The organism is Methylobacterium sp. JK268, from assembly GCF_054052225.1.
Map to the genome: position 1 here is coordinate 1 of NZ_JBSVZN010000049.1, position 50,046 is coordinate 50,046.

General features: G+C 69.1%; 70 protein-coding genes. 50 read left to right on the top strand and 20 right to left on the bottom strand.

Features of this window, described 5'->3' with window-relative positions:
- Positions 1 to 7: 7 nt before the first annotated feature.
- From ACW9J6_RS32475 to ACW9J6_RS32525, 11 genes are all read right to left on the bottom strand, one after another.
- Positions 8 to 460: a helix-turn-helix domain-containing protein gene (locus ACW9J6_RS32475; RefSeq protein ID WP_457120460.1), complete on the bottom strand. Its 453-nt coding sequence runs from the start codon at positions 458 to 460 to the stop codon at positions 8 to 10.
- 3 nt (positions 461 to 463) lie between these two features.
- Positions 464 to 1,381 carry a recombinase RecT gene (locus ACW9J6_RS32480; RefSeq protein WP_457120461.1) on the bottom strand — a complete coding sequence of 306 codons (918 nt, stop codon included), beginning with the start codon at positions 1,379 to 1,381 and terminating at the stop codon, positions 464 to 466.
- A 14-nt stretch (positions 1,382 to 1,395) separates the two neighbouring features.
- Entirely contained in the window at positions 1,396 to 2,481 is a 1,086-nt protein-coding gene (locus tag ACW9J6_RS32485) for a PD-(D/E)XK nuclease-like domain-containing protein (protein WP_457120462.1), read from the bottom strand.
- 5 nt (positions 2,482 to 2,486) lie between these two features.
- Positions 2,487 to 2,894 carry a hypothetical protein gene (locus ACW9J6_RS32490; RefSeq protein ID WP_457120463.1) on the bottom strand — a complete coding sequence of 136 codons (408 nt, stop codon included), beginning with the start codon at positions 2,892 to 2,894 and terminating at the stop codon, positions 2,487 to 2,489.
- Between the two features lie 3 nt (positions 2,895 to 2,897).
- Complete coding sequence (locus tag ACW9J6_RS32495) at positions 2,898 to 3,203, bottom strand: hypothetical protein (RefSeq protein WP_457120464.1); 306 nt, start codon at positions 3,201 to 3,203, stop codon at positions 2,898 to 2,900.
- Positions 3,200 to 3,496, bottom strand: coding sequence for a hypothetical protein (locus tag ACW9J6_RS32500; protein ID WP_457120465.1), 297 nt, complete (start codon positions 3,494 to 3,496; stop codon positions 3,200 to 3,202). Before ACW9J6_RS32500 ends, ACW9J6_RS32495 begins: the two co-directional genes overlap by 4 nt.
- Positions 3,493 to 3,888 (bottom strand): hypothetical protein, encoded by a 396-nt coding sequence (locus tag ACW9J6_RS32505; protein WP_457120466.1) that lies wholly within the window; start codon positions 3,886 to 3,888, stop codon positions 3,493 to 3,495. The genes ACW9J6_RS32500 and ACW9J6_RS32505 overlap by 4 nt, the downstream gene beginning before the upstream one ends.
- The gene (locus ACW9J6_RS32510; protein ID WP_457120467.1) at positions 3,885 to 4,100 is read right to left on the bottom strand and encodes a hypothetical protein; all 216 of its coding nucleotides are present in this window, start codon (positions 4,098 to 4,100) and stop codon (positions 3,885 to 3,887) included. The genes ACW9J6_RS32505 and ACW9J6_RS32510 overlap by 4 nt, the downstream gene beginning before the upstream one ends.
- A gap of 209 nt (positions 4,101 to 4,309) precedes the next feature.
- A complete protein-coding gene (locus tag ACW9J6_RS32515) occupies positions 4,310 to 5,071 on the bottom strand; it encodes a hypothetical protein (protein ID WP_457120468.1) in 762 nt (253 codons plus the stop codon).
- A complete protein-coding gene (locus ACW9J6_RS32520) occupies positions 5,050 to 5,586 on the bottom strand; it encodes a hypothetical protein (protein ID WP_457120469.1) in 537 nt (178 codons plus the stop codon). Before ACW9J6_RS32520 ends, ACW9J6_RS32515 begins: the two co-directional genes overlap by 22 nt.
- 57 nt (positions 5,587 to 5,643) lie before the next feature.
- The gene (locus ACW9J6_RS32525; RefSeq protein ID WP_457120470.1) at positions 5,644 to 6,408 is read right to left on the bottom strand and encodes an XRE family transcriptional regulator; all 765 of its coding nucleotides are present in this window, start codon (positions 6,406 to 6,408) and stop codon (positions 5,644 to 5,646) included.
- Between the two features lie 97 nt (positions 6,409 to 6,505).
- Here ACW9J6_RS32525 and ACW9J6_RS32530 point away from each other — a divergent pair, with 97 nt between their 5' ends.
- From ACW9J6_RS32530 to ACW9J6_RS32675, 30 genes are all read left to right on the top strand, one after another.
- Positions 6,506 to 6,760, top strand: a complete 255-nt coding sequence (locus tag ACW9J6_RS32530) for a helix-turn-helix domain-containing protein (RefSeq protein WP_457120471.1) — start codon at positions 6,506 to 6,508, stop codon at positions 6,758 to 6,760.
- On the top strand, positions 6,757 to 7,062 hold the full coding sequence (locus ACW9J6_RS32535) for a hypothetical protein (RefSeq protein ID WP_457120472.1): 306 nt from the start codon (positions 6,757 to 6,759) through the stop codon (positions 7,060 to 7,062). Before ACW9J6_RS32530 ends, ACW9J6_RS32535 begins: the two co-directional genes overlap by 4 nt.
- Before the next feature lies 1 nt (position 7,063).
- A complete protein-coding gene (locus tag ACW9J6_RS32540) occupies positions 7,064 to 7,216 on the top strand; it encodes a hypothetical protein (protein WP_457120473.1) in 153 nt (50 codons plus the stop codon).
- Positions 7,217 to 7,218: 2 nt separating this feature from the next.
- A complete protein-coding gene (locus ACW9J6_RS32545; RefSeq protein WP_457120474.1) occupies positions 7,219 to 7,392 on the top strand; it encodes a hypothetical protein in 174 nt (57 codons plus the stop codon).
- Positions 7,393 to 7,938: 546 nt separating this feature from the next.
- The gene (locus ACW9J6_RS32550) at positions 7,939 to 8,376 is read left to right on the top strand and encodes a hypothetical protein (protein WP_457120475.1); all 438 of its coding nucleotides are present in this window, start codon (positions 7,939 to 7,941) and stop codon (positions 8,374 to 8,376) included.
- Positions 8,376 to 8,570, top strand: a complete 195-nt coding sequence (locus ACW9J6_RS32555) for a hypothetical protein (protein ID WP_457120476.1) — start codon at positions 8,376 to 8,378, stop codon at positions 8,568 to 8,570. Before ACW9J6_RS32550 ends, ACW9J6_RS32555 begins: the two co-directional genes overlap by 1 nt.
- Positions 8,567 to 8,806: a hypothetical protein gene (locus tag ACW9J6_RS32560; RefSeq protein WP_457120477.1), complete on the top strand. Its 240-nt coding sequence runs from the start codon at positions 8,567 to 8,569 to the stop codon at positions 8,804 to 8,806. The genes ACW9J6_RS32555 and ACW9J6_RS32560 overlap by 4 nt, the downstream gene beginning before the upstream one ends.
- Positions 8,807 to 8,808: 2 nt before the next feature.
- Positions 8,809 to 9,054, top strand: coding sequence for a hypothetical protein (locus ACW9J6_RS32565; RefSeq protein ID WP_457120478.1), 246 nt, complete (start codon positions 8,809 to 8,811; stop codon positions 9,052 to 9,054).
- A 10-nt stretch (positions 9,055 to 9,064) separates the two neighbouring features.
- The gene (locus ACW9J6_RS32570) at positions 9,065 to 9,550 is read left to right on the top strand and encodes a hypothetical protein (protein WP_457120479.1); all 486 of its coding nucleotides are present in this window, start codon (positions 9,065 to 9,067) and stop codon (positions 9,548 to 9,550) included.
- Between the two features lie 11 nt (positions 9,551 to 9,561).
- A complete protein-coding gene (locus ACW9J6_RS32575) occupies positions 9,562 to 10,119 on the top strand; it encodes a hypothetical protein (RefSeq protein WP_457120480.1) in 558 nt (185 codons plus the stop codon).
- Positions 10,116 to 10,313, top strand: a complete 198-nt coding sequence (locus ACW9J6_RS32580) for a hypothetical protein (protein WP_457120481.1) — start codon at positions 10,116 to 10,118, stop codon at positions 10,311 to 10,313. Before ACW9J6_RS32575 ends, ACW9J6_RS32580 begins: the two co-directional genes overlap by 4 nt.
- Positions 10,310 to 10,876 carry an MT-A70 family methyltransferase gene (locus ACW9J6_RS32585; RefSeq protein WP_457120482.1) on the top strand — a complete coding sequence of 189 codons (567 nt, stop codon included), beginning with the start codon at positions 10,310 to 10,312 and terminating at the stop codon, positions 10,874 to 10,876. Before ACW9J6_RS32580 ends, ACW9J6_RS32585 begins: the two co-directional genes overlap by 4 nt.
- A 5-nt stretch (positions 10,877 to 10,881) precedes the next feature.
- On the top strand, positions 10,882 to 12,864 hold the full coding sequence (locus tag ACW9J6_RS32590) for an AAA family ATPase (protein ID WP_457120483.1): 1,983 nt from the start codon (positions 10,882 to 10,884) through the stop codon (positions 12,862 to 12,864).
- A 539-nt stretch (positions 12,865 to 13,403) separates the two neighbouring features.
- Entirely contained in the window at positions 13,404 to 13,835 is a 432-nt protein-coding gene (locus ACW9J6_RS32595) for a MucR family transcriptional regulator (protein ID WP_457120484.1), read from the top strand.
- A gap of 103 nt (positions 13,836 to 13,938) precedes the next feature.
- Positions 13,939 to 14,475 (top strand): transcription termination/antitermination protein NusG, encoded by a 537-nt coding sequence (gene nusG, locus ACW9J6_RS32600; RefSeq protein ID WP_457120485.1) that lies wholly within the window; start codon positions 13,939 to 13,941, stop codon positions 14,473 to 14,475.
- An 800-nt stretch (positions 14,476 to 15,275) separates the two neighbouring features.
- Positions 15,276 to 15,506, top strand: a complete 231-nt coding sequence (locus ACW9J6_RS32605) for a hypothetical protein (protein WP_457120486.1) — start codon at positions 15,276 to 15,278, stop codon at positions 15,504 to 15,506.
- Positions 15,487 to 15,885 carry a hypothetical protein gene (locus ACW9J6_RS32610; protein ID WP_457120487.1) on the top strand — a complete coding sequence of 133 codons (399 nt, stop codon included), beginning with the start codon at positions 15,487 to 15,489 and terminating at the stop codon, positions 15,883 to 15,885. The genes ACW9J6_RS32605 and ACW9J6_RS32610 overlap by 20 nt, the downstream gene beginning before the upstream one ends.
- 16 nt (positions 15,886 to 15,901) lie before the next feature.
- Complete coding sequence (locus tag ACW9J6_RS32615) at positions 15,902 to 17,653, top strand: terminase large subunit (RefSeq protein ID WP_457120488.1); 1,752 nt, start codon at positions 15,902 to 15,904, stop codon at positions 17,651 to 17,653.
- A 103-nt stretch (positions 17,654 to 17,756) separates the two neighbouring features.
- Entirely contained in the window at positions 17,757 to 19,148 is a 1,392-nt protein-coding gene (locus ACW9J6_RS32620) for a phage portal protein (protein WP_457120489.1), read from the top strand.
- Positions 19,149 to 19,150: 2 nt separating this feature from the next.
- Positions 19,151 to 20,284 carry an HK97 family phage prohead protease gene (locus ACW9J6_RS32625; protein ID WP_457120490.1) on the top strand — a complete coding sequence of 378 codons (1,134 nt, stop codon included), beginning with the start codon at positions 19,151 to 19,153 and terminating at the stop codon, positions 20,282 to 20,284.
- Positions 20,285 to 20,384: 100 nt separating this feature from the next.
- Positions 20,385 to 21,713: a phage major capsid protein gene (locus ACW9J6_RS32630; RefSeq protein ID WP_457120491.1), complete on the top strand. Its 1,329-nt coding sequence runs from the start codon at positions 20,385 to 20,387 to the stop codon at positions 21,711 to 21,713.
- Positions 21,714 to 21,790: 77 nt separating this feature from the next.
- Positions 21,791 to 22,285, top strand: a complete 495-nt coding sequence (locus ACW9J6_RS32635) for a hypothetical protein (protein WP_457120492.1) — start codon at positions 21,791 to 21,793, stop codon at positions 22,283 to 22,285.
- Between the two features lie 168 nt (positions 22,286 to 22,453).
- Positions 22,454 to 23,080, top strand: coding sequence for a head-tail connector protein (locus tag ACW9J6_RS32640; RefSeq protein WP_457120493.1), 627 nt, complete (start codon positions 22,454 to 22,456; stop codon positions 23,078 to 23,080).
- A 7-nt stretch (positions 23,081 to 23,087) separates the two neighbouring features.
- Entirely contained in the window at positions 23,088 to 23,417 is a 330-nt protein-coding gene (locus tag ACW9J6_RS32645; RefSeq protein WP_457120494.1) for a phage head completion protein, read from the top strand.
- A complete protein-coding gene (locus tag ACW9J6_RS32650; protein ID WP_457120495.1) occupies positions 23,417 to 23,986 on the top strand; it encodes an HK97 gp10 family phage protein in 570 nt (189 codons plus the stop codon). The genes ACW9J6_RS32645 and ACW9J6_RS32650 overlap by 1 nt, the downstream gene beginning before the upstream one ends.
- Before the next feature lies 1 nt (position 23,987).
- On the top strand, positions 23,988 to 24,182 hold the full coding sequence (locus ACW9J6_RS32655) for a hypothetical protein (protein ID WP_457120496.1): 195 nt from the start codon (positions 23,988 to 23,990) through the stop codon (positions 24,180 to 24,182).
- Entirely contained in the window at positions 24,172 to 24,600 is a 429-nt protein-coding gene (locus tag ACW9J6_RS32660; RefSeq protein ID WP_457120497.1) for a DUF3168 domain-containing protein, read from the top strand. The genes ACW9J6_RS32655 and ACW9J6_RS32660 overlap by 11 nt, the downstream gene beginning before the upstream one ends.
- A 19-nt stretch (positions 24,601 to 24,619) precedes the next feature.
- Positions 24,620 to 25,066: a phage tail tube protein gene (locus tag ACW9J6_RS32665; protein WP_457120498.1), complete on the top strand. Its 447-nt coding sequence runs from the start codon at positions 24,620 to 24,622 to the stop codon at positions 25,064 to 25,066.
- Complete coding sequence (locus ACW9J6_RS32670) at positions 25,063 to 25,497, top strand: gene transfer agent family protein (protein WP_457120499.1); 435 nt, start codon at positions 25,063 to 25,065, stop codon at positions 25,495 to 25,497. Before ACW9J6_RS32665 ends, ACW9J6_RS32670 begins: the two co-directional genes overlap by 4 nt.
- A complete protein-coding gene (locus tag ACW9J6_RS32675; protein ID WP_457120500.1) occupies positions 25,494 to 25,625 on the top strand; it encodes a hypothetical protein in 132 nt (43 codons plus the stop codon). Before ACW9J6_RS32670 ends, ACW9J6_RS32675 begins: the two co-directional genes overlap by 4 nt.
- Before the next feature lie 4 nt (positions 25,626 to 25,629).
- Here the strand turns inward: ACW9J6_RS32675 and ACW9J6_RS32680 are convergent, their stop codons facing one another.
- Positions 25,630 to 26,175 carry a type VI secretion system-associated protein TagO gene (locus ACW9J6_RS32680; RefSeq protein WP_457120501.1) on the bottom strand — a complete coding sequence of 182 codons (546 nt, stop codon included), beginning with the start codon at positions 26,173 to 26,175 and terminating at the stop codon, positions 25,630 to 25,632.
- Here ACW9J6_RS32680 and ACW9J6_RS32685 point away from each other — a divergent pair.
- From ACW9J6_RS32685 to ACW9J6_RS32780, 20 genes are all read left to right on the top strand, one after another.
- Positions 26,174 to 28,369, top strand: a complete 2,196-nt coding sequence (locus tag ACW9J6_RS32685; RefSeq protein WP_457120502.1) for a hypothetical protein — start codon at positions 26,174 to 26,176, stop codon at positions 28,367 to 28,369. The genes ACW9J6_RS32680 and ACW9J6_RS32685 overlap by 2 nt on opposite strands.
- Positions 28,370 to 28,372: 3 nt before the next feature.
- Positions 28,373 to 28,945 (top strand): hypothetical protein, encoded by a 573-nt coding sequence (locus ACW9J6_RS32690; protein WP_457120503.1) that lies wholly within the window; start codon positions 28,373 to 28,375, stop codon positions 28,943 to 28,945.
- Positions 28,924 to 29,322, top strand: coding sequence for a DUF6950 family protein (locus ACW9J6_RS32695; protein ID WP_457120504.1), 399 nt, complete (start codon positions 28,924 to 28,926; stop codon positions 29,320 to 29,322). Before ACW9J6_RS32690 ends, ACW9J6_RS32695 begins: the two co-directional genes overlap by 22 nt.
- A complete protein-coding gene (locus ACW9J6_RS32700; RefSeq protein WP_457120505.1) occupies positions 29,322 to 31,418 on the top strand; it encodes a hypothetical protein in 2,097 nt (698 codons plus the stop codon). Before ACW9J6_RS32695 ends, ACW9J6_RS32700 begins: the two co-directional genes overlap by 1 nt.
- The gene (locus tag ACW9J6_RS32705) at positions 31,418 to 32,125 is read left to right on the top strand and encodes a hypothetical protein (RefSeq protein WP_457120506.1); all 708 of its coding nucleotides are present in this window, start codon (positions 31,418 to 31,420) and stop codon (positions 32,123 to 32,125) included. The genes ACW9J6_RS32700 and ACW9J6_RS32705 overlap by 1 nt, the downstream gene beginning before the upstream one ends.
- On the top strand, positions 32,125 to 32,544 hold the full coding sequence (locus ACW9J6_RS32710) for a hypothetical protein (protein WP_457120507.1): 420 nt from the start codon (positions 32,125 to 32,127) through the stop codon (positions 32,542 to 32,544). The genes ACW9J6_RS32705 and ACW9J6_RS32710 overlap by 1 nt, the downstream gene beginning before the upstream one ends.
- 24 nt (positions 32,545 to 32,568) lie before the next feature.
- Complete coding sequence (locus ACW9J6_RS32715; protein ID WP_457120508.1) at positions 32,569 to 34,617, top strand: hypothetical protein; 2,049 nt, start codon at positions 32,569 to 32,571, stop codon at positions 34,615 to 34,617.
- Entirely contained in the window at positions 34,617 to 35,369 is a 753-nt protein-coding gene (locus ACW9J6_RS32720) for a hypothetical protein (protein WP_457120509.1), read from the top strand. The genes ACW9J6_RS32715 and ACW9J6_RS32720 overlap by 1 nt, the downstream gene beginning before the upstream one ends.
- A gap of 30 nt (positions 35,370 to 35,399) precedes the next feature.
- Positions 35,400 to 35,723, top strand: a complete 324-nt coding sequence (locus ACW9J6_RS32725) for a hypothetical protein (protein ID WP_457120510.1) — start codon at positions 35,400 to 35,402, stop codon at positions 35,721 to 35,723.
- The gene (locus tag ACW9J6_RS32730) at positions 35,720 to 36,223 is read left to right on the top strand and encodes a hypothetical protein (protein WP_457120511.1); all 504 of its coding nucleotides are present in this window, start codon (positions 35,720 to 35,722) and stop codon (positions 36,221 to 36,223) included. Before ACW9J6_RS32725 ends, ACW9J6_RS32730 begins: the two co-directional genes overlap by 4 nt.
- A gap of 27 nt (positions 36,224 to 36,250) precedes the next feature.
- The gene (locus tag ACW9J6_RS32735) at positions 36,251 to 36,769 is read left to right on the top strand and encodes a hypothetical protein (protein ID WP_457120512.1); all 519 of its coding nucleotides are present in this window, start codon (positions 36,251 to 36,253) and stop codon (positions 36,767 to 36,769) included.
- Between the two features lie 10 nt (positions 36,770 to 36,779).
- Positions 36,780 to 37,415, top strand: coding sequence for a hypothetical protein (locus ACW9J6_RS32740; protein ID WP_457120513.1), 636 nt, complete (start codon positions 36,780 to 36,782; stop codon positions 37,413 to 37,415).
- Complete coding sequence (locus tag ACW9J6_RS32745; RefSeq protein WP_457120514.1) at positions 37,412 to 37,738, top strand: hypothetical protein; 327 nt, start codon at positions 37,412 to 37,414, stop codon at positions 37,736 to 37,738. Before ACW9J6_RS32740 ends, ACW9J6_RS32745 begins: the two co-directional genes overlap by 4 nt.
- Before the next feature lie 32 nt (positions 37,739 to 37,770).
- Positions 37,771 to 38,526, top strand: coding sequence for a hypothetical protein (locus ACW9J6_RS32750; protein WP_457120515.1), 756 nt, complete (start codon positions 37,771 to 37,773; stop codon positions 38,524 to 38,526).
- A gap of 1 nt (position 38,527) precedes the next feature.
- A complete protein-coding gene (locus ACW9J6_RS32755) occupies positions 38,528 to 39,070 on the top strand; it encodes a 3TM-type holin (RefSeq protein WP_457120516.1) in 543 nt (180 codons plus the stop codon).
- 27 nt (positions 39,071 to 39,097) lie between these two features.
- Positions 39,098 to 39,511 (top strand): hypothetical protein, encoded by a 414-nt coding sequence (locus ACW9J6_RS32760; RefSeq protein WP_457120517.1) that lies wholly within the window; start codon positions 39,098 to 39,100, stop codon positions 39,509 to 39,511.
- A gap of 20 nt (positions 39,512 to 39,531) precedes the next feature.
- Entirely contained in the window at positions 39,532 to 39,744 is a 213-nt protein-coding gene (locus tag ACW9J6_RS32765) for a hypothetical protein (protein WP_457120518.1), read from the top strand.
- A gap of 26 nt (positions 39,745 to 39,770) precedes the next feature.
- Complete coding sequence (locus tag ACW9J6_RS32770) at positions 39,771 to 40,313, top strand: hypothetical protein (protein WP_457120519.1); 543 nt, start codon at positions 39,771 to 39,773, stop codon at positions 40,311 to 40,313.
- Positions 40,314 to 41,352: 1,039 nt separating this feature from the next.
- Positions 41,353 to 41,535, top strand: coding sequence for a hypothetical protein (locus ACW9J6_RS32775; RefSeq protein WP_457120520.1), 183 nt, complete (start codon positions 41,353 to 41,355; stop codon positions 41,533 to 41,535).
- Between the two features lie 29 nt (positions 41,536 to 41,564).
- Positions 41,565 to 41,795 carry a helix-turn-helix domain-containing protein gene (locus tag ACW9J6_RS32780; RefSeq protein ID WP_457120521.1) on the top strand — a complete coding sequence of 77 codons (231 nt, stop codon included), beginning with the start codon at positions 41,565 to 41,567 and terminating at the stop codon, positions 41,793 to 41,795.
- Here the strand turns inward: ACW9J6_RS32780 and ACW9J6_RS32785 are convergent.
- The 8 genes from ACW9J6_RS32785 to ACW9J6_RS32820 all read right to left on the bottom strand — a co-directional run bounded on the left by ACW9J6_RS32785 (position 41,792) and on the right by ACW9J6_RS32820 (position 49,691).
- Positions 41,792 to 43,318: a PAS domain S-box protein gene (locus ACW9J6_RS32785; protein ID WP_457120522.1), complete on the bottom strand. Its 1,527-nt coding sequence runs from the start codon at positions 43,316 to 43,318 to the stop codon at positions 41,792 to 41,794. The two genes, ACW9J6_RS32780 and ACW9J6_RS32785, sit on opposite strands and share 4 nt — an antisense overlap.
- Positions 43,319 to 43,964: 646 nt before the next feature.
- Positions 43,965 to 44,261, bottom strand: coding sequence for a hypothetical protein (locus ACW9J6_RS32790; protein WP_457120523.1), 297 nt, complete (start codon positions 44,259 to 44,261; stop codon positions 43,965 to 43,967).
- 12 nt (positions 44,262 to 44,273) lie between these two features.
- Positions 44,274 to 45,968 carry a methyl-accepting chemotaxis protein gene (locus tag ACW9J6_RS32795; RefSeq protein ID WP_457120524.1) on the bottom strand — a complete coding sequence of 565 codons (1,695 nt, stop codon included), beginning with the start codon at positions 45,966 to 45,968 and terminating at the stop codon, positions 44,274 to 44,276.
- A gap of 729 nt (positions 45,969 to 46,697) precedes the next feature.
- Positions 46,698 to 46,913, bottom strand: a complete 216-nt coding sequence (locus ACW9J6_RS32800; RefSeq protein WP_457120525.1) for a helix-turn-helix domain-containing protein — start codon at positions 46,911 to 46,913, stop codon at positions 46,698 to 46,700.
- Positions 46,910 to 47,290 carry a hypothetical protein gene (locus ACW9J6_RS32805; RefSeq protein WP_457120526.1) on the bottom strand — a complete coding sequence of 127 codons (381 nt, stop codon included), beginning with the start codon at positions 47,288 to 47,290 and terminating at the stop codon, positions 46,910 to 46,912. The genes ACW9J6_RS32800 and ACW9J6_RS32805 overlap by 4 nt, the downstream gene beginning before the upstream one ends.
- Positions 47,287 to 47,544 (bottom strand): hypothetical protein, encoded by a 258-nt coding sequence (locus tag ACW9J6_RS32810; protein ID WP_457120527.1) that lies wholly within the window; start codon positions 47,542 to 47,544, stop codon positions 47,287 to 47,289. The genes ACW9J6_RS32805 and ACW9J6_RS32810 overlap by 4 nt, the downstream gene beginning before the upstream one ends.
- An 11-nt stretch (positions 47,545 to 47,555) precedes the next feature.
- The gene (locus ACW9J6_RS32815) at positions 47,556 to 47,810 is read right to left on the bottom strand and encodes a hypothetical protein (RefSeq protein WP_457120528.1); all 255 of its coding nucleotides are present in this window, start codon (positions 47,808 to 47,810) and stop codon (positions 47,556 to 47,558) included.
- Positions 47,811 to 47,993: 183 nt separating this feature from the next.
- On the bottom strand, positions 47,994 to 49,691 hold the full coding sequence (locus ACW9J6_RS32820; RefSeq protein WP_457120529.1) for a methyl-accepting chemotaxis protein: 1,698 nt from the start codon (positions 49,689 to 49,691) through the stop codon (positions 47,994 to 47,996).
- Positions 49,692 to 50,046 lie beyond the last annotated feature (355 nt).

Genomic DNA, 50,046 nt, shown 5'->3' on the forward strand with positions numbered 1-50,046 from the left:
CGACATGTCACCGCACCTCTGCCGGCCGCCCGGCGCCCTCGCCCGCCACCCGCAGCCCGATCGCCCGCAGGTGATGCAGCACCGTGGTGTGATCCCGCCCGATGGCGGCCCCGAGCTGATGCAGGCTGATGTCGGGGCGGGCCTCGAGGAGCGCGGCGAGGACGGCGCGCCGCGCCTCGACGAGATCCGTCCCGCGCCCGCGGCCCCTGATGTCCTCGACGCTGACGCCGTGCTCGATCGCGACCCGCGACACGATCCGGCGCGGTGTCCGGGCGACCTGGTCGGGATCGAGCACCTGGTAGACGACGGCGTCGTCCTGCAGGCGGATGCCGGCCGGGCTCGCGTCGAACGCGGCTCTCGCCGTGCGGCGCTGGTGGGCGTGGGCCGCCTCGGCTTGGCGGCGGCAGGCCGCGCGGTAGCGTTCGGCCATCTCCTGGCGGGTGCGGGGTTCGGGCTGCATCGCTCAGCCCTCCCGCTTCGCCGGACGCCGACCGCCGCGGGCCTCGTCGATCGCGTCGTTGCCCGGGAAGTCGTCGGCGGCGCTCGTGTCAGGCTCGTCCACCGGGTCGCCAGCGTCGGCGCCGGCATCCGCCTCGCGGGCTTCCTGCCCGACTCCGTTCCCATTCGCAGGCTGGTGTTCGATCTGGTCGGCCAGCGGGTTCACCACGGGCTGGAACGGTCGATCGCCCTGCCCGCGGCGTCCGAAGTCGTAGAGGTCGTCGTCGCGCCGAATCAGGTCGTCCATGTCGGTCGACATCGGCAGGCGCTTCGAGAGGCGGCGCAGCACCGTCTTGCGCGCCATCTCCTCCCACCACGTGACCCAGGGCCCATCATTCGCGGCCCGGCTGACCTTCCGGACCTTCTCGACCTCCTCGAGGCTCATCACCTCGCGGTAGATCCCGCCGTCCTTCGTTCGGGCGATGGCGTACACCGCCCGTGCGGCGCCGCGCGGCCCGTCCAGTTTCGGCTCGTGCTCGATACGCTCCTCGTCGCCGAGCACGTAGGCGAACCGATCGTTCTCATAGACGACGTGCGCCGCGACGCTGATGAGCTCGCCGCTGTTGCGCACCTTCTTCAGGATGCCGGCGATCATCGGCATCCACTGGACGCGGTTCTTGAAGATGACGAGCGCGCCCTCACGCTTGTCCGGCAGAAGACCGTCCTGCGCTGCCTTCATGGCGGCCTCGAACAGCGATTTCCGGTCGGCCTCCAGGAGTGCCGCGTCGCCCTGGACGGCGGTCAGCACGACGCGAACGAAGCGCTCGGCCGGAATGTGCGGCGGCAGGGCGGCGGCGATCTCGCCGCTCATCCGCTGAAAGTCGCCGCGGAACGCGATCGCGGCCTGCTGACGTTGCTGTGCAACGGTGAGCTGCTGTCCCATGGGATCTCCGATTGTCAGCGGGTGGCGCCCCACCACCGGGGCAGGTCGTCGATCGCGATCTCGGCGAGCGGCGCGTGGTCGATCCACGGCCGCTCCAGGCCGTGCGCGCGGCGGCCGCAGACGAAGTTCCAGAGCGCCGCCTCGACGGTCTTCTCGGCGATCGCCAGCACCTCGTTGCCGGGCGACAGCGTGACGCCCCAGGTCAGCGGGGCATCGCCCGTCGACCAGAAGACGAAGACGAAGGCGTAGGCCGGCGCGGCGGCGACCCGGGCGAGCCAAGCCGGATCGTGGTCGCCGTGCACGCGGCCATCGGCGACGAGGCGCGCCAGCAGCGCGCGGCCCTGCAGGTAGGCCGCGGCCTGGACCGGGTAGCCGAACTCGGCCATCGCCCGCAGGCAGTTCGCCTCGAAGGAGGTCGGGCGGCTCGGCCGCGTGCTCTTGAGGTCGACCACGGCCCGCGGCTTCAGGTAGTCGAATCGCGCCTTCCGGCGGACCGGCTCGCCGTCGACGGCGTCGGTCCAAAACACCGACACCTCGGAGGCGCCCCCGGTGAAGGATGCGGCGAGGTGCGGGTTGGCCAGGACGGCGCCGGCGGCGCGCTGGATCCGGTCGAAGTCCTCGGCCTTCAGGATCAGCCGGCCCGCGTCCGCGGCGGCGGCCTGGATCAAGTCCAGCACCGGCGGCATCGGCAGCGGATCGCGGCAGAGCTCCTGCAGCAGCGCGATCCGGTCCGCCTTGCCGCGCGGCGGCTTCGTCACGCCGAGTTCGGCGGTCAGGTAGTCGGCAATCTCCTCGCTCGTGCGCAGGACGTCGCCGGTCGTCTCGCGCTCGAACGCCGCCGCGAACGACTGCTGCCCCTCTAGCACCAGCTTGTGAACGGCCCGGCCGATCACCTGCGACGGCGTCGACTCCTCGGCCGGCCGGTTGGGGTTGTGGACCGAGCCGAACCAGTAGTCGGCGGGCTCGGCTGCCAAGCGCTTCAGGTCGGATGAGCCCAGCGCGGGGTCGGCGTGGTAGCGCGCCTCGTCGAGGCCGAAGTAGATGCCATCCTCGATCAGGACGGCCGGTGGCGCAGCGGCGACGCTGTCGGGCAGCAGCATCGCCGTCACTCCGCCGCCAGCGCGCCGGCCTCGGCCGGCTCCGCCGTCTCGCCGGGCCGCGGCGCGTTGGCCTCGGCCTGGGCCGCGGTGCGGGTGCGGATCAGGTCGGCAACGGGCTGGACAGGATCCAGATCGTCTCCCGCCGGCCCCCACCGCACCCACGCATCATCGCCGTCGATGGCCCGCACGAAGCCGCAGCCATGGCGTGGCAGTTGCCGAACAATCACCTCGTCGCCCACGGCCAGCGCCGTTTCCGCGAGTTCTGCACTCTCTCGTGTCACGAAGAGGTCGGTAAACGCGTCCGTCGTAGCGAAGATCTGGGCGGAGCGACCATCCATGCCGGCATGCCGGACCACCGCCCGCACCAAGATCACGTCGCCCTTCACCAGGGCCATGTCGTCGGGAATCGGCATCGCTTACTCCGCAGCGGTTCGGCGGAACCGCGCGCCCTCGGCGCTCACGGCTTCCAGGTGGTCGGGGTTGAGGGGCGCCTCAGCGGGCGGATCGGGCTCGCCAGCGGCCTCGTTGATGAGCCGGCAGACGGCGAGCGCCAGGGCATGGTCCTCGCCCGGATTGGCGGCCGCTGTCGGCAGGACGAGCAGCCTGGGGCGCCCCAGGGCGTCGACGATCTGCCGACCACTCGCGGTGAGCGGCCACCAAGGCGTCGGGGCGTCGAGACGGGCGAGGGTGGCCGCGGCTGCGGCTTGGGCGGCGGTCGTCACGCGACACCTCCTGCCGCCCGCGCCGCAGCATCGATCTCCGGCAGCACGAGGCTCGCCGCGCGCAGCAGCGGCCCGCGGACGGCCCGGGCGAGGTCGGGATCGGCGGCGGCGATGATCCGGTAGGTCTCGCCGATCGCCTGGGCGACGGCGGCCATGGTGGCGCGGTGGGCCGCGGCCTCGTCGGCGCGCCGGGCATGAGCCGCCTGGCGCTGGCTCTCGAACCGCGCGTAGGCGGTGATGACGACGGGGTCGACCGGGCGGCGCGTGGCGAGAGAGACGATGGAGGCGGTCACAGCCGGCCCTCCACCTGCAGCCGGTACTCCTCCCGGCCCCAGGCTAGGAAATCGGGCCCGTCGCTGCGCCGCTCTTTCGGCGCGCACGGCGGCACACCATGGCGCCGGGCCGCGTCCCGCAGGCTCGCCGGCAGGTCGTCGCGCTCGTCGTCGAGGTCGATCAGGTCGACGGCCTTGCCGAGCACCGGGCCGGTCATGGTGCGGGCGACGGGCGCATCCGGGTCGGTGAGGTCCATCTCGTAGACCTCGACCAGCGTCGCGTAGGGCCGCTCGTCGGCGATGAGCCATGCGGCGATCGCCGGCAGGCCGTTGCCGATCGCGGTCTCCTCGATCCAGCGGTGGCCGTGGGCGTCGCGGAAATGCGCGAGGTAGGTGAGGGGAGCGGCGCTCACAGCGGCCACCGCACGAACCGGATGGCCAGGGAGATGGCCGCGACGGCGTATCCGAGGCCGGCGACGATGCCGGCGGCCACGGTGGTGATCAGGAGCCAGTCGGGGCGGTGATCATCGTTGGCCGCGGCGGGGGCGGCGGCCGAGTGGATCAGAAGGGTGCGCGGCGCGCGGCCGTAGACGGCGACGAGGTCGGGGCGGGGGCGGGTGAGCATGTCGGGCCATCCGTGGTGGATGTGCCCAACGTGCCCATAAAGGGCACGAGCGTCAAGCCCATACTGGGCACATTCTGCGGCGCCTGTTCAGCGCAACTCCGGCAACCGGATGTGCCCACGAAAAAGCCCCGCGCGAGGGCGGGGCTGTGACGCTCGGCGTGGTTTACGCGACTCAGTGTTGCCTGTGCGACAATGGGGCGAGACCGACGTCAGTGAGAGAGACGGTAGCTCTCGATGCCGTCGCTCGCACCAATGACGATACTTCCAGTGTCTGAAAGGATGCGTCGCAGCGCAGGCTCTGTCTTACCGTAGTCGGCGAGGACGGCGGTCACGGCTGGCGGCGACACGAGAGCGAGGGTGTCAGCAATCTTGATGTTCGCCGTCGCGATGGCCGCAAATGCCGGGGCCACGAAGGTAAACAGACGCAGATTACCATTGTCTTGTGCCGATGCGTCATAGTCCCAAGGTCGCCCCGTTCCGCCTCTAATCGTGACGTCAAAAACGATGGAGCTGCCAAAAGCTGCGCGAAGACGTTCATCGAACAGCTCGCGAGATTTCTTACTCTTGAATTGGTCAAGAGCTTGGGCCATCCGGTCCGCTGCACGCGCCGTCGCGTTGGCCACAGCAGTCACAACCGAGGTCAGGCGGTCGCGATCGGCGACATCGGCGAAGAAGGTGCGCTCCTCGAACGCGATGCCGGCGCGCTCCGCCACGGAGGCCGCGATCCTGCTGTAGGTGGCTAATCCGCCCATCATGTCGGCTAGGTGCGCTCCAGCTCCGTTGTCTGAGACGTGGAATCCGGCCGGATGTTCGTCAATCCGAACAAGCACGCCGCTCCCGTTTGGATACAGCAGCGGTGTGGCGACATACGCCGAATGCCCTCGCACCCGCGAGTAGCTGAGGGAGCGAGCGATTTCCTGGCCTATCTCTTTGAGATCGCTTGTCTGAGTCATATCATCGCCCTCGACCAAGGCGGAGGCTCCAACCCAATCATGTCTGGGCATCGCCACAGGTCGGAGCAGAGGTCACAGTACGATAAAAAGTCGGTCGGCGCACGTGGCAGATCGACCATCACGGCCGGTCGGTTCTGGGCGAAGACGCCCAACCCGCGATCCATGTTGAGGTCGAAAGGCATGAACCTGTCGAACAAGCGCAGGCCGGCGTGAGGGGCAGGTGCATCAGGTGGATTGTCGTGGTGATGCAGCGGCCGCCACTCAATCGGCAGGAGCCGCAGGTGCTTCGCGAGTCCGAGGCCTCGCACTTCTAAATGCCCGTAGACGTCCTCCTCCCAAACGTCGGCCGGCGTGACCAGGCGCAAAGTGACGGCGCGTAGAACGCCAGCAACGCGCAGCGCCACCGTCAACTGCAGCCGCTCGCCATCCCTGTATGGCACGCGCTCCCATTTTGGTGCGGAGTCGAATGTCTTCTTCGCCTCCACGACGAAGGCCAGGCGGTCCAGGATCCGCTGCTGATGTTCGCTGTTCATCTCAGCGACAGCGCCTACTCCGCCGCCTCACCCGCGATTCGCTTCGGCCCAATCCAGTCACTCCGTTGTCAGGCGGCCGAGATAGCGGCCCGTGATGGTGATCTCGTCGAGCGTGCGATCTTCAGGCGTGTGCTTCGGGTTGTCGGAGATGAGCCGCACCTTCACGGGGTCCTGGCCCCGCGCCGTCGAGATCTCCAGCCGCTTCAAGATCACACCGCCGAGCGCGTCGGCGAGCGCATAGATCCCGGGCGGGGACGGCACGCGGTGACCGACGTCGACGAACACGATGTCGCCGTCGAGGATCTTGGGTGACATCGAATCGCCGATCGCCTCGAAGCACCGCACCCGGTGCGCCGGCACGCGGAAGCGCCCTCGCACGACCTCGGCTGGCAGGCGCCACCAGTCCTTGATGCCTTCTGCGCCGTAGGTGTTGCCGTCCGCCGCGAGCAGATCGGTGACGTGGGTGATGCCGCCCGGCCCCATGCCGATCGCCACATCCGCCTGCAGGATCGCGTCCTTGGGCAACTCGCCGACATCGCGCCCAAGCGCGCCCTCGACCATCCGGGGGTTGTGGACTTCGGAGGCGACGTCGTCGGGGTCGAAGCTGGCAATGATCGACCTTCGCTCATGGGGCTTAGCCGTCACGATCTCTCCAGCGTCGACACCGAATGCCGCTGCTGCACGATCAATCCACACGTTCGACAGCCGGCGGGCGCCGGACTCCAGCTTGGCGAGCTGGTTCCGTGTCGTCCCCATCATGTCGGCCGCAGCTTCCTGAGAAAGCCCGCGCGCCTCTCGAAGAGCTTTGAGGTTGTTCGCCACGACCCGCAACATGATGAAACGTGCCCGTTTTGGGCAGAGCACAAGATGGGCACGAGCGGTCTGGACATCGTGCCCATGATGGGCATATGATGTGCCCATGAAGCTCGCCGCCTACATGGAAGCCGAGGGCCTGGACGACGCCGCTATGGCGGCGCGCATCGGCCCCGACGTGTCGTCCTGGGCCGTCCGGAAGTGGCGGTACGGGCAGCGCATGCCCCGTCTTGCGATGCAGCGGCGCATCTCCGCTGTCACGGGCGGTCAGGTCACCGCGCAGGACCACTTCGACGCAGCGGCATCTGGCTGCGCAGTGACCGAAGCGGATACGCGCGCGACGACGGGGGCCGCGGCGTGACGCGCCCCGCCCAGACCATTGGCCCGGTGCGCCTCGCCTGGGCGGGCCACACCGCCGTGCTGTCGATCTCGGAGGCGGGGCCTTTTGCCGTCGCCTCGCTCGACCCGCAGACGCGCGCCGCTCTGCAGGCGGCGCTCGGCCAGGAGCCGGGCCCGCCCGCGGTCCCCGTTCCGGCCCATCCTCGGCCACCCCGCGGGATGTCGGTGATCCTGGCGCCGGGTGAGCGCCGGAACGTCGTCGAGACCGTGAAGCGCCGTCTCTCCGGGCACGGCGACGTGCTCACGTCCCGCGAGGAGGCCTGAGATGCGGATGTCGGACCTGCCCGTCATCGTCGCCACTCACCTTGCTGTGCTCGCGGCCGTGGGCTGGGTGGTGATCCTGGCCGGCCCGGGCGTCGTGCGAGCGCCCAACGCGGTGACCGGGCCGGGCGTGGCGCTCGTGCGGGTGGGGCCATGAGCATGGCGCCCGCCCTGACGCTTCTCGCGTTCTGGCTGGCCATCGACGCCGCCTTCCTGGCGGTCGTCGCTGACCGGCCGTGGATCGGGCGCGCCAGCGCGCGCATCGCCGGAACCGCCTCGGGCGGATTCCTGGCGGTCGCCGTCATCCTCTTCGCGGCCGGGAGGCTCGCATGAGCCCCGCCGCCACCTCTCGCGCCGGCACGTCCGGTGCTCCGAGGCACGCCCAGCAGCGTGCAGGTTCCTCCCTGACTGACCCTCCCCCTCCTATGGGGGAGGGTGCTTTCTGGCGCCGAGGTTCCCGACGTGCCGCGATCAGCGGCGCGTGCGCCCGCGCGGCCGGATTTCGGCCGGTTGGCGGAACGAGTAGCCGACCCGAACGGGCGTGGGCCCGCAATGCGCCGGGTATCGGTGAGGGCGGCGTCGCCGCTCAAGGGTACAGTGCTGCCGCCGAGGCCCCGCAGGATTCCGGCAGCCGGATTGGCAGACGAAACGGGCGAGTAGGGCGGGACGAAGCCGGCGCATCGGCCGAGCCTACCCGAAACCCCGGCCGCAAATTCCAACATGCCGCGACCAGCGGTGTGTGCGCCCGCGCCGTGTCCCAGCGCAACCCTCGCTTCGGCGCGGGCGCTTCCTTTCTGCGTGACCGCCGAGAGCCGGCAAGCATTCGCGGTCGCGCCTGTGTCTCTGCGTACTCCGTCCTTGAACCGGCGAGGCGCTGAGATGTCGTTCGCCCCCACCATGACGCTGCGCTCCTTTCCCGAAGATCACGACCTGATGCCCTCAGCATCGGAGATCGTGATGGGAAAGTCAGGGCACGCCCTGCGAAGGGTTGAACATGTCGATGCCCGAACATTAGCGGAACGGATCTCGTCTTTCCTGCGGCTGCGTCACCCGGCGAAGACCGCGGCGCACGTCGAGGCGGAGACCGGTATCCCCTCCGCGACGGTTCGGAAATGGCTGGAACAGGGCAACGCGCCGAGCGGCGCCCATTACGACGCCCTGGTGGTGGTGTACGGCGCACCGATGCTCTGCGCGGTGAGGCCGCACGACCGCGACGCGTGGTGGCATCGGGCCGCTCGCGCCGAGCACCAAGCGGCGCTTGAGGCGCGGGCCGAGGCCATCAAGGCGCAACTCGCCCATCTGCGGGGGCGGCGCTGATGAACCGGATCCTCCTCGCGGTCGCGTCCGCGCTGCGCTTCCTGGCCGAGCGCCTTCTCGTGGTCGGGTCGTGGGCCTCGCCGGTGCTGGCCGCTGCGGCGTGGTGCGAACGTCGCGTCTGGCGGGGCCGCTTCATTGCGCCGGAGACCGGCAAGCCGGCGCCGACAGACGGGCGGACCGGAGGTTCGCGATGAGCGATGTCCAGGCGATCGGCGGCGGCATCGAATGCAACGGCGACGGGCTGCGGCTGGTGGTCGAGCCCCAGCCGGATGGCTTCGTGATGCTCACCGTGTCGCTGCCCCACGTCGCGGCCTCGTGGCGCCTGCCGGCCTGGGCGGTCGAGCACCTGGAGCAGCAATGCGCGCGGGCGCGGGCCGAGGCGGCGGCGCTGATCGAGGCAGGGACGCCCCTGCGCGGCAGGGAGGGTTGAGCATGGCCGGCGCCGGCGCCCTCTACGACGCGACCAAGGCGGCGGTGCTGCGCGACCTGCAGGACATGCAGCGTCGTCACGGCGCGGCCTATGCCGGCGTCGCCTGCGAGGCAGCGCTCGCCGCGCTGGTCGAGTTCCTGCGCGAGACGCAGGGGCCGGAAGCCTCCTTCAACGTCCTTTCGCGCCACGCCGACGAGGCCAGCAAGCCCGTCCTGGCCGCGCGCCTCGACCCCAACCCGCAGCACTAGGAGGCAGACGATGGCGGCGGCACAGCACGGCAACGGACCGAATCCGGAGCGCACCCGCGAATGCGTCGAACGCATCGAGGCGATCGCCGACCGGAAGGAGGCGGCGCACATGGAGTACATGCGCCAATGCTCCGTGTTCGCCGAGGAGACCAAGGCGGTCTACGACGAGGCCAAGAAGGCCTGGGGCCTGAACCGCCGCTCGCTGAAGGCCGTGATCAAGACCCGCGCCATGGAGCGCAAGCTCGAGGCGCTGCGCGACGATCTCGAGGGCGAGGAGCAGGAGACCTTCGACCAGATCCGTCACGCGCTCGGCGACCTCGCCGACACGCCGCTTGGTCAGACCGTGCTGCCGGCCGACGACGGCGCCGAGGAGGACGTCCGCTCACCCGCGCAGAAGCGGCGCGAGAAGGCGCGCCAGGACCGCGACGCCGCGCTCGACGCCGTCTCGGCCGACAACGCGGCCCGCATTACGGCCGGCATCAGCAAGCTGAACTGACCGGCGCACGCGTGAGCTATTCCGGCATCATCATGGCGCTTGATCTCGCCAGCACGACCGGCGTCGGCGAGGGCCGGCCGGGCGAGACGCCCCGCCTCTACGACGTCGCGCTCCGGAAGGAGGGCGACGACTACGAGGACACGTGGGGCCGCGCCGTGGGCTGGATTGCGGACCGGCTCTACGTCGAGCGAGAGGCTGTGGAGGCCGGCGAGTTCCGCATCGTGGTCGAGGCGCCGATCATGACCGGCGTCGGCGGCCGGACCAACGCCGACGCGCTTCTGGTCACGAAGGGCCTCTGGTCCTGCATCACCGGGTTCGCCCGGGCCCGCCGCGTGATGGTGCGCCGCGTCGCGGTCTCGACCGTGCGGGCGGCCTTCCTCGGCAACGGACAGCTTCCGGGCGACGCCGCCAAGCGCCAGGCGCGCGCGACCTGCCGCGCGCTCGGCTGGGAGCCCTCGAACCTCGACGCAGCCGACGCCGGCGCGCTGTGGTGGTGGGGCTGCAATCTCTGGGCGCCTGGCAAGGCGCCTTCGGTGGATCCGCTGTGGCTGAAGCGGGGTGCCGCATGACCTGGGCGCTCATTCACCAGGGCGCCATCGTCGCCCGCGGCACCTACCAGCAGATGCTCGACCTCGCCGAGGAGTGGCAGGTTCTCGCGCGGTCCTGGCACCTCGACGGCACCGAGTTCGCGCCGCGGTGGCTCGACCGCGATTACCGGATGGCGCCTCTCGCTGCCGCGGCCGCGCGCGGGAGGGCGGCATGACGTGGCCGTTCGACCCGCTCCCGCCCCTGTCGTTCGGACTGCTGATGGTCGATCCGCCCTGGGCGTATGACCTTTGGTCTGTGAAGGGCATGAAGAAGTCAGCCATGGCGCAGTACGCGTGCATGTCCGACGAGGCCATCTGCGCCCTCCCGGTTGGCCACCTCGCACGCGGAGACGCGGTCCTATGGCTCTGGGCGACCGGGCCGAAGCTCGACGTGGCGTTCCGCGTCATGGCGGCCTGGGGCTTCAATTACCGGACATTCGGGACCTGGGACAAGCAGCGCTGGGGAACCGGCTACATCATGCGGTCGGTCGCCGAGCCCTTCTTGATCGGAACGATGGGCCGGCCGACGTTCGACGGCCGCAGCATCCCCAACATCATCCGCGGCGGCGCGCGCGAGCACAGCCGCAAGCCCGAACAGGCCTTCGCGATCGCCGAAAGGCTCGTTCCGGACGCCTACCGTTGCGAGCTGTTCAGCCGCCAGTCCCGCGCGGGCTGGGCGACCTGGGGCGCCGAGTCCGGGCTGTTCGACAGCACTCCCGCTCTCATGGCCGCGGAATGATCGCCATGGCCGATCGCGACGACTTCGCCGTGCACATGGAGGCGGTGGCCCGCCTGATCCTTGGCGAGCCCAACGCGCGCCTGTCCTCCGGGACCGAGCTTCGCTTCGGTTCGCACGGATCGGTCTCCGTCGACCTGCAGAAGGGCACCTTCTTCGATCACGAGGCGACCGAGGGCGGCGGCGTCCTGAAGCTGATCGAGACGCGGCTCGGCCTGAAGAACGGCGGCGCCGTGGAGTGGATGCGCGACCACGGCATCGACATGCCCGACCGGGCGTCCCTGTCATCGCCGGCAGCGGTGCCCCAGCGCTCGCGGATCGTCGCCACCTACGACTACCAGGACGAGACCGGCGCGCTGGGCTTCCAGGTCGTCCGGATGGAGCCCAAGACCTTCCGGCAGCGGCGGCGGCCGGGGCCGGGCGACGATCCCTCGACGATCCGCGACGGCTGGGTCTGGTCGGTCAAGGGCGTCCGGCTGCTGCCCTACCGGCTGCCCGAGCTCGCCGAGGCGATCGCGCTGGAGCGCGTCGTGTTCATCGTGGAGGGCGAGAAGGACGTCGACGCGCTGGCATTGCGCGGCATCCCGGCGACCTGCAACCCGATGGGTGCGGGCAAGTGGGCCGACGATCTCAACGAGCACTTCGTCGGCGCGGACGTGGTGATCGTGCCGGACAACGACGACGCCGGCGCCAAGCATCGCGACCTCGTCGCGGGCAAGCTCGCCGGCGTCGCGGCTCGCGTCCGGTCTCTGGATTTGCCCGGACTCGGTCCGAAGGGCGATATCTCGGACTGGCTCGACGCCGGCGGCTCGGCGGAAGAACTCTATCACCTGGTCGAGACGGCCGCGCTTCGCCCGGGCGAAGCGCCGTTCAGGTCCCGCTACGGCGCCCTGTGGCTGGACGAGATTCCGGGCCGGGTCAGTACGGCGCCATGGATCGTCAAGGGACTGATCCCGGCGCGCGGCTTCGGCGCTTTCGTCGGGCAGCCCGGTTGCGGCAAGAGCTTCCTGGCGCTCGACCTCGCCTTCAGCGTCGCCGTCCTGGCGCGGACCGAGGGCGAGGACGCCCGGTGGTTCGGGCGGCGCGTCCACCCGATTGGCGTGGCCTACATCGCTGCCGAGGGCCAGACGGGCTTCGTAAAGCGGGTCGAGGCGCTGCTGAAACGCTATCGCGTCGACAACCTCGCCGAGCACCCCTTCGTCCTGATCCCGAGCAGCGTCGATCTCCGGTCCGACGACGGCGACACAGCCCCCCTCTGCGCCGAGCTCCAGGCGCTCGACCGCAGGATGCAGGAGCGCAGCGGTCTTCGCCTTGGCCTCGTGTTCGTCGACACCCTGAATCGGGTGCTGGCCGGGGGCGACGAGAACGCCCCCGAGGACATGGGAGCGCTGATCCGGAACTGCTCGCGCCTTCAGGCGGCGGTCGGCGGCGCCACCATCGTGCCCGTCCACCACATGAACGCGAGCGGCACGCGCGAGCGCGGCCACTCCTCGCTCCGCGGCGCTCTGGATTTCATGATCGAGGTCGAGCGGTTCGAGGACGGCGGCAACCGCTGGAAGGTCGCCAAGCAGAAGGACGAGGAGGACGGTCAGACCTTCGGCTTCTCGCTCCGCAGCCAAGTCATCGGCTTAGATGGCGATGGCGACGCGATCACCAGCTGCCTCGTCGAGCCGGTCGAGCAGAAGTTCTCGAGCGCGGCTAGGCCCTCTCGCAAGCTGCCGCCCCAGGCGCTGAACGCCTACAACATCCTGTTTCACCACTGCGACGAGCGCGGCGAGCGCCGTTTCGTTGCGGGCCACACCCGGGCCTGCACGACGCTGGAGGCCTGGCAGCGGGAATGCGCGCGCCAGAACCTCGTCGCGCCCGGCAGCACCGACGACGCCCTCCGCAAGGCCTTCCAGCGGGCCATGGACACGTTGCGGGCCGAGCGCCGCATCGGCGTCGAGGGTGATGTCGTGTGGCCGATCCTGAGGAGGGCCGACAGCAGCTGACGACCCCGTCGCACGCCGGACAAGGCCCGGACAAAACCCGGACAGGATCGGACAAGAGGACGTGCACCGCACCGACCCTCCCCGTGCCCTCAAACCGGGTTCTGTCCAAACTCTGTCCGGAAATGTCCGAAGCGAAATCAAGGACTTAGCCGTGAAACGGGACCCGCCGGACAGAGCGTTTGTCCGAAACTTGTCCGGTCTTGTCCGGCCTCGCGCGCACGCGGGGAGTAATACTCCTCGGGTAGTAAACAGGGCCTTCGGCCCTGTGTTTACTACCCTCGTAAGGTTCAGGGTGTAGTTAGGAGGTTCAGGGTGGTAGAACTGGTCAAGCACATCCGAGACGAGGCGTTCGGCGATACGACGGGACAACGCCTGGGAGGCGCCGTCCCTTCGGCGAGCGGACAGCCGCTTGTCCGGACCGCTGTCCGCCCGAACCGCCATCGCGTCCCCGAGCCGGGCAGCGGATCGTCCGCCGCCTGACCCCGAACCCCGCCCCGCGGGCCAACCCCGGCCACAGCGCCGCCATCAGGAGCACCCCGATGCCCGACACCGAGACCCGAGACCTCGTCGCCCTGACCGCGCAGACGGTCGCCGCCTACGTCGCGCACAACGCGATCCGGCCTGCCGACTTGGCCGGGCTGATCGCCGAGACGCACGCCGCGCTGGTAGCCCTCACGGCGCCGCCCGCACCGGCCGCCGAGCCGCTCGTCCCGCCGGTCCCGATCCGCAAGACCGTCACCCCGGACGCGATCGTCAGCCTTGAGGATGGCCGCCCCTACAAGTCGCTGAAACGGCACCTGGCCTCGCGTGGCCTGACGCCGGAGGCCTACCGGCGGAAGTGGGGCCTGCCGCCGGACTATCCGATGGTCGCGGAGACCTACGCCGCCCAGCGCAGCGAGCTCGCCAAGGCCTCGGGGCTCGGGGCGAGCCGGAAGCGGCCGCAGCTGGTCGGTGGCACCGAGGCGGCCTGACGAACCCGGCCGGCGCTTCGGCGCCGGCTCCTGCCACCCATCGGGGCGCGAGATGAGCCGCAAGCGTGGAAACCGGAAGCGCCGCCTGACCGAGGAGCATCGCATGATCGACCAAGCCAAGACCTGGTTCGTGGTGCAGGTGGGCCCGGCCCGGGAGCGGCGAGTGTGCGAATTGCTCGCCCGCGACGGTGTCGACACGTGGATGCCGATGGAGCGCGTCACGGTGGTCCGCCGCGGCCGCAAGTGCGACCATCAGGAGAAGATCTTCGCGGGCTACATCTTCGCGGGCCTGGACGTCGCGCAGATGGCGACGCGCGGGCCATGGGCACTGCGCGACACAGACCACGTGCTCGGCGTGCTCGGCGTCGACCGGCCGCTGCCCTTCCCGGCTGAGGCACTGCAGACGCTGTCCGACCTGCTCTCGGGCCATACCCGCGATGAGACCGAGGAGGGCCGCCGCAAGGCCGCGGCGGCGAAGATCATGGTCGGCGAGATGCGCCGGATCATCAACGGCCCGTTCATGAGCTTCTTCGCCGAGGTCGAGGAGGTGCTGGCCAACGGCATCGTCAGGGCTGGTGTGCGGATTTTCGGCCGGATCACGCCGGTTGAATTCACACCCGATCAGTTGGATGCGGCTTGACTCGACGGAAGGAGCCTGAATCTATGCGCGACGGACGACCGGAATGTGTGCTGCGCTCCATCGAGGGTGCGCCTGCCGGCCCGGGCGGTGGTGATCCCCGCCTCTTGCTAGGTTTGTGTCCGGAGGGGACCCTCCGACCACCCCTCGACATTTTGCTCGGACATTTTGGCCGCACGCCTCGCAGGTAGGTAAGGGTCTCCACGCGATGCCTGCAGGCCGACTGATCCCCGTGGTCTCCGCGTGGCAGCTGATGGGTGAGGCAAGGCTGCGACGGTCCTTGTTCGGTCGCCTCGTCGTCGAGGTGCGCGAGGGCCGTCGCCGCGGCTACGTGGGGTTCTGGAGCGGCGCTGCCCGGTACGACGAGGCCATCGAAACCCGGTGGCGCGCGGCCACCGTCTACGACATGGCCGGCCTCGACGGCATCGACCCCCTGAGTACGCGGCACAGGCTTCCCGCTGCGACACCCCGGCCCTGGCCCCAAGATCGCCCGGTGAGTCAAACGTAAGTCTCGTCTGAGATCAATGCGGTACATGCCAGATGAAGGGGTAGGGGGGTCTGGTTAAAAACTTCGGCTGCGCGTTCGGGAGCGAGCCGCCACTCAATTCTCGCTGCTGAATCTGAGAAAAAGGCGCATGGTCGCGATCTTCCGCAGACGTGAGCGGCCTGCGACCAGGGTGGTGACGGCGCGCCGGGCCGACCCTCCGCGCGTCCAAGGCTACGATGCACGTTGGGATCGGCGGTCGCGGGCGTTTCGCCGACGCAACCCGTTCTGTGCGCGACACCTCGAGGCCGGGCAGTTCGTGCTTGCGGATGTCGTCGACCACAAGCACCCGGTCTCGGATGGCGGCGCGGTGCACTGCCCCGACGCGGGGCTCTGGTCGCTGTGCACGCCCTGCCACGCCTGGAAGCGCTGGCTGGAGAACTACGCCCGGCAGACCGGGCAGATGGATCGGATCGTGGCGTGGTGCGATGACCCCGCGGTGCGGCCGCGGGAACGGGGCGAGGTGAGGCATGGCGGCGGCGCGCCGTAAGGCGAGCGCGGGGGTGGCGCAGGTCGGCGCAGGCGACGAGCGCGTTCTGGCTCACCCCGCGTTCCGGCAGATCCCCGCCTGCCTGTTCCCGCTGTCGACCGACGAGGCCGGCCGGGAATACGACCGCCTCGCCCGGGTGCTGTTCGACGCCGGCCGGCTGACGCTGGCCCGGCATTCGGCGCTCAGCGCCTACGCGATGCAGTTCGACGCGGTGATCACCGCCACGCACCAAGGCAAGCCGCTGCGGGCGTCGTGGTTCGCCCAGATGGATCGGGCGCGCAGGGAACTCGACCTTGATGGCATCGACAAGCCGATCGCGGCCCCCGCGAGCGCGCCGCTCAACAAGTTCGCGCGCACAGGTTTCGCGAACCGCCGCTGACTGCATCTTCCGCAGCGTGGAGATCCAAGGTCACGCGTTCCCGGACTACGCGGGCATGGCGGTCTGGTACTGCGAGGAGGTCAAGGCCGGACGAGTGCCGGCCTGCGAGGAGGAGGTCCAGGCCGCGCGCCGCTTCCTCGACATGCGGGCGGCGGCGCTCGCGGGCCGGGCCGAGTTCACGTGGTCGGATGCGCACCTCGCGGACGTCTGCGACTTCATCGAGAAGCTGCCGCACGTCAAGGCGTTCGACGGAACCATCGTGCTGGAGCCCGTGCAGTGCTGGTGGCTCGCCGGCATCTTCGCCTTCCGCGAGAAGCGGACGGGCCTGCGCTGGACGCGCACCGTGCGCATCTGGATCCCGCGCAAGAACACCAAGACCACGCTCTCGACCGGCATCGTGCTCTACTGCTGCAACTTCGAGGGCGAGCGCGGCGCCGAGTGCGTGATCTCGGCCGGGTCTGAGGATCAGGCCCGCATCCCCTACAACGCTATCCGGCAGACGCTGGCGGCCGACGAGGATCTGCGGCAGGCGACCGGCGCCGAGGACACCAAGGACGCCTGCGAGTTCACGCAGACCGGCGGCACGATCAAGCTGGCCCATGCCCGCGCGAAGAACCTCGACGGCCTCAACCCGCATGTCCTGCTGCAGGAGGAGTTGCACGCGCAGGACCAGGCCGTCATCGGCGTGCTCAAGACCGCGCAGGGCTCGCGGCGCGCACCGCTCGACCTCGGCATCTCGACGGCGGGCCGCGACACCAACTCGGCGGCCTACGACGACTGGAAGACCTGCCGGCAGGTGCTGGAGGGCCGCCTGAAGGCGCCGCGGCTGTTCACGGCGATGTACGCGGGCTCGGAGGCCGACCGCGACCGCCGCTTCGATCAGGGCGTCCTGGAAAAGCTCAACCCGATGTGGGGCATCTCGCTCAACCCGACGTCGATCGAGGAGGAGATCTTCGAGGGGCGCAAGAGCGAGGCGAAGCTGCAGGAGTACCTGCGCACGCGCCTCAACATGTGGAGCCGGGCGGCCGGCAACCTGATCAGCGTCGAGGCCTGGGAGCGATGCGGCGACCGGAACCTCAGCCTCGACGCGCTGCGCGGATTTCCGCTCTACGTCGGGATCGACCTTGCGAGTCGCTCCGATCTGAACGCGGCGCAATTCGTGGTGAAGGCAGGTGAGCGGGTCTACGCGGTCGGCCGCTACTGGCTCGGCGAGGGGTGCGAGCGCCTGCGCGACGATCGCTTTGCGGACGCCTTCCTCGGATGGCACCGCGAGGGGTGGCTCACGCTCACGCCGGGGTCGTTCATCGACTACCGCGTGATCCTGCGGGCGATCCTCGCCACGCTGGAGGGCCACACCGTCATCGGGGTGGGCCTCGACGACTACCAAGCCAACCTCATGGCCTCCGAGATCGAGGCGGCCGGCCATCGCGTGTTCCTCGTGCAGAAGAACGCCCGCAACCTCACTGCCGCGACCGAGGACCTCGTCGCCCGCGTCGCGGATCCCGGCCTGCTGCAGCACGATGCCAACCCGATCACGGCGTGGTGCGCCGGCAACGTCGTCGGGCATTGGGACGCCAACGACAACGTGCTGCCGAAGAAGGAGAAGCGGGGGTCGAAGGCCAACATCGACGGCATCGACGCCCTGATCGTCGCCAATGCGATCCGCCTGGATCACGAAGCCGGCACGCTGACCGGTGGCGGCGCCAAGGGGCGCGGCTACGACCCGGCCCGATACCTTGAACGCGGCCTCGCGGGCTTCCCGGCGTGAGGCGCGGCAGCGAGCCCGCGCTGGTCCTGACCGCAGTGCTCTCCGCCTTCCCGATGGGCGTGGCGGCCGGCGGCGCCCTGATCCGATGGAAGTACGGCCTGCCATGACCGAGCGAGACGTCCTGGACGTGACCGGCAAGGTGCAGAATCCGCCGGACTTGCGCGCCGATTCGATGGAAGGCTGGAGCGAGATCGGCGAGGGATGGGCCGACGCTGCGTTCTCGCTCGGCCTCGACACCTCGCCGTTCTTCACGGGCATGCGCGGCAGCGACGCGGTCGGGCTGGCGATCGCCATCCAGTGCGCCGACGTCAAGGCGCGCGACATCGCGAAGGCCGACCTGAACCTCTGGCGCCATGCCGGCCAGACGAAGCGCCTCGTGACGCCAGGTCAGCACTGGCTCGCCCGTCTGCTGGCGCGGCGCCCGAACACCGTCCACACCTGGGGCGAGTTCTGGCGCATGGTGGTGCTCCACCTGGACCTCGCGCAGAACGCGTTCATCCTCAAGCGCATCGCCCGTGACGGGACCGTGCTCGAACTGCTGCCGCTGATGCCGGCGCGGGTGCGGCCCTGGGTGACCCAGGAGGGCGAGCTGTTCTATCAGGTCCACGCCGGCACGCTGTTCGAGCAGGCGCAGCTGGGCGCACCCTTCCTGATGGTGCCGGCGAGCCGCATGATCCACTTGCGGGGCCGGATGTGGGACGGCCTGAACGGCCTGTCGAACCGCGTGCTCGGCCACCCCACCTTCGTGCTGCTGAAGGCGATCAGCGACTATCAGACCCATCTGTTCGCGTCCGACGGCAAGTTGCCGATGGCCTTCGTCACGAAGGAGAGCTTCCCGGGCGACCAGTCCGATGCCGCGTTCCGGCGGCTGAAGGAGCAGATCACGATCCGTTACCGCCGCATGATGGCGGGTGGAGATCCGCTCCTCCTCGAGAACGGCATCGAGCCCAAGCCGCTCGGCACCAATGCGAACGATGCGCTGGCGACACAGACGTACAACCAGCAGATCCTGCGGGTTTGCGGGTTCATGATGACCCCGCCACACAAGATATTCGCGCTGGAAAGCGTGAAGTACGACAACATGAGCCACGCAGATGACCAGTATGCGAACGACTGTCTCGTTCCGCTGGCCGGGATGATCGAAGAGCGGCTGCGGAACGACCTCCTGACCGAGGAGGAATGGGATACGCTGTGGCCGGAGTTCGACCGGGAGTCGATCCTCGCCGGCGATCGCGTGTCGATGAACGCGCGCATCGAGATGGGCGTGAAGAACGGGCTCATGACCGTCAACGAGGGTCGGGCGCGGCTCTCGCTCAACCCCATCGCCGGCGGGAACGTGCGCCTCGTGCCGGTGACTATGGCCCTCTACGACCAGGCCGGCACCCTCGTGTCGCACGCGGCCGAGGGGCAGGCCGATCCCGGCACCGGCACCGACGCGCAGGCCGGCGGGAATCAGGCGGCCGCACGAGGCCTGCGCCTCGTCTCCGGAGAATGAGCATGGCTGGCGACAATCTGGTCTCGGTCGACGAATTCCTGTCGGCCCGCAAGGCGTTCGTGAAGGGCGCCGGCACGCTGATGAAGGCGACCCGGGCGCCGTCGTCCTGGAATTCGGCCGCGCGCACCGCCCGCTTCGTGATGTCGGCCGAGGTGGAGGACCGCGACCGCGACATCGTCGTGCAGGCGGGCCTCGACGTCGACTCGTTCATGCAGAACCCGGTCGCTCCGTTCTCCCATGCCTCCTACGACTTCCCGGTCGGCACGTGGTCGGACGTCGAGAAGCTCCTGACCGGCCGGCCGAAGCGCACCGAGGGGACGCTGACCCTCGTCGAAGGCGACGAGGTGGCCGATCGGCTCGCCACGCACATCGCGGCCGGGTCGATCCGCGCCTGTTCCATCGGCTTCATGCCGAAGACGATCCAGCGCCGGAAACTGCCGGAGGATGCCGACAGCTACGCGTGGCTCGGCTACCTCATCCTGGAAGCCGAGCTCCTCGAATGCTCGCCGTGCAGCATCCCCGCCAACCCGTCGGCGCTCGCGAAATCGGCCGCCAAGGGCGACGTGCTGGCGCGCGAGATCATCGAGCAGGTGCTCGACGAGTGGACCGTTGAGAACGGTCTCGTCGTGCCGCGCACGGTGTTCGAGCGCGCGCACGCCGCGGCCACGCGCGATCGCCGGTCGCTGCTCGTGACGCGCATCGCCGAGAAGGTGGCGGCGGCGCTGCCCGGCGCCATGGGCGAGCCGGACGGCGACGAGGGCGAGACCGAGGCCGTCACCGGCATCGATGTCGAGATCCCGCTCAACATCACCGTCAACATCACGCAGAGCGGCACGACCGGAGACGCGGTGGCGACCACCGGTGCCGAAGATGAGGACGACGAGACGGATGACGCCGCGGCCGCGACCGTGGGACAGACCCGCTCCATGATCCGCCGCGCACTCGACCGGCTCATGGGGAAGGCGCAGGCGCCCGTGCCGCCCGCAGCGCCGGCCGACCCGCCCGGCCCGCAGGGGCGTGCCGAGCGCCTGGACGAGGCCCAGAAGGTCTATGACGGCCTGAAGCTGGCACAGCGCCGGCACGAGGCGATGCAGCGGTTCGCGGCGGCCAAGAGCCGGATCGGCAAGGCGGCCTGACCAGTCTCCGGCGCAGAGCCGAGATCGCGCGCCCCGGCGACTGCGGGGCATCCCGGCGCGTCACGCGCCTCCATCACAGCACCGAACGAAGGAGACGGGCATGACGCTCGACCAGCTCCGGGCATCCCTGCGCGAGAAGCACGGGGCGCTCGACGCGTTGCACGCGAAGGCTTTCGCCGAGGGCTCCGCGCCCGAGGATCTCACGGCCCTCGAGGCCGGCCTGAAGGACGTCGAGGACGTCGAGCGGAAGATCGACCTCGCCGAGCGCGCCGAGGCCGCCCGCGCCAAGGCGGCCAAGCCCGCCGACGCCCCGGTCGTGAATCCGACCGCGCTGGCGCCCGCGGAGGTCGCCCGCAAGCTCACGCCGAAGGAGAAGGTCTCGATCCTGATCAAGGCCGCGGCCCGTTCCAAGATGAGCGGCGGCATGGTCAACACGATGCAGGCGATCGACGAGGCCGGCTTTCCGGACCTCGCCAAAGACGTCGACGCGGCGACCCGCAAGGCCCTGAACCAGGGCGTCTCGACGGACGGCGGCGTGCTCATCCCGACCGTGCTGTCCGCCGAGTTCATCCCGCTGCTGCGGCAGCAGTCGGTGATCCTCTCGTCGGGCCCGCGCATAATCCCGCTGCCGCGCGGCAACCTGACGATCCCCGGCATGGCCTCGGGCGCGACCGCGGCCTACGTCGGCGAGACGCAGCCGATTCCGACCAGCCAGCCCACCTTCAAGTCGGTGACGCTGAACCTCAAGAAGCTGGCCGGCATCGTCCCGGTGTCGAACGAGCTCATCGTGGACTCGACGTTCGCGATCGACACGATGGTGGCGGACGATCTCGTCTACGAGATCAACAACACCGGTGACTCGCAGATGCTGCGCGGCGTCGGCTCGTCCACGGCCCCGACCGGGCTGCTCAACCTGATCCCGTCCGGCCAGAAGACCGCCGCCTACGCGCTCACCGGCACGCTGGCGGCCGACATCCAGGGCATCATCGCGTCGCTCACGAGCGCGAAGACGCGGATGCGGACGAATCTCGTGCCGCCCATCAAGCCGACCTGGGTGATGTCGCCGCGCACGGCGGGGTACCTGTCCGCGCTCGTCGGCCCGAACTCCAACTTCATCTTCCCGAGCATCCAGGGCGACGAGCCGACGCTCATGAACCTGCCGGTGAAGGTGTCGACGCACGTGCCCGACAATCTCGGCACCGGCACCAACGAGTCGGAGATCTACCTCATCGACTTCGGCCACGTGTACGTGGGCGAGGGCACCCAGATCGTCATCACGACGTCCATGGAGGCCACCGTCGTCGTCGCCTCGACGCCGGTGTCCGCCTTCCAGAACGACCTCACGCTCGTGCGCGGCATCGTCCGCCACGACATCGACCTGCGCTACCTGCAGGCCGTCGAGGTCATCACCGGCGTGAAGTGGCAGTAGCCGGCCGCCCCTGACGGCCGGCGCGGCACTGCACCGGCCGTCACCGACCCGATTCCTCCGATCGAAAGACGATAGCCATGAAGGTGGTCAAGGAGACCGGCCTCGTGCCGGTGACGTTCGATGTTCCGTGGGGCCCCTATCACCCCGGCGACACCGGCGGCGTGAAGCCGGGCGACGTCGCGCCGATCCTCGCGGGCCGCTTCGGCGTCCTCGCGGCGATCCCGGAGGGCGTCGAGACGGTCGACATGGAGGACGCCGACGTCCTCGCGACGCTCGCCGCCCCGCCGCGCGCGAGCAAGCAGGAGGCGGCCATGGAGCGGCAGGCGTCGGTCGAGATCCCCGACGACTGGCGCGCCCAGCACCACCTGCAGCGCCTGCGCATCGCCTCGCAGATCAAGGGCGCCAACGTGCCGTCGGTCGAACTGGCCGACCGGACGATCGAGGACGAGCTCGCGCGGCGCGGCCGCGGCGCGACCGTGTTCCAGCGTGGCGTCGCCAACCGCGGCAACCCCGAGAACCAGGGCGACGGCGGGCCGAGCATCCCGCCGAGCGGCGGGCCCATCCCGGCCTGACCCGTGGCCGACGACGAGCAGGGCGGCACGGCCGCCCCGGGCACGGCCGAGACGAGCGTCCCGGCCATGCCTGCGAGGCCTGCGCAGCGCACGCCGAAAGTGGCCCGGCGCCATCCCGACAAGATGGTTCGCCCGGCGGCCAAGCCGCCCTATCCGACGAAGTGAGCCATGGATCTGCGCCGCATCTCCGCGCCGTTGACGCGACAGCAGAAGCTGACCGTCGTGACGCTGGACCAAGTCAAGCAGCAGGAGCGCGTCCTGCACGATGAAGAGGACGCGTTCATCGTCGACAAGATCGAAGCGGCTTACGACTACCTGTCGGGACCCGAGGGCTGGACGAACGGATACTGCCTTCTCGCCGAGCAGTTCGAGATGTACGTGCCCGAGGTCGCATGCCGGCTCATCCTGCCGGTGCGGCCACTCATCGAGGAAGGCTTGACCCTTGATGCGTGGGATGCCGGCAGTGGAATCTACCGGCCGGTGCCATCGAACGCGTTCGCGCTGACGTCGAGCGACGGCTGCGGCTGCATCGTCGGCTTGGATCGCTCCGTCTTCCGGCGAGCGTTCGGACAGCCCTACCCGCGCGCCTACCGGATCCGGTTCACGGCCGGCGTCACCGATCCCGCGGCCGTGCCCTCGCCCCTCAAGGAGGCGATCAAGCTCCTGGCCGCGCACTGGTATCAGAACCGCGAGGCGTCGCTGGTCGAGCGGACGGCGACACAGACGTCGCGGAAGATCGACTACGGCGTGGAGAAGCTGGCGGGTCGCTACCGCTTCAGCTTCGACCACTCCTGAGGCGCCCATGGCCGGCGCAGGATCCCTCGACCGCCTCGTGACGATCCGGCGGCGCCCGCAGGTCGGCACGACCTCCCGGGGGCCCTACGAGGACGCGTTCAAGACCTGGGGTTCGTTCCGCGCGCTGTCGGTGCGCGAGGCGATCGAGGCGGGCCGCGTCCAGAACATTGAGAACGGCACGCTCATGGTGCGCAACGGCCCCGAGACCCGCACCATCACGGTCGCCGATCGCGTGATGATCCAGGGCCGCGATTTCGCGATCGAGGGCGTCGGCGTGCCGGATATCCGCACCGGCCTGATCATGCTGGCGGTCGCCTCGGGGCTCGGCGGACAGTGATGGACATCACCGCGACCTTCGGCGCCATCGGCCAGGGCTACTCGGCCCTCAGCCTCGCCCCCGCCGCGCAGGCCTTTCGGAGCGCGCCGGGCGTGCTCGGCGCGCTGAACCTCGTCGACACCATCGCCGGCGTCGTCGGGGTCGAGCGCCTCACCGGGCAACTCGCGAAGTACGCGGTGAAGCTGGCGCTGCGCTCGGATCGCGCCGCCGAGCAGGCCGCCGCCGAGATGGTCGAGGCGATGCGCGCCCGGGTTCCGCAGGACACCGGCCTGCTGCTCAATGGCATCACCTGGCGCAAGGAGGGGCGCACCATCACGGTCGAGGCCTCCGCGCTCCGCGGCGCCTACAACTATGCGCTCGCGGTCGAGGCCGGGCACCACGCGGGCGGCCACGCCGACACGGATTACTTCGCGCGCGAGGACCACGGCGCGCTGCGACGGCGGCCGCACCACGAGACCGACGTCCCGGGCCAGCCGTATTTCTGGATCTCCGCCCGCGAGGGGCTCGCGCAGCTCAGGGGCACCATGGATCGCGCCGCGGGCGACGCGGCGCAAGAGGAAGGGCTGTGACATGGCACGGGTGAAAGTGAGCCGCGACGTGACGGTGCGGGCGACCGACACCGGAAACGTCCACTACGCGGCTGGCTTCGAGGGCCGGGTTCCGAAGGCTCACGCCGAGCGCATCGAGGCGGTCAAGGCCGGCGAATGGCTCGACAAGGCTGAGGCCCGGGACGGCGAGGACGAGGACCGGGGCGGTGACGCCTGAGATCGCCTTGCTGGACGCCCTCACGGCCATCCTCGTCGCCGATCCGACGCTCGCCGGGATCATCAGCGGCCGGGTCTACGACGAGGTGCCGGCCGAGGGCGCTCCGCAGGATCTGCCGCCGTACGTCTACATGGGCCCGATGAACCGCCGGCGCGTGATCCTGGACTGCTGCCCGGTCTGGACGGTGCGGGCGCGGATCTACGCCATCTCGATCGACTTCGGGCGCCGGCAGGCCTGGGAGATCATCGAGGCCGTCGCCCAGGCGCTCGACCTGAAGGACGCGCCCGCCATCACGCTGGCATCTCCCTACGTGATCCAGCAGCCGTTGCAGGTCGAGCAGGGCGGCGACGTGTTCGACCCGACGCTGCCGCGCTCTGTGTTCCTCGACGTCTCCACCACCATCGCCCGCGCGGCGTGAGCAGAAGGACCGCCCACCGATGACCTCGCCGACCCTTCTCCCGGGCAACCGCTTCCGGGCCTACCGCTCCGCGGGCGGCACGCCGGAGGTGTTCAACTTCGTCTGCATCGCGCAGACGATCGGCGTGACGCGCACCAACGAGTTCGAGGACGCGACGGTGCCGGACTGCGACACCCCGCTGTCCATCCCCAACCGCAAGAGCGTGCTGCGCTCGCGGGCGTGGAGCGCGCGCATCTCGGGAATCGTAGACGCGAAGCGGTTCGCGGCCATCCGCCAGGATGCCGAGAGCGAGACGCCGGTGCGCTACCAGTTCATGGTCGACCAAACCGCCGCCAACGGCGGCGGGACCTGGACCGGGGCCATCTTCATCGAGAGCCTGGAGGTCACCAAGAACAACAACGGCATGGTGAACTTCACGGCGCAAATGCGCGGCGACGACGTGCTGGTCTGGGCCGACGCGGCATGAGCCAGGTCGACACCAGCCGCTGCTACGTCGACGCCGACTTCGCCGGGCAGCGTCGGCGGTTCGTTCTGCGCATCGGCGAGATCGCGGAACTGGAGCGCCTCACCGGCTCCGGCATCGGCGCGGTCTTCATGCGGATCGGGGCGCACCAGTTCACCAGCCGCGATGTCTGGGACACGATCCGGCTCGGTCTTGAGGGCGGCGGCATGGATCCCATGGAGGCCACGGCCCTGTGCCTCCGGTACCACCCGCCGGCTTACCCGCTGATGACCTTCATCCCGCTCGCCGGCCAGATCGTGGCGGCCGCGGTCAACGGATTGCCCGACCTGGGAAAAGCCGAGGCGGAGGGGAGCGAGGCCGGCCCGGCGACCTCTCCGTCTTCTACGGAGCCGGGGCGGTCCTCGGGTGGACGCCGCAGGAGATCGACAAGATGACCCTCCCGGCGTTCCACGCTGGGATCGACGGCTTCCTGGCCGCGCACGCCGCGCCACGCGCGGTGGACGTCACCGAGGATGAGTACGCACGGATCCTGGCCGAGGAGATGGCGGCGGGACGGGCGTAGGGCGCTACCAGTGGCAGGCCTCTCGGATCGGCCTCAGCGCCTCCTTGAGCCCTGAGAGATTGAAAGTCGCTTCCGTCGTTCCAAACACGGTCTCCTCCACTCTGATAAAAAATTCCTGCCCTTCAGAAATTTTTTTCAAGAAAGGAACTGATTCCACGGATTTCCACAGTCCAACTCCCGTATTGTCTTCTGCGGAAATCCAGCGCCTGTTTTTAACAGCATCCTGTTTATCAATTCGGTAACTGACCGTTGGCGCGTGTCCCGCGACGAGTTCGCCCGGTACACGGAACGTGAACGTGGTGACTCCGGCCGTACACCCGACGGTCAGGTATCCTATCTTGGTAACGATTTCCGGGCGGCGCGGTTTTGCGAGCGCCGTATTGATCGCCGGCTCGATAACCCCGATCGTCACCGTTCCGTCGAGCTTGTCGACCTCGCGCTGAAGCATCCAGCGCGTTTCGCCGTTCGGCGCAGCCCCTGCCGCGCCCGCCAGTATCAGTCCGGCAAACGCACCGGCGAGCGCGCGCCGCCGCACCTGAGTGGGATTCATGGCCGAACCGCTTACCCTCCAGTTCCAGGCCGACACCTCGCGCGCGCAGAGCGCGATGGCAAGCCTTGCCGCGTCCGTCGTCGGCAACATGGCGTCGGTCGGGGCGGCCATGGCCGGCGGCGCCGCGAACACCAACTCGCTCGGCCAGACGCTGAGCGGCCTCGCTCAGAACGCCAGCCGGGCCGCGGCAGCGGTCGCCAGCGACGTGAAGAACATCTCGAGCGCGACCGTGAGCGCCGCTTCACGCGAAGGCGCCACGCTTGAAGGCATCGTGCGCGGGTTCACGACTGCGGCCGCATCCTCGAACACGGCTCAGCAGGCGGTGCGCTCGGGTGTCGCCGGCACCACGACGGCGATCGCGACGCTCGCCCAGCAGATCCCTTCGCTGACCACGCTGCTCGGCGCGTTCCTCGCGTTCGAGGCGGCGAAGCTGGTCTTCGCCTCGGTCGCGGCCTCGATCGATGAGGCCCGCCAGCACATCGAGTCCTACGTCAAGATCTTCCGCGACGCTGAGAATGCCGGCGTCGGCACGGACTTCTTCCAGCGCGCAACGCTCAATGCGGAAAAGCTGGGCTTGAAGGTCGATCAGGTCGCCCAAGCGCTCGCTAACGCGCGCGCCGCCTCGGAGGTGAAGATCGGCGAGGGCAAGGACGGCTCGAACACGTCCGCCATCGACAACCGGCTCGAACAGAACGTCCGGGCGGGAAACCTCAGCGCGGCCGACAAAGCCACCTTCGACGCTGCGACCTCGCAGGAAGAGCGCGTTCGCGCCGTCCTTAACCTGATCGAGAAGCTTCAGACGGAGAGCCGCAACCTCGCGGCCTACGACCTCGCCGGCAAGTTCTTCGGCGCGGATTTCGAGCGCCAGCTCCGCAACGGTGTCGATCTCGTCGGAGAACTGCGGCGCGCGCTCGACTCGACGTCCGAAACGGCGGGCGGCCAGCGCATCATCACCCCCGACATGATCGAGCGCGGCAACCAGCTCGATGCGAAACTGAAGGACATCGCCAACACCTTCGCCTCAGCCCTGGCGCCGATCGAGCGGGACATCGCCAACGCGGCGCTCGACACCTACGACGCTTTTCTGAAGGTCGAGGAGGTGGTCGCCCGGGTAGTCAAGATCGCCTCCGATCTCTACGTCGCGGTGCGCGACACGGTCGGCGCCGCGAAGGACTTGGTCAACCAGATCCCCTACATCGGGAAGATCCTGACCGCCGGGAACGTCGTGACGGCCGCCAAGGCGATCGGTCAGGCCACGGGCATCATCGGCCCCGATGAGCAGGGCCCGCCGGCCCCCGTCAATGTGCGGGTCCGTCCTCGGGGCTCGGATCGCTCGAACGTCCTGCCCTCGCTGCGGCCGAGCCGAGGCGGAGGCAGTGGCGCCGAAAGCCTCGACGCGGTCGAGACGCTCATCAACCAGCTCGAGAAGGCCCGCGACACCGCGAAGGCGGAACTCGACAACGTCGGGAAGACGAACGTCGAGCGCGAGAAGGCGGTGGCGCTCGCCAAGGCCGAGGCCGCCGCCCGCGAGGACGTGAAGAAGGGCAACCGCACCGATCCGGCGCTCGACGTGGATGAGAAGAACCGCGTCCTGGCCGCGGCCGAGGCGATGCAGAAGTACAAGGACGCGACGGCCGATGCGCAGCAGCAGCTGCGGCAGGCCGCGGAGGCGACGCGCTTCTTTGGGGACATGGCGGCCAACAGCCTCGCGGATGCCATCCTCGAGGGGAAGTCCTTTGGCGACATCCTGTCGAACCTGGAGAAGCAGATCGCCCGATCGGCGCTGAACGCGGTGTTCACGGGGACCGGGCCGCTCGCCGGGCTGTTCGGAACGGCCCCCGCCGCGAGCGCCGGCACGAACGCGGTGGGCGGACTGTTCGGCGCCTTCACGAACCTCTTCCGCGCGAACGGCGGCGACGTTCAGGCGGGCCAAGCCTACACCGTGGGCGAGGTGGGCCGGGAGCTCTTCATCCCGAACCAGAGCGGCCGGATGGTTCCGATCGATCGCGGATCCGGCGGCTACGGGGCCAGCACCGTGGACAACCGCCGCAGCTTCGTGATCGATGCCCGAGGCGCGCAGCAGGGCGTGGCGCAGCAGATCACCACAGCGCTCGCGGCCTACGACGCCAACCTGCGCCAGAACGCCCACACCTATGTGCAGGAGTCGAACGCCAACTTCCGGCGGCGGGGCTGACCGGTGGCGATCTTCGACGCCGCTGCGATAGCCGCGCAGTCGGGCGCGACCGTGCGCGGGGCCGTCCTCGTCGAACTCGCCTTCGCGTCGGGCTCGAAGCGGCTGCACGGCGGCCTCGGCGACCTCGCGGCCGGCGGGCAGGTCTGGCAGGGCATCGGCGCGCTCGCCGCGATCGGCGTCATCCAGCAGTCGACCGGCGGGACCGCCCCGTCGGTCACGTTCACGCTCTCGGGCACCGATCCCGCCATCATCCAGGACGTGATGTCGGCGGCGACCGAGGTGAAGGGCCAGCCGTGCCGGGTCTACCTCCAATACTTCGACGAGCAGCTGGCGCCGCTCGGCAATTCGTATCGCCTCTACACCGGCACGATGGACCGGCTGACGCACCGCATGGTGTCGGTCGATGCCTGGACGGCCGAGTTGACGGCGGTCAGCCGCTTCGCGCGGCGCGGCCTGCCGCCCTTCGGGACCTATTCGGAGAGCGACCAGCAGCAGCGGTACCCGGGCGACCACGGGCTCTACCTGATGCCGGCCATGCAGGCGAGGATCCGCGCGTGGAACCCGGTCAAGACCTGACCGCCTTCGTGCGCCGCATGGCTGCCGAGCCCTTCGCCTGGGGCGCGACCGATTGCGGCTGCATGATGGGGCTGTGGTGCGTGGCGCGCGCCGGCATTGATCCCGCTGCGCCGCTCCGCGGTCGCTACAGCACGGCGCGAGGCGCTCGGCGCGCGATCGCGCGGCTCGGCGGCTTCGTGGCGGCCGGGCGAACGCTGATGGGCGCCGCCGGCTTCGCGGAGACCGGCGCGCCGCGCGCCGGCGATGCCGGCCTCGTCGAGCACCCGATCGTCGGCCCGGCCTTCGCCGTGCACGTCGGCATCGGCTGGGCAGTCAAGAGTGAGCGCGGGTTGGCGCTCGGCGACTGGCCCGTTCTCGTGGCCTGGGCCGTCGCCTGATGCCGGTCGCCATCGGGATCGCGATCCTCGGCGCCGTCGGCGTCAGCGAGGGCGTTGCGGTCGGCGTCGGCATCGCCGGCGTCTCGCTCGCCACCATCGTCGGATCGACCGCGATCATCGGGGCCGGGGCGGCGCTGAACGTGCTCGGGCAGGCGCTGCAATCGCAGAAGCGCAACCCGGAGAACATCACCGTCAAGCAGCCGATCGGGCCGCGCCGGCGCGGGCACGGCCAATGCAAGCTCGGGGGCTACATCTTCTTCTTCGACGTCGTGAACGGCGTCATGGTCCGCGGCACGCTCCACTGCGATGGCCCGATCGCGGAGGTGCTGGAAGTCTGGTTCGACGACGTGATGACGGGCGTCGGACCGACGACGACCGCCGACGCCCTGGTCATTCCCGATGCCCGCTTCCGCGGCACCGCCCTGATCGAGCGGCACCTCGGCACCGTTCCGCAGGCCGCCTCGGGCTTCCTGCTGACCTCGGGCTCGCCGGATCCCTGGACCGCGGCCATGCGGCTGGACGGCATCGCCTACACGGTCGGGAAGTTCGGCGCGGTCAAGCACGGGGACCTGATCTATCCCGGCGGCGCGCCGACCATCCGCATCGTCGCCCGCATGGTGCCGGTCTACGACCCGCGCGACGCCACCCAGGATCCGAACAACCCGGCCACCTGGAAGCAGACCGGCAACGCGGCGCTGAACTTGCTCGACTACATCACCCACCCGACCGGCCTCGGCATCCCGATCGCGGACGTCCTGCTGTCGACCTTCGCCGACCTCGCGGACGTCAGCGACGAGCCGGTGGCGCTGCGCCAGGGCGGCGTCGAGCCGCGATACCGGTGCTGGGGCACCTACGACTACGACGAGGAGCGGGCCGACGTGCTCGCCCGCTACACCGCGGCCTGCGACGCCCGTCTCTACGAGGATGCGGACGGCAAGGTGGCGGTGCGCGGCGGCCGCTGGATTCCGCCGACGGTCACCATCACGCCCGACATGATCCTCGGGTGGGACGCCATCGAGGTCGGGGACAAGGCGCTCGCGACCGTCAACCGGATCAAGTGGACGTACACCAGCCCGCTCAACGACTACCAGCAGATCGAGGGCCAGCCCTGGGACGACGAGGACGCGCAGGCGCTGTCCGGCGTCCTGCCGACCGACAAGGTGTTTCGCAACTGCCCCTCGCACGCGCAGGGCCGGCGCCTTGCCAAGATCGCCCTGCATCGGCTCGCCCCGCGCTTCAAGATCACGGGCCTGCGCCTCAACTCCCGGGGCCTGCGGGTCTTCGGCGAGGACGTGGTGAACCTGAAGATTCCGGTGTTCGGCATCGACACGACGGTCGCCGTCGAGAACGGGCGCCTCGCCGGCAGCTTCGCGGACCAGCTCACGGTTGACGTCTACGAGTTTACCGCCGCCGCCTATGCCTGGTCGCCGGCGATCGAGGAGGGCACGACGCCGCTCGCGCTCGGCGCCTACGCGCCGGCGCCGATCCCGACGCCGAGCAACCCCGCCTACACCGTCCAGCGCGTCGAGGCGGGCGGTGTGGTGACCGGGCTCTATGCCCTGTGGAGCGCCGACCCCGTCGCCGGCCGCACCGACCTGACCCTCGTGGGTGAGTACCGCGTCGTGGGCGACGCGGAGTGGCGCGCGCTGGGTTACCAGGGCAGCCAGCCGATCACCGATGCGCTCAACGAGGCCACCGCCTACGAGGCGCGGTTCGCCTGGACCGACCAGACCTCGATCAGCGCATTCAGCGCCGCGGTTCCGTTCACGGTCGCGGCCGACACGACCCCGCCCGGCCCACCGACGGCCGCCACAGCGACCGGGGCCAGCGGCCGGATCGACTTCGGCTTCACGGCCCCGAACAGCGCCAATGTGGGCGCCGTCGTCGTCTACGTCGGTACCACCACGACCTTCGCCGCCGCCTCCGCGGTGGCGAGCTACGCGATCGGCGCCAACCAAGCGATCACCGGCAGCTACAGCGGCCCGACCCCGCCGCTGTCGCCCGGTGACGATCAGGTGTGGTTCCGCGCCCTCAACCGCAGCGGCCTCGGCGACGCCTCGTCGACGGTGGGGCCGCTGCCCGTCACGGTGACCTGATGCCGCTCGCGTGGCCCTCCGCGCTCATCCCGTCGTCCGAGAACTGGCGGCCGCACGGCGGCACGCGCACCGGCGGGCAGGCGCTGGACGGGTCCGAGCAGCTGGTCGCGTCGCCCTCGATGCGGTGGATGGCGACGCTCACCATCCCCTGCCACACCAAGGCGCGAATCCTGGCGGCGCGCCGGGTGATCGCCTATGGTCGGGCGCAGACGTGGCTCGTCGGCCCCTGGGAGTACAGCCGCGTGCCGTGGGCAACGGACGCCTACGGGCGCCTGATCACCCCGGACCTGCTGCGCCGGCCGAGCCTCGACGGCACGCCGTTCGCGGACGCCGGCGCGACCGCCATCGCCGATACGCTGGTGCCCGCGACGGTCGCGAGCGCCGCCGCCCTCAACGCCACCACGCTGACGCTGGCCCGCACTCTCGGCACGGTGTTCCGCGACCCCGACGTCGTGTCGACGACCCTCGGCGACCTCGAACCCGGCATGCTGTTCGGAATCGCCGGTCGCCTGCATGCCATCGTCGAGGTCGGCGGTGCGACGGTGTCGTTCCGGCCGTGGCTGCGCGCCGCCGCGCCGGCCGGGACGCCAGTCGACCTCGTCTCGCCCCAGTGCACGATGCGGCTCGCCAGCGACGACACCGGCCCGCTCGAACTGCAGCTGTCGCGGTTCGGGACGATCACCCTGGACCTGATCGAGGCTTCCTGATGTCCGACAGTCCTTACGGCCTCGCCTTCCCTGGCATCGCTCCGCTGTTCTATCTCGACTTCGTCATCACGCGCGATGATGACTGGCATGACTTGCTGCCGCAATTCCTGATCGGTGGGCAGCCCTTCGACATCTCCAGCATGTCGATCGACATGTGGGTGCGCCCGGCGTTCGACTTCCCCGGCGCGCCGATGCTCCATTTGCAAAACGTCGCCGCGCCCGCCGAGGGCATCCGGTACGATTCGGCGCCGGATGCCCTGATGACGATCCACGTGTCGCGGGCGACGGTGATTGCCAACCTCCCGATCGGCACGTGGACGCAATTCGCCGTCCTGAGCGATCCGGCCAGCACCTACGGCTGGACCACCCGCGAGGTCTGGCGCGGAAGCCTCGTCGTCCAGCCTGGCCGCATCGGCTGACACCGCAACTCAGGGACAGTTCGGATGACCATTGCCTCTGCTCGCCCCTCTCAGGGCGTCGAGATCGCATGGCCGCGCCCGGTCGACATGCGCCTGTTCGCCGGCATCGTGCAGTACCGCGTCCGCGGGACTGCGACCTGGATCAACATCTTCAACCTGGCCGATCTGCAGGGCGTCAATGAGGCGATCGTCCTCGGCGCGCTGCAGGCGCACGGCTTCACGGTCGATGCCAACGGGAATCTGCACCTGACCGATGCGGAAGGGCGGATCACGACGCTGAGCGCGGCGCTGACTGCTGAAGCCAACGCCCGCGGTGCCGCCGACGATGGGCTCTCGGGCCGGATCACGACGCTGAGCGCGGCGCTGACTGCTGAAGCCAACGCCCGCGGTGCCGCCGACAACGAGCTTGCGGGCCGGATCACCGACGAGGCCACCGCGCGGGGCGACGCGATCACCCGAGAGGCCGGCGATCGCAACACCGCCGATGGTAGGCTGTCCGACCGCATCGACGCCGAAGTGCAGGCCCGCGCGATCGCGGACACCGCGCTCAGCACCCGGATCGACGCTCAGACCAACGTGCGCGGGATCCCCGGCACCGTCTACCGAGTCGCGATCACGGACCTCAAGGGCTACGCGGTCAGCGTCGAGTATCTGCGCGGCTCCCCGGTGCTGCCGGGCGCCGTCTATGCGAGCGTCATCACGGATGCCCGGGGCTACGCGCGCGACATCACCCGCCGCGTCGAGCAGGTGCCCGGCCCGGTCTACGCCGAGGTCGTCACCGATGAGCGCGGCTATGCCAGGAGCGTCGACCGGGTCGACGGCGCCGACCCTCGCCCGCTGCCGCGGTTCGACACCGGGCTATTGCACATCATCGGCGACGGGCAATCGCTGTCCCGCGGTGTCAACGGTGGCATCCCCGTCACCACCACGGCGCCGGCCCGGACATACCGCTTCAATGGCGGAGACCGGGCGGACGACGGCGGCGGCACCAGCGCGCAGAACCACGCCTCGCTGGTGCCCTTCGTCGCGACCGTCAACAGCAAGGGCGAGGGCGAGACGCCCAACGGCGGCACGGCGATCAGCCTGGCGCAGCTGATGGCCGCTGCTGGGATGGACCTCGCGGCGCGCGGGCAATCCATTCTCATGTCCGCGCCTGGCCAGTCCGGGCAGGCCATCGCGGCGCTGTCCTCGGGCGGTCCGTACTGGCAGCGCATGCTTGACGACATCACCTACGGCTACGCCGCCGCGGCGGCGCTCGGGCTCACCTACAGCCTGCCGTTCATGACTTGGACGCAGGGTGAGACCGACATCCTGCAGGGCACGACCCGCGACCAGTACAAGGCGCTCCTCAGGCAGCTGCGGACGGACGTTCACAGGCACCTTGAGACCACCGTGCCGCGCTCGGAGCGGCTGGTGTGCATCACCTATCAGGTCGGCACCCACGATTATTACGGGCGCCCGCCGGACATCGCCCTCGCGCAGCTGGACCTCGGCACCGAGGACGACAGCGACTTCGTCTGCGCCTGCCCGATGTACCTCGCCGCGTACACCGGCGACGTCCACCCGGACGCTGCTTCGCTCAAGAGGATCGGCGGCTATTACGGTAAGGCTGCGGACTATCTGCGGCGTGGCGACTTGTTCCGGCCAGTATATCCGCTCTTCGCGGAACGGCAGCGCAACGTCGTCGCCCTGAAATTCCACGTGCCGGTGGCGCCGCTCGTCCTAGACACGTCCGAGGTGACCGACCCGAACGGGGCCTTTGGTTTCGAGATCTACGATCCGGCCGCCAACGCCAACATCCCGATCACGGCGGTGCGCGTCGTCGCCGGCCGCACGGTCGAACTCGTCGGCAACCGGACGATCCCACCCAATGCCCGCGCCCGCTACGCCTACACGCCGCCCGCCGGGTTCGTCCCCTACGGTAGCAGTGGCACGCCCGGCTATACACCGCTCTATAAGAACATCGGCGCGCGCGGCTGTCTGAGGGACAGTGATCCGTATGTCTTCGAGCCGTCCGGCTTGAACGTCCGGCTCTACAATTATTGCGTCATCTTCGACAGGGAGATCATCTGATGGGCGTGCGGATCATCGATCGCGGCGCTGATTACAGCACGCTGGGTCGCGGCTTTTTCGGAATGGGCGATTATCTCGACCCGAACCAGATGGCGATGCTCTACCTGTTCGGCACGGCCATGCCGGACAACTACCTCGGCGATCGCTGGGACTACTCTCTGAACGATCGCGCGCTGTCGATCCGGAGCGGCGGCGCGCTTGCCCGAGATTTCGTGCAGAACGGGTATTACACGACGCCACTCAAGGCCGGCACGCTCGGGTCGGCCTTCACACTCTTCGCGCTGATCTACCGTGTGCAAGGTCCGCGTGGCGCCAACAACACCAATAGTCTTTACGTCACAAACTACCCGAACGCCAACGCGATGTCGATCGGTGCCGACAAGGGCACTGTCAACAACAATGGGTACTACTATTCGTTGTTTAATAATAACTTGGTGACGGTACCGATGACGGCGAACACCGGCGCGGGCTGGGAACTGCTGATCGGGACCTGCAACGGCGGCGGCGTCATCGACACCTACATCCGGCGGCCAAGCGGCGACAACGCACACACGGCGGGAAGCGGCACGATCGGCGCGGCGTCATCCGCCCCGCTCCTGATCGGCTCAAGCGGCGATCTCACGGGATTCCCGCCCGGGGACGCGATCGGCGCCGCGGGCGCCTACAGCCGGTATTTCGGCAGCCAGGACGTCGAGAACCTCTATCAGGGTTTGCGGCGGTTTGGGTCGGACTGGAGCGTGTGGGCCCTCTGACGCCCGCGGGCCATCCCGGAGCCTGACGCCATGCCGCGCATCGCCCGCAGCGACAAGCCGCTCTATCAGACGATCGGAGACCCGATCGCGTGGCCGATCCGGATCACCGGCCCGAGCGGCGCCCCGCTCGACCTCACCGGCGCCTCGGCGGTCTGCGTGCTGCACGGCGGTGGCCGCGACCGAGTGCTTATGGTCGGGACGCTTGGCCCGGACGGCTACGTGCGCCCGAGCGGGAGCGCCGCGCTCTCGGCGGACGTGCCCCTCGGCGCGCTGTCCCAGCTTCGCCTCACCCTCACCGACAGCCAGGGCGTCGTCACCCGCTACGTCTGGCCGGTGATCGGGGAAATTCCGTGAGCAGCACCGCCGCCGTCGCGACGCAGACGGTCGCGGTCGCCACAATCGAGACGCCCCGCGGGGTATCGGCGGCGGTCGCGGTGGAGCAGCTGCCGGTGGCCATCGCCGCGGCCGAGCAGGGGGTCGCGGGTCCGCCCGGCCCCGCTGGCGCGGTCAGCGATCTCACCTTCACGGCGCCGAGTCCCTTGAGCGGCCACCGGGCGGTCTGCTGCCGTCCGGACGGATCGCTCGCCTACGCGTCGGCCGACGATGCCGCGAGCGTCGAGACCTACGCAGGCGTCACCACCGGCGCCGCGGCCGCCGGAGCGCCGATCGCGGTCCGGTCCGCGGGCGAGCTCGTCGAGCCGTCCTGGTCCTGGAGCGTCGGCGCCGTCTACCTCGGCCTCGCCGGTGCCCTGGTGCAGCCGGAGCCGGTCACCGGTGCGCTCCTCGTGATCGGGATCGCGCTGTCCCCCACTCGGCTGCTCCTCGACCCCGAGCCGCCGATCTACCGCGGCTGACCGCCGCCCACTCCCCCGGAGACGATGATGGCTGCCCCGTATTTCCTGCAGCGGCTCGGCCGCGGCTTCACGATGGTCTATGCGACCGTGACCGGCGGCGTCCCGAACGCCAACAAGATCGTGGCGACGGGCTCCGCGGGCACGCTCGACCCGACCCTGTTCCCCGCCGGCATCGGCCAGGACATCGCCAACTATCCGACGAGCGAGGCCCTGGCCGCCGGGGCTCAGGTCAACCTCTACAACAACAGCGGCACGCTCACGGCCCGCAACGCCGACGCCAGCGCCGCGAACGGCGGCAAGCAGTCGGACGGATTCGTGCTCTCCGCCGTGACGTCCGGCGGGACGGCCGCGGTCTACCGCAACGGCGGGCTCAACACCGGCGTCACCGGACTCACACCGGGCTCCGACTACTGGCTCGGCACGGGTGGCGCGGTCACCGCGACGCAGAACACCACGGCCGGCCAGACCGACCAGTACATCGGCAAGGCGTCGGCAGCCGGCGTGCTCGACCAGCTGCCGCCGCAGATCGCGGTTGCGGTCAACTGAGGCGGCGGCCATGGCGATCCCCCTCAAGCGCCAGGGTCGCGGGTTCGCGACCTTCGGGAGCGGCGACACCCTGCCGGTTGCGAACGGCGGCACGGGCGCGACCACGGCCGCGACGGCAGCCACGGCCCTCGGGCTCGGCACCAGCAGCGCGGTCACTCATGCCAGCCTGTCGCTCACGGGGGCGTTCAGCGGCACGACGGTCGATGCATCCGGGTACATCCACGCCAACGGCGCGGAGATCGCCGTGGCTCGCAGCGCCTCGCAAGGCGGCGTGTATCTCAAGCCCGGCGGCAATGGCGGCTATATCGAGGGCTGGCGCCCGACCGCCCAATCGGCCCGCGACTGGTACATCGGAAATTCTGACGGCACATACGCGTATTTCTCAGCGGAGAACGGATGCGCCTGGAATTTCGTAGGCAGTTTGCGCCCGCGGGTTAACGGCAATCTGGTCGTCTCGCAGACCGATGCGATGACGCTCGCCGCCTATACGGTGGCAACTCTTCCGGCCGGCAGTGTCGGAACCCTCGTCTACGCGAGCAACGGCCGCAAGGGCACCGAGACGGCCGGAAACGGCACGGGCGTGATCGCCTATTTCTCCGGCGGCGCATGGCGCCGTCTTTCCGATGACACGGCGGTGGCAGCATGAGCGCTTTCTACCTCTACGAGTTCCTGTATCGCAGCTGGGCGCTGGGCGCGGGAAAGTCAGACGCCTACCACGTCATCCTGGCGCAGGACGTCGCGATGCCGGGCCAGGACCACCCGCACACCGTCGTCGGCCCGCCGATGACGCCCGAGCAGGCCGAGGCGGCCGGCTACCCGCTGCCCGACCTCCTCTCCGCGATCAACGCGGCCGCGATGGCCGAGCGCGATGCCCTGCGCCAGCAGCTCGCCGCCGTCACGGCTGAGCGCGACGCACTGCGGGCCGCAGCGTCGTCCGGCGAGGCCTCGGAGGCCAACCCAAACCCCTGATTTGCATCAGGACCTCAAGCCGGAGAAAGATCATGGACCCCACCGTGCCGCCCGGCGCGGCCTTTCTGCTCGCCTTCATTGCCGCGAGGGAGGCCCCGAAGGGCTATGACACCGTCTTCGCGAACCGCATGGCGAAGATGCCGAAGCCGCTCACCAGCATGACGGTGGCAGAGGTCATCGCGCAGGGGCCTTGGCGGACTAGCAACTTCGGGTCCTCGGCCTGCGGGCGGTTCCAATTCATGACCGCCACGCTGCAGGGCCTCGTCAAGGAGGTCGGCCTAACGGGCGGCGAGCGGTTCGAGCCCGACCTTCAGGACCGGCTTGCCTTCCACCTCCTGAAGCGCCGCGGCTACGTGGACTTCGCGGCCGGGCGGTGCACGCTCGCGGGGTTCGGCCTCGGGCTCGCGAAGGAGTGGGCGAGCTTCCCGGTGCTGGCGGACTGCCAGGGCGCTCACAGGCCCGTGAAGCGCGGACAGAGCTTCTACGCGGGTGATGGCCTCAACAAGGCGCTCGTCTCCGCGGACGACGTCGAGAAGGCGTTGCTGCAGGTCGAACGTATCAATGCCGGCGCAGCGTCGACGTTGGCATCGCCTGTGCCCGCGAGCCCGATCCCTCCCGTGGCGGTGAACACCGGCAAGCCAGACCTGAAGCCCGTCCTCGAGGCGCAGGTGCGGGTGACCGAGGCCGCGGTCCCGCCGCCCTCTGCAACCTCATCGCCGCAGTCCACCGGGCTGCTGGCCGGCATCCTGGCGCGCCTGCGGGCGCAGTGGCCCATCAAGGGAGCGTGACATGGCCGGCGGCATCATTGGCAGCATCCTGACCGGTGGCATCTCCGCGGTCCTGCCCGACATCACCTCGACTCTAAAGATCGTGCTCGAGCGGGTGATCCCTGACCCAGCGGCCCGGGATCAGGCGGCGCAGCAGCTTGCGCAGCTGATGGCCGATCGCGAGAAGGCCATCCTCGACTACGCCGCCAAGGAAGCCGAGCAGCAGGCGGCGATTAACCTTCAGGAGGCGCAGAGCCCCAGCTGGTTCGTGGCCGGTTGGCGCCCGGCCTGCGCCTGGATCTGCGTGTTCGGCTTCGCCTACTCGTTCATCCTGGCGCCGATCATGACGTGGGTCTCCGCCATCGTCGGCACCGCGATCGGCGTGGCCTTCCCCGTTCCGCCGACCCTCGACAATGGTTCGCTCACGACGCTGCTGCTCGGGATGCTCGGCTTGGGCGGCCTCAGGGCGGCCGAGAAGATCAACGGCGTGGGGGCGGCGAACATGTCGGCGCCGCTGCCAGGGGCCGGCACCCTGCCCAGGCCCCGGCTGGTCGCCTCGCGCTGATCCGTGCCGCCCGCAGGAAACCCCTCTGTGCTCGACACCGCGCTCGCGAAGCTCGTCGATCAGGGCGTTATCGGGATCATGGTGGTCCTGCTGCTGCTCGGGGTCATCTACCTGCAGAAGCGCCGGGACAGCGAGGCCGAAGCGAGGCTGAAGGAGACGCGCGAGACGCTCGTGACGGCGGCGGAGACCAACCGAATCCTCCAGGGGATCAAAGAGACGCTCGCCGCCGTCGCCCAATCGCAGACCTTCCTGACGGCCACCGTCCAGACGATCGACGCCAACGCGAGGAGTGCGCTCAGCAGCCAGACCGAGCGCGATCAGCGCGTCGAGCGCATGATCGAGGCCAACGGCGAGATCATCCGGGACATCAACACCGCCGCGCGAGAGAACCAAGCCCTGCTCAAGCGGGCGCTCGATGTGGTTGACGGCAGGGGGCGCTGATTGTGGGAGCGCTTCAGGCCATGTGGAACATCATCACCGGGCGATCGTCCGAGCGTGCCGCGCAGCAGGCGCTCGTGAGCCAAGCCCTTCGTGCCGAGCGTGCGAAGACTCTGGCGCAGATCAACGACATCGAGATGCAGGCCGAACAACTCGCTGGGGTCGATGCTCTGATGATGAAGCATCTCGCGAGGACGATGGAGCTTGCCGGCCGGAGAAAGAGGGGCAGGGCCTGATGGGCTTGTTTCGACGACGTGCGGTGATGGCGGCGTTCGTCATTGTCCTTCTCTACATTGGACTCGTGCGTGTCACCCCAATCAAGCCGCGTGGCGACGGGCTGCGCGCCGTGTTCCTCATCCTCTCGGGCTGGGGGATGTTCGCCTACTGGAGGCCGTTCCGGCGAGCCATGGCGATAGAGGGGTGGCCGACAGGGCCGTACCTCTACGCCGTGATGATCTTCCTGTTCTGCCTCGCCAGCAACCTGAACGCTAGCATCGGGCTTTTCTGGCGCCTCGCCGGGCAGCCGCCCTACCTTGTCAACAACGCGATCTTCGACTTCTGGGTGGTCCTTGCTTCCCTAGCGCTCGTCATCGCCGTGACCGTTCCGGACCTATTCGGCAAGGACGTTCCACCGCGTGACAAGCTGCAGCTCGGCTCGGTGTGGCTCGTGATGCTGGTAGTGGTACTCTATCTGAGCCTGATCCGCCCAGACCTCTCGGGCCTCGCGGAGTGGATGCGCCCCTGGCTCGACAGCGGCTACGACTACACCTTCGACGACACCAAGATCTACGACGTGCAGCCTTAGAGAAAAGACTCAATCAGCTTGATCGTGCGAAGGGCCGCTGAGGGTGGGTGAGAGGCCCTCGCTACTGCGGCCGGAACCGGACGGTCAAGCCAGCCGCGGTTGGTCTGGTTTGGGTGCGCCTTTAGCAGACTGCCTCTTCTGACTGCTTTCTACCCGAAACAGACAGGCGGGGACGCAGCGGGCGGGAGACGAACGATCGGCCGTGGCCTGCCCTGTGGTGGTGTTCGTGCAGGCCACGGCCGATGCGTGACATGGGTCAGTGCCAACTAAGCGGCAGAGGGCCACAGAATGGAAGTGGCCGGATCGAGGACACCATCTGGGCCTGGGTCGATTCGCGAAAGCCGCTGTCTCGACCGCAAACACCCGGCAGTGGGCCACACAAATACCGAAGGCGGTCACCTTAAGCGTGCAAGGTCTGTTTCCTACCTGGTGCGAACGCCTCACCCGCGCACGAACGGTCGGTTCACAGAACCCCATAGCATGGAACGCGTTATAGCCCATGCCGTAAGTCCTCGGAAGCATCCAAGCGCGGCACCGTGGCGGTGCTCAGTCTATGGCCAGTAGAAAGGCCCTCGCCCGGTCGCGCGGATCTACTGCATTGATCTATCCGTCAGAGCCGGTCGGAGGCATGGCAAAAAGAGGCCGGCTCGGGTTGGGTGAACCCGGCCGGCGCTCAGTCCGAGGGAGGAAACATGCAACAATCTGCACCATCTACCCAGCCAATCGCCGCTCGCCCCAGGGCGTTCCGCCCGTACGATCACTAGGGGACTCTACGGTGGAACACGGCCCTGCCCCAAACGCGAACGAGCCCGCTTTCACACTTTGAACCGCTCGCGCCCTGCCAGGGCGTTCAGGTCCTCGCAGCTAGCCCGGGCTAGGCCGTACTCGACGAAGCGCCAGAAGCATCACGCGGTGCGGGCGGCGATCCTGCTGGCGAGGCCCGGGTAGCCGGCGGCCGCAAGCGATCTGCCTATGTGAATGCGGAAAGATGCACGCATCGTCATGCCCACCTACCGTGAAGCACCTCGACCCCACCACCTTGCTCTCCGAAGCGAACCGCCGTGCCGCCTCCACGCGGCAGCGCCTCGCCTACCACTCGCTGAGCATGGGCGTGTCGCGGGAGTGCATGTCCCGCTCCAAGGAGGCGCTGGCGGTCTCCCGCGAGCTGCTGCAGCAGCCGCTCTATGACGTCTTCACCGGGCGGCTGATCAACAAGCGGTAGGTGGGGCAGGGGCGAGTTCGCCCTCGATAATGCCGGATCTGGCCGACACGCTTGGCCTGTCGAACTTGCACGTCGACCGCGTGCTGCAAGCCCTACGACGCGACGGGCTGATCTCGTTGCGGGGACGCCGCTTGCAGATCCTCGCGCCGCGGTGGCTGCGTCAGCTCGCGGAGTTCGAAGCCGGGTACCTCTCGGGTTCGCTGGCTGTCTCGAGGCCCAGAGCGGCCCGCTTCCTACGCGGGCGCCGGGCTGCGACCTAGTCGCCGTCGTAATCGGTGGGACGCACGCCGGCGGCCGTTGCGATCAGGACCGCCTCGGGCAGCGTCTGGGCGTCGAGCGTCGCCATGACGCGGGCCCGGTGGATCTCCACTGTGCGCGGGCTCAGGCCCAGCGCTAGAGCGATCGTCTTGTTGGTCCCGCCCGCGAGCAAACTCTCCAGCACCTCGCGCTCGCGCGCCGTAAGCGCCGCGATCCGGGCGCGGGCTTCTTCAACCCGGCGCGTCCGATCAGCCTTGGAGTGGATCTCGGCGAGCGCCGTTCTCACGGCGAACAGCAGCACCTCGGGTGTCCAGGGGGCTTGGAGGAAATCAACCGCTCCCGCTTTCATGACGCGGACCGCGACGCCGACGTCGTCCCCCCTCGCACCGAGCGCCACCACGGGCAGGTGCGCGCGTAGCGGCTTCAGCTTGCTCGCGACAACTGGGTCGCCTGTCTCCTCCAAGTCGAGCACGACGCAGCCCGGTACCAGTGAACCCGCCAGTTTGAGGAGGGCCTGACCGCTCCCGAAAGCCTGCACCTCGTAACCGGCTGCCTGCAGGATACTGACGAGGCTGCGCCGGGCGTCGTCCCCGACTGCGACCACATAGGCGCGTAGGCCAGTGTCGACGGTGATGTCTTGCGCGATCCCACCCGCCGACCGGATCAGCCCGTCAATGCCCGGGATCGGGAAGAAGGTGTCCCGGATGCAGCGAACCGCGCGGTCAGAGGCACGCAGGATGCGGTATTCCAGGATCAGCGCCTCGCCATCCCTCACCCGCTCCATCGCCTGAGCGGCGGCACCGCGGTCCTCCGGGTGGACGCTGGCGAGCCAACCCGCGACGTCCGGCATGTCCTCGGCGGGCATCCCCCAGACGCGCGCGAAGGCCGGGCTGAGATAATCGAGCCGCCCACTTTCCAAATCGGCGAGCCAGAGCACGTTGGCCGAATGCTCGGCGAAGCGCCGGAAGCGCTCCTCACTCGCGCGCAACGCCTCCTCGGCCTGATGGCGTTCAGTGATGTCGAGGGAGACCGCAAGGACGCCAACGATGGCGCCCGTGCCGTCGCGAAGGGCGCTGACGACGTTGCGCACCCACACCGGTGTACCATCCGGACGCAGGTAGCACTTCTCGATGGTGAAGGGTGCACCCTCCGCCATGGCCCGCTGGTAGAGGGGTTCGTTGGACACCCAGTCGTCCGGGTGGGTCAGGTCCTGCACGGTGCGGCCGAGCAGATCATCCCGCGTGCGCCTGAGGATCTCGCAGTAGCGGTCGTTGACGAAGCTCATCCGATGGCCGGTGTCGACGATGACGATGCCGGCTTCAGCTTGCTCGGCCACGGCCCGGAAGCGCTCCTCACTCTCGCGCAGCGCCTCATCCGCGGTCAGCGCGAGGGAGCGCTCGACGACCGGGTGTGTCGTTCGAGCGAATTCCGAGTCGTTTCCGGCAAGCTTGGGCCGCTGAGGGGTCTGGATGAGAGACTTTGCTTGCTCAGTCAGAGCGCGCCGCTCAGGATCGGGATCGGGCATGGTGTGCTCGCGAAAAGCAGGCGGGAGCACACATCTCTCTCAGCCACCAGTGCCCGCGGGTCCGGAAACCGGCTGGTGATCCCGACATCCTAGGCTCATTCCGCAAAAAAATCTATCTAAAACGAGGCTATTTCATGGGTAATTTTGCCGAATTCCACACATATGTTACACAAAACTCTGCTACATCCAATAATTAGCGGGATCATGCCAGAGCCTCAATATGTTAGGAGCGGGCCAGATAGTTGCGGCTGCGCAAGATCTGCATCTGGCCGGCAAGCTGTAGTCGCTGCTCGGCATACGGGAGATCATTACAGTTAGCAGTGGCCACAGCCCAGGTCGTTCAGGGCCGATCAGGCCGTCGGTAAGCTGACATTCGGAACGCCAGAGAAGGGTCGGAAGCTGACTCCCGCCAGGTCAAGCTGAGTAGGTGTTGACTCTAGCGGCTCGCGCCGTCCATCAGTCTCTGCGCCCGCCCGGCCCCGCTGCGGCGGACTTTTCGTTTCAGGGCTCCTCCGGCACGTTGACCAGCACCCCGTACTCCTCGTCCCGCTGGTTCATCACCACCCGGCTCCCGTTGGCCTTCGCCCGAGCGTGCGCGCGCCCCAACGCATCCCGAACTATGTCGACCGGCTTGGCCGCGCCGAATTCAGCTGGCCTGATCGCTAACGGTCTCGAGCACCTGCTGATTTATGGCCACGAGCCGGTCGACGACGCCACCGAGGTGCTCTGCGTCCAACCCGAACCGCTCGGAGCATTGGGCCAGCGCCCCGAACTCGCATTGGAGCTGCACCAGGAGGTGGTGCAGCACCGTGGCGAGCGCTAACATCTGGGGTCGGCGCGAACCGAGGTCGTCTCCAGCCTCCCAGGCTCGGATGAGTTCCGCCGTCTGTCGAAGCGTGCTGTCGGCGTCGTACACAGCGGGGTGCATCAGGATCTCAGTCACGATTGCCTCCGCTCAGGCCGAATGAGAGCTGAGGCTCTGGTTGACCTCCGCCAGCCCGCGGGAGGCCCCTTGCATGGCCGAGGAGATCTCCCGAGTGACCGCGCTCTGCTCTTCCACCGCCGCGGCGATCCCACTTACCACGTCCTGCGCCTCCGTTACGCTTCGCTCGATGATGCGAAGGCTCCCCACCACGGCGCCCGCCACGGCCTGCATGGCTTGGATGTCCTGCGTGATCTGGGTCGTCGCGCGGGTGACCTGCCCGGCGAGGTTCTTCACCTCACTCGCCACCACCGAGAAGCCGCGGCCCGCTTCCCCGGCCCGCGCCGCCTCAATCGTCGCGTTCAGCGCCAGCAGGTTGATCTGCTCCCCTACACTCTGAATCACCTGCGCAATCCCGTTCATTGAGGCCGCGGCCTTCTCCAACTCTCCCGTCGAGCGGCCGCCGGTCTGAGCCTCAGCGTTGATCCCGTCGATCAGCAGCTTCGAGCGTGCGGCGGAGTGCGCGATCTCGGCCACTGACGCGCTCAGCTCCTCGGCCGCCGCCGCGGAGGACTGCACGATCCGCTCGACCCGACCCGAAGCCGCGATGGCTTTCACCTGAGAGGTCGTGCTGGCCGTGATGTCCATACAGTACTTCACGATCTTCACCGGCTGTCCGTACGCGCCGAGCACCGAGTTGTAGGTGGCCTGGATCCAGACCTCGCGGCCGGCCCTGCCCAAGCGCTTGTAGGTTGCGGCGTGGCACTGCCCGGCCCGCAACTGCTCCCAGAACTGGTGGTACTCGGCCGAGGAGGCATGGCCCGGCTCCACGAACATGCGGTGGTGCCGGCCCCTGATCTCGTCCAGGGAGTAGCCGACGGCCGCCAGGAAGTTCGCGTTGGCGTCCAGGATGGTGCCGTCGAGAGCGAACTGGATGGCGCCCTGGCTCCTGTCGATCGCGGCGATCTGGCCCGCGACGTCGAGGGCGCGCAGCTTGTCGGCGGTGATGTCCGTGGCGAACTTCACCACTCCTGTCAGCCTACCGGCCGGGTCGAGCATCGGGTTGTACGTGGCCTGCAGCCAGATCTCCCGGCCGCCCTTGCCCAGGCGCTTGTACTCGCCGACCTGGTACTCACCGCGGGCGAGGGCAGCCCAGAACTCGCGGTAGGCGGGGCTTGTCTGCTCGGCGGGCTCCACGAAAATTCGGTGGTGCTGGCCGCTGATCTCTGCGAGGTCGTAGCCGACGGTGCGCAGGAAGTTCTCATTGGCATCGACGATGGTGCCGTCGAGGGCGAACTGGATCACCGCCTGCGAGCGGTGGATCGCCGCGACCTTAGCCTCGCTGCCGATGCTCCTGAGCTTCTGCTCGGTGATGTCGGTCGCTAGCTCCATTACCCGGACCGGACGCCCGGCACTGTCCAGGACGGGGATGAGGATTGCCTGAAACCAGAGTTCACCGCCGTTCTTGGCGATCCGCTTATACTCGCCCCGCTGGGGCCGGCCCTGCCTCAGCGCCTGCCAACATGCCTCATAGGCGGGGCTGCTCCCCTCGCTGGGATCGACCAGCATGGCGTGCTTGCGGCCTCGAATCGCGGCAAATGTGTAGCCGAGGGCGTCCAGGAAGATCGGGTTAGCGCTTAGAATGGTGCCGTCGAGGGCGAGTTCGAGCACGGCCTGGGCGCGGGACAGGGCGTCGAGCTTGGCCGACTGGGAGCGGTCGAAGAGCATGGCGGGTGCCTCTAGATTGAGCACAACCAGTGCGTGCCCGTGGGCGTCCAGACAACACCGGACCTCAGCGTCGCAATCTGCTGTCAAATTACAAATACAACGTAAAAAATCATATTTTGTATACGCTGACAAGACTCGAATTTGACTTAGTATAAACTTACCAGGTTCGATCAAATCTAAGGTAACTCAATGATGTGCGATGAGGTTCCGCTTCGCAAATGGCTCGCCAGCAAATAGACAAAGAGCAATAAAATCTATTTCTTTCCCGGCGCGCACTTGAGGCATATGCCGGAGCGTCCGGCGTGGCTGTCTGGGCTGATCAGAAGGGCTCCGAGCAAGCGCTAGGCTAGGCTACTTCCGTAGCTTCTACGGGACGGCGAGGTTCGCGACGGACCTGAGGCTATCGCGCGCAAGAAGTCGCACACGCCCGCGTCCCGGGGGCGGCCGGGTGTTTCGACCCCAGGGCTCGTCCTGACCGTCGACCAGCACCTGTTAATCCGCGTCCGGCCGGTTCCTCACCAGCCGCTTTCCGGTCGCCTCCGCCCACGCATGCGCGCGTTCCCACGCTTCGCACACGCGGTCGGCGGCCTCCTGCTCCGTATGCGCGTGCCCCGAGGCGGCGAAGCCGAGCGAGGCTGCGGTGTTGTTGATCGTGAGCGACCACGTCTAGCGGCTGCCGACCCCATCGCGCGGCGCTTCTTCGTTCCGGGATCTGTCCGGCCCAGGCGCTCACTCCGCCGCGGGCTGACTGAGCCGCATCGCCTCCTCGCCCGAGACACCCAGGGCGAGCAGCAGGCGCAGGAACGCGGCGATGGTGCCGGGCACGGCGGTCTCGCCGCCCTCCCACCTCCGAACGCGACGGACGTCGACGCGCAGCAGCCGCGCCGCTGCGCTCGGCGTGAGCCCGAGGGCGGCGAGGGCTATGCGGAACTCCGTGTTGGTCACGGCTCCTGGTCCTCGGGTCGATGGGCCGGCCACGGCAGGTCCCGTCCCACCACGCGATAGTCCGGCGGCAGCTGACCAGCGGTGCCCATGCTCCAGCCTGTCTCGGAGTAGTGGCGCGCGTACAGCCCGAGCATGTCGCACATCACGCTGATGGTGCGGGAGCCGCACCGCGAGCAGCGCAGGCGCAGCTCGATGTCCGGGAAGGGCAGTTCGGCCGGGAATCGGTCGGTGCTGATGACCGCTTGGTGGCCGCAGTCGATCGCCTGGCAGCGGACCGCGGCGGTACGGTCGCCCTGGGACCGGTAGTGCCCGACCGTTGGCGGCGGGATCTCGCGGCCCTCGGCGTCGTAGGCGCGGCGGGGGTTGCGCCTCCTCACTGATAGAGTGTCCGCTTGCCCGTGAGGGTGATCAGCAGGGCGGTAGCGACGGCTCGCAGCTCGTCCTCTCGGGTAGCGTGCGGATCAGCCAGCACCCGGCAGGCATGGTCGTCCGCCGCCACTGCCGCCGCCAGGTCGAGCGTGAACTCGCCGATCTCGTGCAGCCGTGTGGTAGGCGCGTTGAGGTAGAGTTCCGCGGCTGCGGCGACGGCCTGCATGTCGATGGGCGGCGCTACGATCCTGTCGTTGTCCATGGCGGCGCACCTCAGCTGCCGGCGAGCATATCGGCGAAGTCATCCGGCACCTCGCCGAAGCGCCCGAGAACCAACACGCCTTCAAGCTCGCCCGTCTCGTTGTCGGCGGTGATCTGGAGCGCGGCCGCGCCCGGCTTGCGGGTTGCGATCGCCTCGGCGCGCTTCAAGGCTCCCGTGCCGGTCGGGGCGACGTCCCGAGCACCGGGCACCAGGCGCTTGCGGCGCATCTCGAAGGTCTGGATCAGGTACGTGGTCGCGCTCGCCATGATCGCCTCCGAGCGGGTCCGGGCTCCCGCATGTTCTGTTTTCGTTCTAGCACTCGGAGAAGCCCAAGTCTCCGCTCGCGAACTGCGAGGACCTACGGGCATTCGCCTCCGGGGGGATCGGGAGAGCCCCGGGCCGCCCGAGGCGGCCGGGGCCGCTGATGGCAATCCTCCCAACTCCTGCCCTCATGCGGCCCTCACGGTCTGCAGAAAGCCCTCGACCTCCCGGCCGAGAACCGCGGACTGCTGCGACAGGTCAGTGGCGGAGGTCAGCACCTGCGTCGCCGCTGCCCCTGTCTCCTCCGAGGCGCGTGCGACCCCCGCGATGTTGGCAGTCACCTCTCCGGTTCCGGCGGCCGCTTGCGCCACGTTGCGCACGATCTCCTGGGTCGCCGCGCCCTGCTCCTCCACCGCCGCCGCGATCGAGGCCGTGACCGCGTCGATCTCGCGGATGCGCCCGGCGATCTGGCCGATCGCCGACACCGCCCGACCGGTCGTGGCCTGCACCCCTGCGACCTGACCGGAGATCTCCTCGGTGGCCCGCGCCGTCTGGCCGGCCAGTTCCTTCACCTCGGCGGCCACCACGGCGAAGCCGCGACCCGCCTCGCCGGCCCGCGCGGCCTCGATGGTGGCGTTCAGGGCGAGGAGGTTCGTCTGCGCGGCGATGCCGGCGATGACCTCGACGATGCCTCCGATCCGCCCGGCAGCCTCGCTGAGAGCCCCCACCAGGGCGGCGGCCTCGTCCGCCTCGCCGACCGCGCACCGGGCCAGCTCCGCCGAACCGCTCACTTGGCGACCGATCTCCTCCACTGACGCTCCGAGCTCCTCCGCCGCCGCGGCGACGGTGGCCACGTTCGAGGCGGCCTGTTCGGCGGCGGCCGCCACGGTCGTCGATTGGCTGGCGGTCTCGGTGGCGGTGTCCGCCATGCCCTCGGACGTGGCGCGCAACTGCGTCGCCCCCGCGGTGACCCCGGCCACGATGCCGCTGACCGCCGCCTCGAAGCGCTCGGCCACCTCTCGGAGCGCCAACCGCCGCCGCGCCTCCCCGTCGGACCGCGCCCGGGCCGCCTCCTGCTCCAGCTCCCGCGTCCGAGCAAGCCCTACGCGGAAGACCTCGACGGCGCGCGCCATCGCGCCGATCTCGTCGCGGCGCGCGGTCCCGGCGACGGGGATGTCGACCTGCCCTTCGGCGATGTGCCGCATGGTCTGCGCCAAGCCGGCCAAGGGCCGCATGGCCCGGCGCAGGCCGAGCGCGAGCACACCGGTCCCGACCAGGACCAGGATGAGACCGATGCCGAACGCCCGCCACACGGTCGCATCCAGCGCCGCGAGGTAGTCGGCCTTGCGTACGCCGACGTAGAGGATGCCCAGGACCTCGCCGGCGGGATCGAGGATGGGTTCGTATGCGGTGAAGGTCGGGGTGCCGAGAACGTCGGCCTCGCCGCGGTAAGCTTCGCGCCGTACCAGGACGGCGTCGCGGACCGGCCCCTGGGCGAGCTTGGTGCCGGTCGCGCGCTTGCCGTCCGCACCGACGACGTTCGTGGCGAGGCGGGTGTCGCCGACAAAGATTGTGGCGTTGCCGCCCAAGACCTCGCGGACGCGGTCGACGGCCGGCTCGGCCGTGTCGACGACGTGGGTGCCGACGCGCAACTGGCCGTCAACGACCGAGAAAGTCGCCGCGCCGCCCTCGTCGGCGAGGGTGAGACGCAGCAGCCTCATGTTGCGGTCGAGGGCCTCGCCGGCGCGGCGGCCCATGTCGGCGCGCAGGTCGGCGAGCATGAGGGCGAGGGCGCCGGCGCAGGCCAGGGCGGTCACGGCGATGCCGATCAGGCTGATCCGGGTCGTGAGTGAAAGGCCGATCATCCAGGGTCTGCGCGTCGACATAGAGTGTCCCCGAAGAGCAAGTGGCGGCACTCCTCCGATTGACGAAGGAAGCCGCGTCGAAACTCGTCCGCATCGGCGCTGAACGTCTCAGAGGCGAGGCTGAACCCGGGCACATACAGTCGCAGAACACCTTAAAGCAATCTTGTCAAAATCTTAGGATCAACGCTCACGAGGGTATATTACTCAAGTTCAATGGGCTTAGACGAACAGAGCTAGTCCCAGTATCAGATGATACGATTGCATCAGATTATAGAAGCACTCTTTTAACACTGTGGCGAATGGCTTGGCGGTTCCGCGTGAGTGCTCGGGGTTGCCGCACACGGTGATGTGCCGCCGTCCTGCGCCATCGGGAACT

Excerpts from the sequence above, each read along its gene's own strand:
- ACW9J6_RS32485 (WP_457120462.1), bottom strand. The coding sequence starts at position 2,481 with ATGCTGCTGCCCGACAGCGTCGCCGCTGCGCCACCGGCCGTCCTGATC.
- ACW9J6_RS32530 (WP_457120471.1), top strand. The coding sequence starts at position 6,506 with ATGAAGCTCGCCGCCTACATGGAAGCCGAGGGCCTGGACGACGCCGCT.
- ACW9J6_RS32715 (WP_457120508.1), top strand. The coding sequence starts at position 32,569 with ATGACCATTGCCTCTGCTCGCCCCTCTCAGGGCGTCGAGATCGCATGG.
- ACW9J6_RS32675 (WP_457120500.1), top strand. The coding sequence starts at position 25,494 with ATGACCCTCCCGGCGTTCCACGCTGGGATCGACGGCTTCCTGGCCGCG.
- ACW9J6_RS32570 (WP_457120479.1), top strand. The coding sequence starts at position 9,065 with ATGGCGGCGGCACAGCACGGCAACGGACCGAATCCGGAGCGCACCCGC.
- ACW9J6_RS32725 (WP_457120510.1), top strand. The coding sequence starts at position 35,400 with ATGCCGCGCATCGCCCGCAGCGACAAGCCGCTCTATCAGACGATCGGA.
- ACW9J6_RS32475 (WP_457120460.1), bottom strand. The coding sequence starts at position 460 with ATGCAGCCCGAACCCCGCACCCGCCAGGAGATGGCCGAACGCTACCGC.
- ACW9J6_RS32595 (WP_457120484.1), top strand. The coding sequence starts at position 13,404 with ATGCCCGACACCGAGACCCGAGACCTCGTCGCCCTGACCGCGCAGACG.
- ACW9J6_RS32745 (WP_457120514.1), top strand. The coding sequence starts at position 37,412 with ATGAGCGCTTTCTACCTCTACGAGTTCCTGTATCGCAGCTGGGCGCTG.
- ACW9J6_RS32490 (WP_457120463.1), bottom strand. The coding sequence starts at position 2,894 with ATGCCGATTCCCGACGACATGGCCCTGGTGAAGGGCGACGTGATCTTG.
- ACW9J6_RS32700 (WP_457120505.1), top strand. The coding sequence starts at position 29,322 with ATGCCGGTCGCCATCGGGATCGCGATCCTCGGCGCCGTCGGCGTCAGC.
- ACW9J6_RS32565 (WP_457120478.1), top strand. The coding sequence starts at position 8,809 with ATGGCCGGCGCCGGCGCCCTCTACGACGCGACCAAGGCGGCGGTGCTG.
- ACW9J6_RS32795 (WP_457120524.1), bottom strand. The coding sequence starts at position 45,968 with ATGCTCTTCGACCGCTCCCAGTCGGCCAAGCTCGACGCCCTGTCCCGC.
- ACW9J6_RS32685 (WP_457120502.1), top strand. The coding sequence starts at position 26,174 with ATGGCCGAACCGCTTACCCTCCAGTTCCAGGCCGACACCTCGCGCGCG.
- ACW9J6_RS32710 (WP_457120507.1), top strand. The coding sequence starts at position 32,125 with ATGTCCGACAGTCCTTACGGCCTCGCCTTCCCTGGCATCGCTCCGCTG.
- nusG (WP_457120485.1), top strand. The coding sequence starts at position 13,939 with ATGATCGACCAAGCCAAGACCTGGTTCGTGGTGCAGGTGGGCCCGGCC.
- ACW9J6_RS32640 (WP_457120493.1), top strand. The coding sequence starts at position 22,454 with ATGGATCTGCGCCGCATCTCCGCGCCGTTGACGCGACAGCAGAAGCTG.
- ACW9J6_RS32610 (WP_457120487.1), top strand. The coding sequence starts at position 15,487 with ATGGCGGCGGCGCGCCGTAAGGCGAGCGCGGGGGTGGCGCAGGTCGGC.
- ACW9J6_RS32550 (WP_457120475.1), top strand. The coding sequence starts at position 7,939 with ATGTCGTTCGCCCCCACCATGACGCTGCGCTCCTTTCCCGAAGATCAC.
- ACW9J6_RS32680 (WP_457120501.1), bottom strand. The coding sequence starts at position 26,175 with ATGAATCCCACTCAGGTGCGGCGGCGCGCGCTCGCCGGTGCGTTTGCC.
- ACW9J6_RS32590 (WP_457120483.1), top strand. The coding sequence starts at position 10,882 with ATGGCCGATCGCGACGACTTCGCCGTGCACATGGAGGCGGTGGCCCGC.
- ACW9J6_RS32810 (WP_457120527.1), bottom strand. The coding sequence starts at position 47,544 with ATGGACAACGACAGGATCGTAGCGCCGCCCATCGACATGCAGGCCGTC.
- ACW9J6_RS32585 (WP_457120482.1), top strand. The coding sequence starts at position 10,310 with ATGACGTGGCCGTTCGACCCGCTCCCGCCCCTGTCGTTCGGACTGCTG.
- ACW9J6_RS32815 (WP_457120528.1), bottom strand. The coding sequence starts at position 47,810 with ATGGCGAGCGCGACCACGTACCTGATCCAGACCTTCGAGATGCGCCGC.
- ACW9J6_RS32820 (WP_457120529.1), bottom strand. The coding sequence starts at position 49,691 with ATGTCGACGCGCAGACCCTGGATGATCGGCCTTTCACTCACGACCCGG.
- ACW9J6_RS32785 (WP_457120522.1), bottom strand. The coding sequence starts at position 43,318 with ATGCCCGATCCCGATCCTGAGCGGCGCGCTCTGACTGAGCAAGCAAAG.
- ACW9J6_RS32555 (WP_457120476.1), top strand. The coding sequence starts at position 8,376 with ATGAACCGGATCCTCCTCGCGGTCGCGTCCGCGCTGCGCTTCCTGGCC.
- ACW9J6_RS32740 (WP_457120513.1), top strand. The coding sequence starts at position 36,780 with ATGGCGATCCCCCTCAAGCGCCAGGGTCGCGGGTTCGCGACCTTCGGG.
- ACW9J6_RS32720 (WP_457120509.1), top strand. The coding sequence starts at position 34,617 with ATGGGCGTGCGGATCATCGATCGCGGCGCTGATTACAGCACGCTGGGT.
- ACW9J6_RS32780 (WP_457120521.1), top strand. The coding sequence starts at position 41,565 with ATGCCGGATCTGGCCGACACGCTTGGCCTGTCGAACTTGCACGTCGAC.
- ACW9J6_RS32655 (WP_457120496.1), top strand. The coding sequence starts at position 23,988 with ATGGCACGGGTGAAAGTGAGCCGCGACGTGACGGTGCGGGCGACCGAC.
- ACW9J6_RS32735 (WP_457120512.1), top strand. The coding sequence starts at position 36,251 with ATGGCTGCCCCGTATTTCCTGCAGCGGCTCGGCCGCGGCTTCACGATG.
- ACW9J6_RS32665 (WP_457120498.1), top strand. The coding sequence starts at position 24,620 with ATGACCTCGCCGACCCTTCTCCCGGGCAACCGCTTCCGGGCCTACCGC.
- ACW9J6_RS32670 (WP_457120499.1), top strand. The coding sequence starts at position 25,063 with ATGAGCCAGGTCGACACCAGCCGCTGCTACGTCGACGCCGACTTCGCC.
- ACW9J6_RS32620 (WP_457120489.1), top strand. The coding sequence starts at position 17,757 with ATGACCGAGCGAGACGTCCTGGACGTGACCGGCAAGGTGCAGAATCCG.
- ACW9J6_RS32510 (WP_457120467.1), bottom strand. The coding sequence starts at position 4,100 with ATGCTCACCCGCCCCCGCCCCGACCTCGTCGCCGTCTACGGCCGCGCG.
- ACW9J6_RS32480 (WP_457120461.1), bottom strand. The coding sequence starts at position 1,381 with ATGGGACAGCAGCTCACCGTTGCACAGCAACGTCAGCAGGCCGCGATC.
- ACW9J6_RS32625 (WP_457120490.1), top strand. The coding sequence starts at position 19,151 with ATGGCTGGCGACAATCTGGTCTCGGTCGACGAATTCCTGTCGGCCCGC.
- ACW9J6_RS32630 (WP_457120491.1), top strand. The coding sequence starts at position 20,385 with ATGACGCTCGACCAGCTCCGGGCATCCCTGCGCGAGAAGCACGGGGCG.
- ACW9J6_RS32645 (WP_457120494.1), top strand. The coding sequence starts at position 23,088 with ATGGCCGGCGCAGGATCCCTCGACCGCCTCGTGACGATCCGGCGGCGC.
- ACW9J6_RS32650 (WP_457120495.1), top strand. The coding sequence starts at position 23,417 with ATGGACATCACCGCGACCTTCGGCGCCATCGGCCAGGGCTACTCGGCC.
- ACW9J6_RS32705 (WP_457120506.1), top strand. The coding sequence starts at position 31,418 with ATGCCGCTCGCGTGGCCCTCCGCGCTCATCCCGTCGTCCGAGAACTGG.
- ACW9J6_RS32520 (WP_457120469.1), bottom strand. The coding sequence starts at position 5,586 with ATGAACAGCGAACATCAGCAGCGGATCCTGGACCGCCTGGCCTTCGTC.
- ACW9J6_RS32765 (WP_457120518.1), top strand. The coding sequence starts at position 39,532 with ATGTGGAACATCATCACCGGGCGATCGTCCGAGCGTGCCGCGCAGCAG.
- ACW9J6_RS32770 (WP_457120519.1), top strand. The coding sequence starts at position 39,771 with ATGGCGGCGTTCGTCATTGTCCTTCTCTACATTGGACTCGTGCGTGTC.
- ACW9J6_RS32560 (WP_457120477.1), top strand. The coding sequence starts at position 8,567 with ATGAGCGATGTCCAGGCGATCGGCGGCGGCATCGAATGCAACGGCGAC.
- ACW9J6_RS32750 (WP_457120515.1), top strand. The coding sequence starts at position 37,771 with ATGGACCCCACCGTGCCGCCCGGCGCGGCCTTTCTGCTCGCCTTCATT.
- ACW9J6_RS32545 (WP_457120474.1), top strand. The coding sequence starts at position 7,219 with ATGGCGCCCGCCCTGACGCTTCTCGCGTTCTGGCTGGCCATCGACGCC.
- ACW9J6_RS32540 (WP_457120473.1), top strand. The coding sequence starts at position 7,064 with ATGCGGATGTCGGACCTGCCCGTCATCGTCGCCACTCACCTTGCTGTG.
- ACW9J6_RS32755 (WP_457120516.1), top strand. The coding sequence starts at position 38,528 with ATGGCCGGCGGCATCATTGGCAGCATCCTGACCGGTGGCATCTCCGCG.
- ACW9J6_RS32580 (WP_457120481.1), top strand. The coding sequence starts at position 10,116 with ATGACCTGGGCGCTCATTCACCAGGGCGCCATCGTCGCCCGCGGCACC.
- ACW9J6_RS32635 (WP_457120492.1), top strand. The coding sequence starts at position 21,791 with ATGAAGGTGGTCAAGGAGACCGGCCTCGTGCCGGTGACGTTCGATGTT.